Source organism: Nostoc sp. (assembly GCF_041747015.1).
In the GTDB taxonomy this organism is placed as follows: domain Bacteria; phylum Cyanobacteriota; class Cyanobacteriia; order Cyanobacteriales; family Nostocaceae; genus Nostoc.
This window is the reverse complement of sequence record NZ_JBGTFY010000160.1, coordinates 1-57,671: the sequence shown is the minus strand read 5'-3', so window position 1 is coordinate 57,671 and position 57,671 is coordinate 1. Positions and strand designations below refer to the sequence as shown.

Sequence of the window (57,671 nt, the reverse complement as noted above, 5' to 3'; positions counted from 1 at the left end):
CTAGCAGTCAGAATTGCCGCTTCGTTGAGTAAGTTGGCTAAGTCAGCACCAGTAAATCCAGGAGTGCGGCGAGCGATCGCATCCAAAGATACACTAGGATCTAGTTTCTTGTTCCGCGCATGGACTTCCAAGATTTCCAAACGCCCTTTGATATCGGGTGGATCGACTGTTACTTGGCGGTCAAACCGACCGGGACGCAACAAGGCTGAATCTAGTACGTCGGGACGGTTGGTGGCAGCAATAATAATGATGCCTGTATTACCTTCAAACCCGTCCATCTCGGTGAGCAATTGGTTGAGGGTTTGTTCTCTCTCATCGTTACCGCCACCGATACCAGCCCCCCGTTGCCGTCCAACAGCGTCGATTTCATCGATGAAGATGATACAAGGGGCGTTGTCTTTGGCTTTCTTGAACAAATCGCGGACGCGGGATGCACCCACACCAACGAACATTTCTACAAATTCCGAACCGGAAATACTGAAGAAAGGTACACCTGCTTCCCCAGCGATCGCTTTTGCTAGTAGAGTTTTACCAGTTCCAGGAGGCCCAACTAATAAGACTCCCTTGGGAATGCGTGCGCCTACAGCAGTAAATCTTTCTGGCTGTTTGAGGAAGGTGACGACTTCTTGCAGTTCTTCCTTAGCTTCTTCGATGCCGGCTACATCGTCAAATTTGACTCCAGTTTTTGCCTCCATTTGGAAACGCGCTTTGGATTTGCCGAAGTTCATTGCTTGACCTGGTCCGCCAGGAAGGCTGCTAGAACGTCGGAACAAAAAGAACAGCCCGGTAATCAATAAAACTGGAAACACGAGATTGCCCAACAATCCCCAAATTGCGCCATCATTCCGCATGGGGTGAGCATCAAAACTAATTGCTTTTTCTTTGAGCTTGGTAATTAACTCAGGGGCGTTAACAGGAAGATCCACCCGCCACCTTTGGATGCGATTTTCGATGTCTTGATCGCGGGCTTCTACAATTGCTGTCCTACCGCCTTCATACAGATCTACACTGGTGACGCGATCGGCATCCAAGTATTCTAGAAAGCGACCATAGGTCATGCGCGTATTGGCTGCATTCTTACTCATCTCAGCAGGAGCGCTTGTAAAAGCCCCTTGCCAGAAGAAAAAGCCAATTACCAAAGCCGGCAATGTCCACAGTGCCAGGACTTTCCAGGAGAATTTCATGTTAATTTGCCTCTATATGCCTATACAACTCATCAGCATTAGCAACCGAATGTTTATCACTCTGTCACTTTAAGCTGTTAAACGGATACTTATAAATCCATTTTGTTTAATTTGATCTTTTATATGCACTGCCATAGAGCGATCAGCGTATTATGGCAGTGCATATAATAATCTTAATCAAAGTTAACTTAATTTTAATACACCTTGGATTAACAAAGAGAGAATTTGTAGAGAGCCATGAGAAAAGTTGGTTATTTAAGCAGCAGCTTGGCGTATAGGTTGAAACACGACAGAGTAAACTACCTACGATTTTCCCTGGTGAGCGAGGTGATTTTAAAACTCTCCCCTCTTTTACATCAACTTCATCTCCCGTAACCCTTGGCGTAGTCTCTTCGCTTCTTCAGGATTATGCTTTTCATGAAGGGCGATCGCTTTTCTAAAAGCTGTTAAACTATCTTGATGATTGCCAACTTTGAGCAACACTACCCCTAAGTTTTGATAAGCTTCAGCATAGTTAGGGTTTAGCTCGATGGCATTTTGATAATATGCGATCGCATCTGTAAATAAACCCAAAGTCTTAAATATCATCGCCAAATTGTAATGTCCAATCATAAAACTAGGGTCAATTTTCAAAGTTGCGGCATAAGCAGTTTTCGCACCATTGAAATCTCCGGCTGCTTTAAGTAAGTTACCCAAGTTGTTGTACGCTCCTAATTTGAGCATAGGATAAATTGGCAATTTGATCGCAGCTTGATAGTGCGAAATAGCTTGTGGGGAATTTTTCAACCGACTGTAAGCAATGCCTAAATGGTAGTGGAGTTCATACAAAATATCGTAATTTTCCTCCCCGCCTGTGCGACTTCCACTCATTTGGTGTAATCCTCGTCTGAGTAACTCCATACCTGGGGTAATTTTCCCAGTTTCCACATACAATGCTCCCAACTTACTGCAAACATAGGGATCATCAGGATGAGTAGCCATAAATCCTTCCATCGCCGCAGCGGCTTTGGCATATTTATTGTTTTGAGCGATCGCACTTTTTTGATATCCTGTGTGTAAGATTGCCACTCCTGGCAAATAACCTACCTGCCAATGGGGTTCTTTAGTTAAAATTGCTGACACACTATCATCCACTAAGGCATGGTAAGGACGTTCAAAGCGAATATCTGGATGATTACGGAATAGTCTCGAAACTAGGGAATAAGGAGATTGTTCTGCACCGACTTCGTGGCGGACGAGGTTGATTAGCAAGTATTCGTCTCTTGCGATCGCTTCTCGCAACTGCGGTACAATTGCTGGTGTCAAAGTTTCATCAGCATCCAATACCAAAATCCAATCACCAGTCACATATTTTAAAGCTGCATTGCGGGCAGCGCTGAAGTCATTGCACCATTTGAAATGATGGACTTTAGCACCCAGTTGTTGGGCAATATTGGGAGTGCGATCAATTGAGCCTGTATCCAAAACTACCATTTCATCCACTACTTTTCGGACACTGTTCAGGCATTTAGGCAGTGTTGCTGATTCGTTTTTCACAATCATGCACAGACTCAAACTCATAAGCCAATCATCATTTAATTTACTGTTTTAAAAATGGGGAGATGAGGGAGATAAAAATGTAACATCCTAGCTCCTGTACCAAGCGATCAAGATAATTCCCCGATTTTAGTAAGCTTGGACATAGTAGGGCTAAAATAATATCATCAATATTTCCAGGTTTAAATATAATATTTTTAACTAAATATTACCAATTTTTAATGCTTATTTAACCAAAGTAAACATTATAAAAATAATCATATATACAATGAAAGATTCATTTGGAAAAACAGCAAAATTACTTCAGCAAAAGCTCAAAGAATACTTGCGATCGCTTAACCATTGGTTTGTCAGTACACCAGAAAGGGCATTGTTAGAAGCTTACCAAGCAGCTCAAAGAATTAAAAACATTGAGATAGAACATTTTGACAGCAAAAAAATATCTTCAGAATCAGTAAAATATACTGAAAATGTAATGTCTTTCTGGCAAGGATACCTTGATAAAAATTTAACTATTATCAAAATCAGGCTTACGGAATTCCAGCTGAGTCGCCCAATAATCAGTATCTCTAATTCTATTTTGTTAGAAAACTTAAAAGTTATTGATGAAGTCGTAGAAAAGTACACTATCAAAAATGAACTATTTAATAATAACGAATTAGTATCAACTTCTCAACCCCTACAAATTAACCTAAGCAAAATCAGCAAACAGCCAGATTCATCTAATATCAACGATATTAACGCTACATCTCCAAAAGTTGGGCTTTTTCCGAGTTCTATTGCTAGAACAGTTAATAAAATTAAAGCAGATTTTACCCCACGGGCAGAAGAAGAGTTTATCAGAAAACACCGAATTTCTATAAATAGAACAAGAACTTCGGTAAGATTTTTAATAACTCTAATTGTTGTACCACTGTTAACTCAGTATTTATCTAAAGAATTTTTAGTAACTTCTATAGTAGAAAAGGTTAGAGGAGACAGTAACACTCAAACTTTCATCAATTATGACATGGAAAAAGAAGCTCTCCATGAATTACATAATTTTGAGCAGAAAATGAGATTTGAGTATCTACTCAATCAAGCACCATCACTTTCTTCAGAAGTAACAAAAGAAAAAATCAAAGATAAAGCAATTGAGATAGCTAATGACTTTCGTGTAAAAAGTGATAGTGCTATTAGTAATGTATTTGCAGATTTGATATCACTAATTTCTTTTAGTGTAGTCATTGCTATCAGCAAAAGAGAAATTGTGATTGTGAAATCTTTTATAGATAATATTGTCTATGGTCTTAGCGATAGTGCTAAGGCTTTTTTAATTATTCTGTTTACAGATATATTCGTAGGATTCCACTCACCACATGGATGGGAGATCATTCTAGAAAAATTTGCAGAACATTTAGGTGTATCAGCCAGTACAAACATAATCTTTTTATTTATTGCGACATTTCCTGTAATTTTAGACACTATCTTTAAATACTGGATATTCCGCTATCTCAGTCGCTTATCTCCGTCAGCATTAGCTACATTAAAAGAGATGGACGAGTAATATTTTGAATTCCACAAAGCGGTGATAGGCTATGTATATCCTAGTTATTCTGAGGCGTGCTATGGATTTTGAAAGCAAAGCCAATGCCCCAACTGCTATAGACAACATAGAGTTTGCGGGAGCAACCACTACCCGTAAGCCACTGGAATTGCTGCGAAATACTGAGGCTTTGCTACGCCGCCCAACCGTAGCAACACTGTCACCGATTTTGCCACCCAAGTTGAGCAATAAATTCCAAGCAATCTCATCCTTAGCAGATAACTTCTTCAAAGAACTAGCAGAAATTGACCTAGACAATATTAGTGATTTTGAACTGCGACCTATACGAATTTGTATTGGCTTAAGCTTTGTTGGTTTTGGGGCACTCATGATATTGGTGCTGCTGTTGTATTTAAATACGTTGCATCCACAACTCACTACCGTTGAACAAATTCGGCAATATTGGTATCAATATGTTTTGTTTGTGAGTTTGGGTGTCACCGGAAAGTAGAAAGTTACCTGAAACAATTATTAATTCATCTTTTACTTTATCGTTATTGGGAAACTGAAAAAGAATATTGTCAACGAAGCTGGCAAATAGAAATAACTAATTTCCGTGATGAGCTAGAATTTTCTTCTCGTTCCAAAACACTTTATAACTATTTTCTTAACTGCTTAGATGCAGTTTATATTAAAGCCAAAAGACAAGCGATTCAAAAAACAGGTTTACCATCTGAGATTTTCCCAGAAAAATGCCCTTTTACTCCTGAAGATATTTTCAATAATGAGTACTTTCCACAATAAGAGTGATTTTGGATTGTTTTTTGTGAAGATGAATGTAATAAAAGAGCGTAGGCGTAGCCCGCCGCAGGCATCGCTTATCTATGGTAAATGAATTTAGGAGTTCAGCAGAGATGGACGCTCACACGAGCGCAAATTTGGGCTTTATCTTCTTAAGTTGACACCTATGAGCAATGGTGTACCCCAAAAGAGTGAGTCTATTTACCCAAAAATAGCTGTAAAATCAGTTTGCTGGGCTATTTAACTAAATTGCAATTCTGGAGTTTTGTAACTCTGTGTTTACTCAGTTACCGACTATCAACGTCCTGAAACAGCCTACCAGTTCTGCTTGGGTTAAACAAGCAATCGCTAACTTAGACATCATCTTACTCGACCACTCGCACTGTGAACGCAAAGCAGCAGGCGTGGCTTTGAATATGATGTTTCGTTACCCTTCCAATACTAAAATGGTTCGGGAACTAACTGCGATCGCCCGTGAAGAACTAGAACACTTTGAGCTAGTTAACCAATGGTTAGAACACCGGAATATTCCCCTAGCTCCCTTACCACCGCCTCCCTATGGCGCGGGTTTAAAAGCTCAAGTCCGCCCCAAAGAACCTGAGCGATTGCTGGATTCCTTACTAGTCACTGGTTTAATTGAAGCTCGCTCTCACGAACGCCTGGGATTATTAGCTGCTCACTGTCCAGATCCAGAATTAGCAAAATTTTATCGGGGACTAATGGCATCCGAAGCGCGCCACTACGGTATATATTGGGTTTTAGCTGCTACTTACTTCGACAAAGAAATTGTCATGCAACGGCTTGATGAATTGGCAATTGTCGAAAGTGAGTTGCTGGCGACTTTACACCCAGAACCTAGAATTCACAGTTAGTAGACTAAGGCAACAGATATGAAGCTTCAGCTAACACACCTGAGACTCCTTGTCTCCAACTACAAAGATTCTTTTCTGTTCTACCGGGATCAGCTAAAATTTGATGTCGATTGGGGCGATGAAAATAGCGGATATGCTGAGTTTAATACTGGATATCTCAAGCTGGGTTTGTTCACAAAGGAATTAATGGCCCAAGTAGTCCCAAGTGTCGAACAGCCTTCATATGTTGCCAATCGAGACAAAATTGTTTTGATTTTCGCAGTCGATAACGTGGATGAAGTTTATGAGCAAATCAAAGGTCATAATGCGATCGTTGTGACTCCACCACAAGATCGCCCAGATTGGGGAATCCGCACAGCTCATTTTCGCGATCCTGATGGCAATTTAATCGAAATCTACAACAATCTTGGAATTATCAATTAAAAGTTTGCTGCCAGCAACTATCCAAATCACTATAAAAGGGGACATATTTGCAATACGTCCCCTACAAATCTTAAACAGTTCTAACCTTCCAAATCCCTTGGTTATTAGAGCTAGAATAATATTCAATTACAGTTCTAATCAAGCTAACTTCGACTATTCAGGTTTACTATCTAATGTAGATGCTGGCTTTTTCTTGAGAACTCTACTTAACAAACCAACTACCAACAATCCAGAAATTGCACCAGGTTCAGGAATAGCAGTTGCCGTCAACTGACCCCCAAGATCCAACCTACAATCTGGGTATGTATCGCATACTTCTGGTGAAAGGTCATCCTTCAAAAATATCTTAGCCGTTGGCAATCCTTGTTCGGCATTTAAATAAGTATAAAAATCTAACCCTTCTACATCTGTTGCAAAGTCAATTCCCAAATCAAAACCATTGGATGTGTCAAAGTTGTCTGTTTGTAAAACAGTCTTTGTGACTGTATCAAAGTTGAAATTAAAAGTACTATCAGTTTGGGGAAAATCGTAGTTGAAATTTTGCAACATAGTTCCTTGTGGATCGAAGAAAGAAATAGCAAAATCAGTCAACTGATCCTTTGTGACAATGCTTCCCTCTAAACTATCGTCATAGCCGAACTGCCCTTTAGCTGAATAACCTTTATCTCCTAGCCAATTAAGCTCAAAAGAAGCAGCATCAGCGCTAGGAACATGAATTAAAGTAGCCATAGACATAGAGCTGAAAGCGGCGACAGCGACAGTAGCTTTGATTTTGTTAGAAATGCTTTTCATTTTCTTAATAACAGAAATAGATTCTGACGTTGTTGTAGTTGTCAATAAACTTTTTATCAGCATTGTAATACCATTTCTTTGTGATAATGCGCCAAACTCTACTTTGTAATAAAGCTTACACTATAGATAAAATTAGACTTTTCGATTGGCACATCTTCATATTAAATTGGTTGAATAAATACTGATATTTATTCCAAAGGTGAGAGCTAGAAAGTGAATTTATTTGCCTAATTAGGCACAACAAAAGGAAATGAGCGTAGATTAATATACTTAGCTCCTCCTTTTGCTAGATGCCTTACACTTTAGGCATTAAGATAACAATTGCTCTTGTTTGACTTGATTAAAGTCTAAAACACCTTTGGGCAGATTGTATCATTAGATTTGATCTAAATTCTTACAGTTTATGATTATTTTTTTGTCAGAATAATAAGGAAATCTGATATTTCTTTTGAGAAAGATTATATTTTATTTAAATCAATCTTTAACTTTTCTTAACCATAAATTGTTTCACTACCACATAAATAATAGGATCAGTAAAACTAATAATCTTAAATTAAATCAAGCATTACCTAACCTTAATCAAAATAGAATATTTTTTTATCAGTATTTGACGTAACAAAAACATTTTCATGACAGTATCAAGACGTAAATTCTTTGCGATCGCAGGCACAACTGCTGCTGGCACTCTGCTAGCGTCTCCTTTTGAAGGTCTTCTTGCCAGACAAGCCAATGGCAAAACTGTATTTGGTGGAGGTTACGGGCCGCTTGTACCAGATCCTAATGGTTTGTTAGATTTACCAGCAGGATTTCAGTATCGTACTTTCTCTCTAACAGGCGAACTCATGAACGATGGCACTTTAGTGCCCGGTGGTCATGATGGCATGGCAACTTTCCCTGGTCCGAAAAACACAGTTATTCTGGTTCGTAATCACGAACTTAGTCCTACTTCTTCAACACAAGCCCAAGGGCCACGTCCCTACGATCCATTTTGCAAAGGTGGCACGACAAACCTAGTTGTTGGACCCAATCGCCAGCTAATCAAACACTACACTACCCTAAGCGGAACTTATCGTAACTGTGCAGGTGGACTAACCCCCTGGGGTTCATGGATTACTTGTGAAGAGAACACCTCTACACCGACTTCCTTTCCAGTAGGTGATCCAGGATATGTCTCCAAGTTCCACGGCTATAACTTTGAAATTCCAGCTAGCATCACAACTCCTGTGAATCCTGAGCCTCTAATAGCTATGGGACGATTTAACCATGAAGCTGTTGCCGTAGATCCCAAAACCGGAATTGTCTATCAAACTGAAGATAGCGGAGATAGCCTCTTCTACCGTTTTATCCCGAAAGTGCCTGGTAAGTTAAAAGAAGGAGGCACTCTTCAAGCTTTAAAAATCAAAGATATCTATCAAGCACAAACAGGTGTTGGTTTCCCCAAGCGGAAGCCCATGAAAGTCGAATGGGTGACGATTGATGATGTCAATCCACCTGAAAATACTGTACGAGAAGAAGGTTTCGCAAAAGGTGCAGCCCAGTTTGTTCGTGGCGAAGGTATCTGGTATGGCAAGGGTGAATTTTACTTTTGCTGTACAAGTGGTGGTGCTTTAGGGCTTGGTCAGGTCTGGCGCTACATTCCAGGGAAAGAGACAATTGAACTGTTTGTCGAGTCTACATCTGCTGCCGAACTGGAAAATCCTGATAACATAGTTGTCTCACCTTATGGCGATCTCATCCTTTGTGAAGATGGAGATGACCAGCAGTTCTTAGTAGGTGTTACTCCTAAGGGTGAACTCTACCAATTCGCGCGTAATGCTCTCAATGAAAACGAGTTTGCTGGTGCGTGTTTCTCACCTGATGCTAAGACTTTGTTTGTCAACATCCAAACTCCTGGGATTACTTTTGCAATCTGGGGCCCTTGGCGCAAGTCATAGAGACTAATATCAAGTCGTAAGATCACGCTACTTACTACATCTATATTTTGTTGCGATCGCTTAGAATACTAAAAAAATAATCAACGGCAGAGGGTAAGGCAAGCGATATTTGCCTTACCCCCTTTTTCTTTTTTATCTGCCCTTGCAGAATTCACGCCTTGAGAGTATTGTTTGAAATCGATTCTGCAAGAATTGCTATTTGCTGGGTAAATTGGGATATAGATGCGGAAAAATTTTCTGTGTAAACTTGACCAGTAAATGGTAATGAAAAACTATTATCAAGATTTTTTAATTCGTGATTGGGTGGAAAGCGATCGCACTAGAGCCGCCGAGGTCATCAGTTATGTACTATCAGAATACGGTCTGGGTTGGGAACCCAACGGTGCTGACCGAGACGTGCTACGAGTAGAGGAATGTTATTTAGCCACTGGAGGAGAGTTTTGGGTAATTGAACACCAAAGCCAGTTAGTAGGTACTGGAGCATACTACCCCATACAGCGTGGAGAAAAAGCAGTAGAAATCCGCAAAATGTATCTTTTACCCAGCATCAGGGGTTTAGGACTGGGTAAATATTTGTTACAACAGCTAGAAGCAGCGATCGCAAAACGTGGTTTTGAGCAAATTTGGATTGAAACTGCTAGCGCTTTGGTAGAAGCAGTCAAGCTGTATGAAAGCAACGGCTATACTCAAGCAACGGTAGGTATTGAAACAACAAGGTGCGATCGCGTCTATGTTAAGTCATTAGTCATTGGTCATTAGTCATTGGTCATTTATTATTTGCACAAATGACAAAGGACAATTCTAAATGCACATTTGGACTAAAAATCTCACAGGCTTACTCAATCTTTTTCTCCAATCCCATTGCCCACTGTGCCAACGTGCAACTTCCCAAGAATTCTGTCAGAACTGCACCAGACAACTGCAAAAATGTCAACGTAAAGACCCTCTTTCTCTATGGCAAGAGCCAATACCAGTATTTGGCTGGGGGGAGTATGGTGGCCCCGTGAAACGGGCGATCGCAGCCATGAAATACGAAAATCAACCCCAAATAGCTCGTCCTTTGGGTCAATGGTTAGGAGAAGCATGGTTATTAAATTCACCGAGGCAAGATAGCCAGCCTGTGGTAGTTCCGATTCCAATGCACCCTAGCAAGCAAAAGCAACGTCAATACAATCAGGCCGCACTGATAGCACAAAGCTTCTGCGAAATAACTGGATTAAAATTGAAACTAAACGGTTTAGCAAGAGTGCGAGAAACTGAAGCGCAATTTGGTTTATCGGCATCTAAACGAGAAAAAAACTTGGCTGAAGCTTTTACTATTGGACAAGAATTTCGCCATCGTCCCCCAAATGTCCCAGTGCTGTTAGTGGACGATATTTATACTACTGGTGCTACTGCCAGGTCTGCTGTGCAAACACTTCGTCAGCATGGAATTGTGGTCTTAGGATTAGTAGCAGTAGCCACTGCCGTCAAAGATGGATAAATCAAGAATTAATGGGCAAGCTTTGACAGATAATTGTATAAATTGACCAAATTACCCTATTTTTGTGGAAAAATTGCTTTAAATGTATGAATAAAGTTTTTGCGGTGGGTTTAAAACAACTCATCATCATTCCTGCCACCTTGCTAGTAATAGGCATCAGTACAAGTACAGGCTTTGCTCAAAATAAATTGTATAGTCCAATTCCTTTATCTAACAGTACTGAACTTGGCGATAGCCTTTCAGACAAAGACATTCCCACAGGTCAAGGTGGGTTTGCCCGTGATTACACAGTGAAGTTGGAAAAGGGCGATAATTTAGCAGTTGACCTGTCATCTGAAAACTTTGACAGCATCATCACACTACTAGCACCTGATGGATCGACTCTGGCAGAAAATGATGATGGACCTGATGGTAGTAGCAATTCCCTACTATTTACCCGCATCGTCGAGACAGGAACCTATGTTATTCGTGTCCGATCTTTTGGGGAAACTGGGGTTGGGGCTTTTAAACTCAAAGTGACAAAGCTGCAACCGATTAAATGAAGTGGGCATTGGGCATTGGGCATTGGGCATTGCTCAGTAGTTATTCTCCCTCATCCCCTTGATTCCCCACCCCCCCATATCTTAAAAAACGGTCAATACACAGAGAAATAGGGCTTCAGTCCACTCAACGACTGCGCCGTAGGTATCTCCAGTGTGTCCGCCTAATTTGTGGTTAAACCAGGCACCAGTTAGAGTGGCGATCGCACTTCCAGCAAGTATCATTGCTAGTGCGAGATATAGTTGCTGTTTATCTATCAGCAAAAGTAAACCACTTAAACCAAACATTAACAATAATCCCGGCAACAAATCTCTATAAGAACGAATGGCTTGTTTGTGAAATGCGCCTTTGCCAGTTGGTTTTAGGTAAGGGTATCGCGCGATCGCTAGTTGTTGTCCCCAGCGTCCCCAGCCACAGGCAGCCATTAACAACAACCAACGGTTTTCTGATATATCAGTCAACGCAGTTATTTTTAGTAGCACTAAGGCGATCGCTGCCATTGCTCCAAAAGCACCTGTGGCACTATCTGCCATCACCTCTAGCCGCCGATCTGGATCGCCCACTGCCAAACCATCGGCTGTGTCCATTACCCCATCTAGGTGCAGTCCTCCAGTTATGGCAATCCAAATACTTATTACTAAAGCACTACGAGTTAACACGGGCATACCCATATAATCCATCCCCGTATCCAGTAACCCTAAAATTCCCCCAATTATCAACCCTACAAGCGAAGCAAGATGCGCCACTCCCCGAAAGTCCAAACCGTGCAAATACGGTAGCGGAATACTAGTGTAAAATATAATACTAGCTGCCAGCTTTAACAGCAGCTTTTTCCACCACTGTTGCTGTTTCGTCATCTGAATTACATTAAATTTGGTAAATTGCTGGATAATAGTTCTAATTCCGGTACAACCTAGATGAGCGGACTTTAAAGCTTTAGATAAGATTTACTTCATATTAGAAATTCTCACTGAAAACTTTGTTATGCTGAGTCTAAGTGGTAAATTAATATATCTAGAGTATTTTTTATACAAAGCCATATGATTTAGGAAATTACAATTTCATCAGCGATCAAAATTTGGGTTTTGCATTCCTTAAATAAAAACTTACTTCAGATTATTAGACAATCGCCCTACAAAATTGATATTTTTTAGATGTAGGGAGTCACCAAGCTGTTAGATTGACTTTCTAGCAGTGTTGTAACTCTCCGTAGCTCTAATCCTATTTCTCTATGAGTCATCATCTACCCGACACCAGGATACCAGCTCCGTGCATTATTAACACGGGCATCATTGTGAATAAGCTCGATATACGGCGATTGCTGACAGATTTAGGTCGAGTCCACTACATCTACACCCAAGAAGATAAGGTACTGAGCGAGGGTGAAGGGGATGTGATGGAAGTTTTTGCTAATCCGCAAAGGTCTACCTTAGTGGCTAACCACGCGCTATATCTGAATCTTTGTAGTTTTGATTACTTGGAACTAAAACAGTCGTCGCAACAAGAAACCTACTTCGATTTGATGCAAGAAGGAGTGTGTCTGCGGTTGATTCCCTGCTCAACCCCTTTACAAGAGCGACGAGAGCGAAACTTCAATGTCAGTGCTATAGAAGCGATGATGGAGCAGGTACTCTCAGCCAGATGGGATGCAGAAATTGACGATGACTGTTCTGATTCTTTCTAAATAACAATTATTACAATATATACTGATAAAGTTGGTAACTAGGTTAGTAATGAGTACTTAAGTGTTCACTAAAACTTAATGACCAGTTTTTATGTTTTTCCATAATTTAGCCAAATAATATAGCGTTTCCTAATCAGATGACGTACATCATAGCCCCCTGATCGCTTGGGGGTTGGGGGTTGGGGGTGGGGAACTTGAGTACCTCACTCAACTGAGAACCGCTATATTAATTCTGCCCTAATACCATTTGGTTTTATGGCTGCTAGTTATGGATTTCTGAAACTCTTTATGGATTAGCGTTTCACAATCCAAAATCGTTCGGCTGAACGCTCACGACAAGTCTAAAATCCCAAATGGCATGAGTGCGAATTTTTCCTTTGAGTGTCTTGCTTGCTGTAGTCGGACAAAAGCTAGAGCCGGAGTGTTTTTCACCCCTCACGGTGTTGTAGAAACCCCCAGATTTATGCCAGTCGGAACGCTGGCAAATGTCAAAACTGTCACCCCAGCCCAGCTACGAGATACTGGAGCGCAAATGATCTTATCCAATACTTATCATCTTCACCTACAACCAGGAGAAGCGATCGTGGCTGGAGGTGGCGGGTTGCACAAATTTATGGGTTGGAACGGGCCGATGCTCACAGATTCGGGTGGGTTTCAGGTGTTCAGCTTAAGCGAGATGCGAAAAATTACTGAAGAAGGTGTAATTTTTAGATCACCTCATGATGGACAAATTATTAATTTAACACCGGAGCGTTCCATTGAAATTCAAAATATTTTAGGGGCAGATGTGATCATGGCGTTTGATGAGTGTCCGCCCTACCCAGCGACTCGCCAAGAGGTAGAAACTGCAACTGAGCGCACTTATCGTTGGTTAGAACGCTGCATAATGGCTCATAAAAGCAGTGAGCAAGCGTTGTTTGGGATTGTGCAGGGAGGCGTGTATTTAGATTTGCGTTGCCGTGCGGCGGAAGCTTTGGCTAAGTTGGATTTGCCTGGATATGCCATTGGTGGCGTGAGTGTGGGAGAACCGCCAGAATTGATGGCTGAGATTGTAAAAGTCACAGCACCGCTTCTACCCCCCGAAAAGCCGCGTTACTTGATGGGTGTGGGTACTTATCGGGAAATGGCGATCGCCATCGCATCTGGTATAGATTTATTTGATTGCGTAATTCCCACCCGCTGGGCTAGACATGGGACGGCAATAGTCCAGGGCGATCGCTGGAATTTAAAAAATGCTAAGTTTCGTGAAGATTTTGCGCCATTAGATGAAACTTGTCCTTGCTACACTTGTCAAAATTTTAGCCGTGCTTATGTATCTCATTTAGTGCGATCGCAAGAAATTTTAGCTTATACCTTGTTAAGCATTCACAACATTACCGAACTAATTGGGTTTACGCAAAAAATTAGAGAAGCAATATTAAATGATCGCTTCACCACAGACTTTGGTCACTGGCTCAACGAAGAAAGTGCTGAGTTGTGAGTTGAGAGTGCTGAGTATAAGAATGATTGTAGGAAAAAAGCAAGATTTATCTCTACTACTCAGGACTCAGCACTCATAACTCAGCACTCGCAACTGACCAATCCATGTTAAGATACTTCTCAATTATGAACGCTGTGTTAGATAGGTGGATTTAAACAAACATGGAAGCAGCACTTTTATTAGCAAAACTGCCTGAAGCTTACCAAATCTTTGACCCATTGGTGGACGTTCTCCCAGTTATTCCTGTATTCTTCTTGTTGCTTGCTTTCGTTTGGCAAGCAGCCGTAGGATTTAGGTAAGTTAATCTATTTTTCAATTTATAGGACAGGTGTCATACCTGTTCTATTTTTTTGTGCCGTCATCTTTGATAAAATTAATATTTATTAATATTTTGTAATGAATTAATATAATAAGTAAGATGTGAATCAAGCCATGTCAATATGAAGCCTTGAAAGTCAAGGAGGAATCAGCTATGGGTAATATCAAATTTGTTAAAGAAAATAAAGAAGTAGTAGTGGCAGATGGTGCCAATCTCCGGCTCAAGGCGATGCAAAATGGTATTGATATATATAAATTAATTGGCAAGATGACGAATTGCGGTGGTAATGGTCAATGTGGCACTTGCATTGTCGAGATAGTCGAAGGACTAGAAAATCTTTCCCCCCGCACAGATGTAGAAAACCGGAAATTCCAGAAAAAGCCGGAAAATTACCGCCTTGCCTGTCAAACTTTAGTGAATGGCTCAGTCAGTGTAGTCACAAAACCTTAAGTTTTAAAATCTGCTATTGTTTCAATTTGTATCTAGTAGTCTAAATAGTTGCCGAAATTGAGTTTCCTAATTTTGAATTGGTACAACTATGTCGTTAATGATGCTATCCTAATTTTGTTGACTGGAAATTTAAGAGAGGCTTTCTTGCCATGCAAGTTAATGACCTGGGGTTTGTGGCGACCATTCTGTTCGTGCTAGTTCCCACTGTGTTTTTACTAATTCTGTACATCCAAACTAATAGCCGCGAAGGTGGAAAAGATAGTTAAGAATTTGTGTATCAAATAAAAAACCCCTACACCATTTAGTTTAGGGGTTTTTATTTATCAAACGCTAACTCTATTTTGACTTTAAGCGATCGTCCGCGCCAACAATACTGGACAAGTGGCATTGACTCGAACATAGTCAGACAAAGAAGAGCCGATGAGTCGGTCTATATCAACAAAACTCTTAGCGATCGATGGACGACGATCTGGAGAACCGAGCAATAATAAGTCTATATTCAACTCTTCTGCTAATCGACAAATTTCTTCACCGGGTTTCCCACTACTGACATAAGAACGAGATTGGATGCCCTGTCTTTCTGCTTCTGCAACTGCGGCTGCTAAAACTGGATTTTTGTCTGAATTCGCTTCGGTTATTTCCGATATTTTACCGCCCAAATTTGTAGTAACGCTTGCCAAAATTAATTGGCCGCCCTGAATATCTCGTAGTAAAAATAGCGCCAACTTCAAACAATTTTTTGCTGCCTCAGAGTTGTCTAGTGCGACCATAATGCGCTTAATTTTTTTGACATAAATATCATCTTTTACCAGCAACATGGGGCGAGAAGATAGTTGGAAAACATACTGACTAACTGAGTTCGATAAAATCGATTGCAGCCGCTTTAGTCCTCGTGAACCCATAATAATCAAGTCAGCGTCGATCTCATCAGCTACTTGGCAAACTAAATCTTTGGGGTCGCCTTCACGCAAAATTGAAGAAACCTGGCTAGGATCTAAATTCAAAGTTTGAATGGCATTAGCCAGAATTTTGCCCCCATCTTCCCATTTAGCTGTCATGGTAGCAGCGGTGCTTTGTGCAGGAACAACATGCAGAACTGTAACTTTTGCAGATTGGATTGAAGGGATTTCTTTCAGGGTTTTGAGCATTTCTTCCGCGTGTCCCAATCCCGATACAGTCAGCAATATTTTGCTTATCATCTTACGTAATTGTTGTTAAGTTTACTTTAGTTTTCGCTGTTATTACTTGTCTTATGTCGGATTTTCACCGCCTTGCTCGATAACCTAGTTCAGTAGGTTGGCACAAATAAACTTTGTCTTTTAGTATTTAACACTCAAACAAATGACAAAGTACAAAAGGCTAAATAAATGTTTAAGTTTGTTTGCGCCTAGATAAATAAATTCTCAACTAGACTTCAATGATTAAGCATACTCTTAATTTAGCCTGATAAATTTAAGAATTTATGATGTTAGTTATCATTTTTAATCTATATTAATTTTTTTTAATTAGAAGATAGTTAAGTATTGCAAAGATATGCCAAAATGGTAGTTAATATAAGACTCTTATTTGCTTTTTGAAGCAGATGCAAGATGGTCTTTGCCCACCATATCCAGGCTTTGGTGGACAAAGCCTACATTACTATCAAAGAGATATTTTCATTAGCTGGTTGTGATCTCTGTTTATGAAGTCTCTCAGGGCTTACGCAAACAATAGCCGAAACTCTTATTTTTGCGTAGGGGCAATTCATGAATTGCCCCTACAGCGTGTGGTTTTGCGTAAGTCCTATCTCTTATAAAAGTCAAAAAATCGGAGATGTTAGCCTCTTTTTCTCCTAAAAAAGATGCTACACCAATAAGGAATCTAAAATGAATTACGAATTATTTAAAACCTGCCATTTCCCTGCACAATGTGCTTGACGGTGGTCAAGGTTTCTAGGCTGATAAATCCTCGGCGATGACCTTTTTGGTTAGACATACCGAGAAACACTGAATCTCCCCGCGAGGGGTTGCGGGAAAAACGCGGGGAAGTGTTCATGTAGGTAGAGGCACTGTTAATTCCTAAGGCAAACTGCCGACTTTCCTGGTAAGATTCAGTCACAATGGAGTCAGCATGACCACTGCTGTATTGATTAATCCAGGCGATCGCAGCCTCTAAGCTATCCACAAGTTTAAAAGCTACTGTCCTAGTTAAATAAGGGTTTCCCCATTCGCCTTCCTTCACCAGCTGCAACTGGGGAAAAGCTTTTACTAATTCTGTATCTCCTTTAATTTCAAAGCCTTTTTCCATCAAGCTGTTCCATAAAACTGCCAAGGAAGATGGTAAGGTTTGACGATGAATCAATACCTTTTCAATGGCATTGACTGGATCTGGTTCGCTCTGATGGCTATCAATAATCATCCAGCGCACCATCTCTAAGCTGGCATTTAGTGACCAGTAGAGGTAACAGTTACCCATCGCTGATTTTAAAACTGGGCAAGTTGATTGTCGTACTACCTGCTGTACCAAGCTAGAACGTCCGTAGGGAATCACTAGATTCACATACTGATCTTGGGTGACTAAATCCCGAATCGAAGCACCATGTTCAGCTGTGATCAGTTCTACACAGCCCGGAGGTAGACCAACTTCGGCGATCGCACTTTGCAGTACCTCAGCGATCACCGCGTTGGAATGGCTAGCTTCAGTACTGCCTTTGAGAATAATACTATTGCCAGTTTTGATACAAAGACCTGCTGCGATCGCCCCTAAATCCGGGAACGCTTCATAAATAAATCCAATCACTCCCAAGGGCATTAACTGGGTGTAACTCTGAGAATCTTCCAGTTGATAATCAGCGTTCCTGACGCGCCGCAGCGGATCTGATAGTTCCCCCAACCGTTGTAGAATGTCAACTGTAATCTCTAGCCTTTTGGGAGTCAGCTTGAGCCAGTCCAATATCAACTCTGGCACTGCCATTTCCCGACTGGCTTCTAAATCCAAGGTGTTAGCTTCTAGAATGTCGTCAAATGAGCGCTCAAGCGCCTGTGCCATCGCCAATACTGCACGACTCCGGTCTACTCCCTTTGTCAGCCCCAACTTTAGGGAAGCTTGATAGGCTCGTTGAGCACTAGTAATCGGTTCGGGGTGATCATCTAAAACTTCAACAGTCATTGAGTTAACGTCTGTAGATAAGCCAGACCATTAGTGCTGGCAAGATAGCCAACAGCACCGCCACCATTGCCCAAGCAATAATGCTGGAACTATTTGCCAATCGTAGTGCTAATGGCAACCATATAATCACTAGCACGAAAATAATGCCAAGTGCTATAGGCAGATAGCTTTCTCCCAACTTGGGATGGACAACATGCCAACTATTTCCCATCCAACGCCAAGCCCGCTTGTACGGATAGGTCGTAGAAAGCTGTTCTAGGACATGACCATTATCTTCCACTACAAAGATTTGCTGACAGCGATCACAACCAAATGCTTCTGTCAGCGTAATCGGAATTAACTGCCCCCGGCGACGACAGGGACAGGGGTATTCGGCATTGAAATCTATTTTTTCGGGTTTTTGAGATTGCACAAGCGTTCTAATAACTTGAGCGTGTTTTTAACAAACTGCGGGAATATGATCCCTTGGTAAATGCCTTGAGGGCTTCTCTGTTTATATACATAGCCAGACCAGGCAAACATCGTCATGATTGCAAACAGTTGATGCAGCCGACTCTAAATATCGTAATTGCCGTAGCAGTACGGGGTTATCTGTTTGTAGTTTTTCCTCGTAGCTGGCAATCTTGCTTAAAAACTTCCTTCTCTTCATCTGTCGCTTTCAAGGTAATGTGGTTGCGTTTTTGGGCATTTCATTGTGCTGACACACCTGGTAAAATTTTAAGCCTACGTGGCAACCACTCCTAAAACGAATCGTTTGGGAAGGCTACACTTATAAACAACAGATACCAGCTAACGTGAGGTTTTCCTTTGGGTTACTATATATTACTACCCAATTATCAAGGCTAGCGCAGAATTACTTCCAATGTTTATTCCTTACAGTTTACCAGCGTTTCCAGAGCGGGAGTTGCCAAAACTATCAGTCAGTGTCTATGACTCTTTCCCAAAATAGATTGTGGCTAGCTTCACTGCTAGAATACGCTTTGCACCTGACAATACTACTATTTAACCACATCCTTTTAGTGTAGTGTAATATACCCTATATAAAAGGAATTGATTACACCTAATAAAGATTGTAGCCAAGCTAATGTACATCTAGACTAGTCTAAAGCTGGGTTTTATATTTCTGAGGAATGTGCATTAAATAAAGTGCAAAACTTGGTTTAAAGACTTTTAAATACGCAGGTTAGCCGTTCCTTAAAAATACTAAACCTCTTAGAATTTTTAACTCTAAGAGGTTTTAGTTGGAAGCGGGCAACGCGATTCGAACGCGCGACATTCACCTTGGCAAGGTGACGCTCTACCACTGAGCCATGCCCGCATTTATTATCTAAATATCAATATCCCAGATTTATCTCTAATTGTCAACCCATTAATTTAGTCATTTGTCCTTTGTTATTCACTAATGACAAATGACAAATGACGTACTAGCCTAGTTCTTCCGACTCCGCAGTTAAATTGCCGACACTGGCACTTTGAAATGAGGCCGGCAAAGACTGACTATTACGAGAATATGGCTCTGCCAGGTTAGAACGCAGTTGCCGCATGAGGCTTGCCATTTCTAGGGCATTCATGGCATAATCCCAGCCATGATTACCTTTGATGCCTGCGCGTTCTAAGGCTTGTTGCATAGTGTCTACTGTCAAAATGCCAAAAATTACTGGCACCCCAGTTTGAAAGCTAGCGGCGGCAATACCTTTAGAAACTTCTGAGGATACGTAATCAAAATGGGGTGTTTGCCCTCGAATGACAGCACCTAGACAAATTACAGCATCATAACGAAGGGAAAGTGCCAACTGGCGAGCTACTAAAGGCACTTCAAAACTTCCCGGTACCCAAACATAGTCTACTTGATTACCGTGGGGGTCGGGGTCTACACCGTGGCGTTTCAAACAATCTTGACATCCTTCTAGCAGCTTTCCGGTAACGAGGTCATTGAATCGTCCAATAACCACTGCAAAACGCAAAGGTTCCGTTTGAGTAAAAGTTCCCTCGAAAACTGCCATGACTGCCTCTTACAATACTTCTTGTTAATATACAATTCTTATCTAAATGTAGAGGAGCAGGAAAGCACAGTCAAAATAAAGGAACCTAGAAAAAGAAAAAATATCTTCTTTTTTCCTTTAACCTTTGACCTTGGCTCTTCTGCTCCTCTAGTTCTTATATTATCTGCCTACGACAGAGCGAAGCCGTCGCCTATACAACAAAAAAGTTTAACAAACCAACTAAAAATACCAAACCAATCCAGATGCCAGAGCCAACCCAGAGCAGTTTTTTAGATTCAACCCAATTTTGGGGAGTGGCGTAAGCGACGGGAACGCCCACAACTAGGACAAAAGACAACAGGACTAGACCTATCAAGGCAAATTGGAATATTATGGTCATTTTCGCTTCTCCCAAGCTAGTGAAATAGTGATATGTCTTACACTAACAGTAAGCTGTATAGTGTAGGCTTCTCAGTGACTCCTGCTATTGCATAGGACATTTCCTGAGCTTTAGTTTTATGTCCCCGTGATACCCCACCGGAGACAGTTTTTCCTTATTTTTAAGCTACCAGAAATTGCTACATTTTAGTCAAAAGTCCAGGGTGTAGATTTTAACTCTTGACTCTTGACTCTTGACTCTTGACTTTTGACTATGGATTTAATTCTTTGCCACACAACAGCAGATTTTGACGCATTAGGAGCAGCAGTAGGGTTAACGCGCTTACTACCGGGAAGCAAGATTGTCCTAACTGGCGGCTCTCATCCTCCTGTACGGGATTTTTTAGCGTTGCATCGGGATGAATATTCGCTGATTGAACGGCGTTCGGTGAATTCTGAAAAGATTCGTTCTTTAACTGTGGTGGATACGCAACAGCGCGATCGCTTGGGTAAAGCTGCTGAGTGGTTAGATTTGCCCAATCTAAGAGAGATTATAGTTTATGACCATCACTTAGGACAAGAATCAGATATTTCCGCCACGCGATCGCATATTTCTTCAGTAGGAGCCACTACAACTTTAATCGTCGAGCAATTGCAACAACAGGAAATTTCCCTCACTCCTGCCGAAGCAACTGTGATGGCTTTGGGTATCCACGTTGACACTGGTTCTTTGACCTTTGAACAGTCTACACCACGGGATGCCTTGGCTTTGGCTTGGTTGATGCAACAAGGTGCCAGTTTATCAGTAATTTCTACCTACCGTGACCCTGGCTTGTCTTTGCAATTACAGCAGTTATTAACTGAGGCGCTGGAAAATTTAGAATATCTCCGTCTACATGGATATACGGTTGCTTGGGTAACACTAAAAACCGAGTGTTTTGTACCAGGGTTATCAAGTTTAGCCTCTCAACTCGTCGAATTAACTGAAATTGATGCCATACTGTTGGCTAATGAGTATCATTTGGGTAAAGGGGATTCAGGCTTAAGTATAATTGGGCGATCGCAAATTCCCAAGACAAATCTTAACTTATTATTTCAACTACTAGGTGGTGGCGGTCATTCACAAGCCGCATCGCTGAATCTACATAAAGTAGATTCACAGGCAATATTAAAACAACTCCTTGATGGGGTCAAAGCGCAAATTCCCCATCCCCCCACTGCTAGGGATTTGATGTCCTCTCCTGTCCGCACTATTCTGCCTGAAACCACAATTGCCGAAGCACAGCGCATTTTATTGCGGTATGGACACTCTGGTTTATCTGTAGTCGATGCCCAAGGGCAGATGGTAGGTATTATTTCGCGGCGGGATATTGATATCGCCTTGCGCCACGGATTTGGTCATGCGCCAGTCAAAGGCTATATGACTACGAATCTTAAAACGATTACACCAGATACGACACTGCCACAAATTGAGGCGCTGATGGTCACATATGATATCGGGCGCTTACCCGTATTGGAGAATGGACAGTTAGTTGGTATTGTCAGTCGTACTGATGTATTGAGAGAATTACATCAAAACAGTGCTGTTAGCGGTAGCGGGGCGTTTAGCCCGTTCCAAGTGCTGAGTCCTGAGTCTCAATCATCATTCAGAAATCAGCACTTAGGACTCAGCTTTGAGTTGCAAAATAAACTTGCTCCCCAACTGTGGCAATTACTCACCAAAGCATCAGCAGAGGCAGAAAAACGGGGTTGGCATCTTTATCTAGTCGGGGGTGCGGTGCGGGACTTGCTATTAGCCCAAGCAGCAGATACCTTAATGATTAAAGATATTGACCTTGTAGTTGATGGCTTTCACAAATCAGCAGATGTTGGTGCTGGTGTGGAACTAGCAAAGGCACTCCAGCAACTTTACCCTGCGGCTCGCTTAGAAATCCACGGAGCTTTTCAAACTGCTGCTTTGTTGTGGCACAAAGACCCAGAATTAGATTGTCTATGGGTGGATATTGCCACCGCTAGAACGGAATTTTATCCTTACCCAGCAGCGAATCCAGAAGTTGAGGCGAGTTCCATTCGTCAAGATTTGTATCGCCGAGATTTTACCATCAACGCCCTCGCCTTGCGGCTTACTTCCCACGGTGCTGGCGAGTTACTCGATTTCTTTGGCGGTTTACTCGATTTACAAGCCAAGCAAATTCGAGTTTTACACGCCAATAGCTTTATTGAAGACCCCACGCGGATTTATCGTGGCGTGCGCTTTGCTGTGCGCTTCGGATTTCAGATTGAACCGCAAACTGAAGAGTTTATCCGCTATGCCATCAACAGTGGTGTTTACGATCGCACTGCTCAAGAGAATAGCAGAACTCCAGCCTTGCAAACTCGACTTAAAACAGAATTAAAGCACATCCTAGAAGCGCCCTACTGGAAATCGGCTTTGCAGTTACTCGATAACTTAGGGGCATTGCAGTGCATCCATCCTACCCTGAAGCTAGATGTAGAACTTCTGCGGCAATTACGTTTGCTGGAACGCTGTTTGCGGCGATTTGATGCCGAACAAACCCTGATTCACTGGCAAACGCGCTTAGAAGCGTTAATCGCCCATCTAGCACCACAATATCGGGCGAAAGTAGCACAAAATCTCCAATTACAGGAAGATAGCATCGCTAGGTTGAAGAACTTAGCCCAAAGTTTTACTCAGGTGATGGAATCCTTACCTACTTTCCAACATCCTAGTCAAGTGGTGCAGTTGTTGCGACAATATGATTTACCAATGCTGATTTTAATCGCCGTGCAAAGTCCGCGAGAGATTAGACATCAAATTTGGAAATATTTAACTGTTTGGGCTAATGTGCAGCCGCTTTTGAATGGCAATGATTTAAAGAAACTTGGTTACAAACCAGGGCCACAGTATCGGCAAATATTAGATGATCTACTTGCTGCTACCTTGGATGGAGTGATTAAAGATAGACTTGATGCTGAGGAGTTTTTAGCACAACACTATCTTAAATGAATTAGTGAAGCGATCGTTGATGTATTTGTGGAGTGTTCAACAACATATTATAAATTCACGTTTCATCATCGGGCAGATCATTTTCATCAGGTTTGATAACTTGTATAACCTGTCGAACTATCTTTGGGTGTAGTACTTTTCCAGAATGAAAAGGAATGACAACCCTGATATTTTCTAGGCGATAGACTCTGTGACTGCCTTTACTTCTAATTTGGATAAAGCCAGCATCCAATAATAGTTTTTCCGCTTCCTTGGCATTTAGGCGCGGTAGTTTAGGCAACTTTAACCTCCAAAATCATAGTCAGGATTTCCTTCTTTAAAAGTTCCTGTTTCTCTGACTCTGATAGAGTTTCTAGGTAGACTTCAACAGCTTCTTTGATATTTGAGCTTACTTCTTCCAAGGAATCACCTTGACTTTGACAGCCGGGAAGTTCTGGAGAATAAGCGTAATAGCCATCTTCATCTTTTTCGATAATAATGTTTACTTTGTAAAACATAAAATAATCAACTATCTGATGATAATTCAATCTTAACATTATTCTTAAAATAGAAATAGTACTATATTTCTTGACGCTTTATAAAACAGGCGATCGCGTAGCCCGTCGTAGACATCGCCTATTTTTATGGTAAAGGTAAATAAACTATTCGGTCTTGATATTGATCTTCTTCTGAAGCCAAAGCAGTTATTATTAATTCTTCTATATTTTCACCAATACTCAAATTTGGATTGAGGATAAAAATTCCTGGGATATGACGTTTAACAGCGATATGATCAGCTAAATGTACTGGCATGGAAGTTCGGTTATTTGTCACTAATATAAAATTATTATCCTCACACCAACATAGAATTTCTGGATCGAGTGTACTTTTTGATGGCGTTTCTGACTCTCCTACTACCTTGATAATAATATCAGGTTCTCTTAGCCTAATTTAATTTGGATAGATAGGATTGACATTTTCATCAATCAGATATTTCAGCGTCATGCTTGCTTTTTGGCTTGTCTTTCAGTTCGGAGTTGGTGCAGTTTATCCGACACTGGTGGGGGATTAAGTCGCTATTGTTAGCGTCTCTGAAATCGATCTGCTGAAGAACAATAATTATCGAGAATTATTGGAATGTCACGATATGTGTTAGCCCAGATCGGTGTAGCTCTCGTTTGTGTAACCGTAAACTCCACGAATTCTATTCGCCAAGACTAAAGTCGCACATCGCCAACCCAAATCTCTAGCTCTACAATAGAAGCCGCAAAGCATACAGGCAAGTTATAATTCTTTTGCGGAGCAACGTAACAAATATTTATGAGTAACCCCCTTGTGCAAGCCTTTTTCGTCGGCAGAGCAGTAGCTGAAGTAGTTAATGAGCGTTTAGAGGTCGCCTTGACCGATGCTTTGAGTGAACTGGGCAAATTTGATGCGGAAGCTAGAGAGCAGTTGCACCAGTTTACAGAAGAAGTCCTAGAGCGCGCAAATCGGGCAGCAGAAGCAGCTAATGCTAATCAAACTACCACAGGCGTTAGGCAACCCAGTTCAGAGACAGGCGACTTGCAAGCAGACATTGATGAATTGCGAGCCGAAATTGCTCTGTTGCGAACAGAATTGCAACATTATCGCAGAGCATCTGCATAAATTTAGTCATTAGTCATTAGTCAAAAATTATACGCAAATGACAAATGACAAAGGACACTTAAGAAAAAACAGTTTAGGAATCAGAGTGTCTTTTCTTTCAGGAGATTCGGTTGCAAACCAACGGTACACAAAGCATATGGAACAAGGTTATTCAGAAAAGGCATACCGTTGGAATCGGGAAAACTACTCTAGCAGACGGCGTTTTGTGGATATCTGGTCTTTTGTCTTGACCTTATTATTCAAACTTTGGCTATACAACAAATCTTGGAGTTATCCGGGTGGTGTGACTGAGGCAAAGCAAGCTACAAAACGCAAAACCCAAGCGGTTTGGATTCGCAATACCCTACTAGATTTAGGGCCAACCTTCATCAAAGTTGGGCAATTGTTTTCTACCCGTGCTGATATATTCCCTGGTGAATACGTAGAAGAACTAGCGAAGTTACAAGACAAAGTACCGGCATTTAGCTATGAGCAAGTAGAAGCGACCATTGAGAAAGAACTAGGCAAGAAAATTCCTGAACTATTTCATAACTTTGAACCTATTCCCTTAGCTGCTGCTAGCTTGGGGCAAGTACACAAAGCTGTGCTGTATACTGGGGAATCGGTTGTAGTCAAGGTACAACGTCCTGGACTCAAGAAGTTATTTGAAATAGATTTACAAATTCTCAAGGGAATTACTCGCTACTTTCAAAACCATCCTAAATGGGGAAAAGGGCGAGATTGGTCAGGTATTTACGAAGAGTGTTGTCGCATTCTTTGGGAAGAGATTGATTATATAAACGAAGGTCGCAACGCCGATACTTTTCGCCGGAACTTTCGCGGCTACGATTGGGTAAACGTCCCAAGAATATACTGGCGTTACGCCACTTCCAGAGTACTAACTTTGGAATATCTCCCTGGAATTAAAATTAGCCAATACGAGGCTATAGAAGCAGCTGGTTTAGATCGAAAAGCGATCGCTCGTCAAAGCGCTCAAGCCTACTTACATCAGTTGCTCAATAGTGGCTTTTTCCACGCCGACCCTCATCCAGGCAATATTGCCATTAGTGCAAATGGGTCTTTAATATTCTACGATTTCGGCATGATGGGGCGGATTAAAGCCAACGTCCGCGAAGGATTAATGCAAACACTGTTTGGGATTGCCCAAAAAGACGGCGAGCGCGTTGTTCAGTCACTCATTGATTTAGGCGCGATCGCCCCAACGGATGACATGGGACCAGTGCGGCGTTCCATCCAGTATATGCTCGACCATTTCATGGATAAGCCTTTTGAAAAGCAATCCGTGGCGGCAATCAGTGACGATCTTTACGAATTAGCTTATAATCAGCCATTTAGATTTCCAGCAACCTTTACTTTTGTGATGCGAGCCTTTTCTACTCTAGAGGGGGTAGGCAGAGGCTTAGATCCAGAGTTTAACTTTATGGAAGTTGCCAAACCCTATGCAATGCAACTTATGACCGATATGAATGGTTCTGAGGGGAATAGCTTTCTTAACGAATTGAGTCGTCAAGCAGCTCAAGTAAGTAGTACTGCCTTTGGTCTACCACGTAGGTTAGAAGATACGCTAGAGAAGCTAGAACGGGGAGATATGCGTCTGCGCGTTCGGTCTATCGAAACCGAACGTCTGCTCCGACGACAAAGCAGTATTCAGCTTTCAATAAGTTATGCTCTGTTAATTAGCGGCTTCACACTTTCAGCTACTATCTTAGTGGTTAGCAATCATGCATGGTGGGCGTTAGTCCCTGCTTTAATTGCAGCAGGGATTTCAGTGATCCTGATTCGACTACTTTTACGCCTCGACCGTTATGATCGGATGTATTAATTGTTGCAAAAAAAATTATGAAACTTAATTTCACGGGTTTTAGCGATCCGGGACTTATTCGTTCTAATAATCAGGATACTTACTATATCGATCCAGAAGGGCGATTTTTCGTGGTTGCCGATGGCATGGGTGGTCATGCGGGAGGTGAGGAAGCAAGTCGCATTGCTACTAAAGAAATTCAAGCTTATTTGGTGGCAAATTGGCAATCTTCAAAGTCTTCTCAAGAATTGCTAGAGCAAGCTTTGTGGGATGCCAATAAGGCGATTTTGCAGGATCAGCAAAATCATCCCGAACGCGCTGACATGGGTACAACTGTTGTAGCGGTAATTTTCCGCTCCCCAGAATCACCTTGGTGCGCTCATGTTGGCGATTCGCGGCTATATCGCTTCCGAGAGTCGCAATTAGAACAGGTAACGGAAGACCATACTTGGGTAGCACGGGCAATCAAAATAGGTGACATCACCCTAGATGAAGCCCGATTACATCCTTTTCGTCATGTATTATCGCGCTGTTTAGGGCGTGAAGACTTGCATCAGATTGACGTGCAACCACTAGATGTAAGAACTGGCGATCGCTTACTGCTATGTAGTGATGGTCTTACAGAAGAACTTGTCTCACAGAAGATTGCTAGCTGCCTCCAAGACACTCCTTATGTCGATAAAGCTGCCATCTCTCTAGTTGAGGCTGCCAAAGAGCAAGGAGGTCACGATAACATCACAGTTGTTATTGTTTCACTCGAAGAAAATAGTCATTAGTCATCGGTCATTGAACAAATGACTAATCCAGTAGATATACTCAGCAATTTGTTCAGCCTGAGCATTTTTTCTTTTTACAATTTGATACAAATAATTTTAACCTCTGAAGTAACTTAACGAGGCTAAATTTGCATAACAGATTGACATCTTGCACATAATGAGATGAAACGCCTATAATTCACGTTTATTGCCATTCATTCCCCAACCTCCTTAAAATCTCTAACCTCCAAATCTTCCTCCCTAGTGGGGAAGACGGCATCTGAGTTTTCCTTAAAATAGTCAAACTATCAAGGGTTAAGGATAGCACCTGCTCTTCTCCCGAAAAGAGAGTTATGCAGAGCAGCAAGGAGTAAACAAGGTAGCTGTATCTAGCTGAGGCCAAATCAAGCCTCTTTTCCGAAATATGGCTCGGACAACTTGGGTGATATATCAGTGGGATTAGGTGCAGGTTATCATAGCAAAAAATATCCACATTTAGGATGTAGGCAAGTCTGTCAAACAATTGTTATCTTCCTTAATACGGAAGAGAAAATTCAGGACAGATACAAGTCCAAGTATTATCCCATTTGGACTTCTGTGAGCATATCACTTTTACGCATTGTTTTTTCGGAGTTAACTTATGAATCAACCAATGAAACTATCCTTGGAACAGCAATTCAGCATTTGTTCATTTTCGACTCAAGTACAGCACATGAGCCACGACCAAGCCAAAGACTTCTTGGTTAAACTCTATGAGCAAATGGTAGTCCGCGAGGCAACTTATCAAGAGCTTCTTAAGCACCAGTGGGGCTTAGATTCCGGTTCCACTATGGCATAGAGTCGTTCTAATGTCGCAGTGGGCGACCTCCTTCTCTTGCTTGGTTCCAAGGAGGAAAAGAGCTGGGGATGTCGGGGCGTCAACTTCGATAAGCAATTCCACAAGGTTGGCAAAAAAGTTCAATTCACGAAATAAATTAATGATGAGTAAACTTTCCGATGGCACATATGATGGAGTTTAGACTTACTTTAGCTTTACAGAACAAATTTACTGTGTGCTTTAGCCAAACTTCTTCTTGTTTCGTCTAGATTTGTGAGAATCACACCTGCGTAAATTTATAATTCCCCAAAATATGTACCCGCTAAAGATTTACACAGAATTTAGATAGCCTAACTTTTACATTTACTGCTTTGACTCTTTATACATATAACTAGAAATTACAACTTGATATATATTTTGTTTATAAAAATTTACATTTATTGAGTTAATACTCTTAAATATATTACAAAAAATGTATGTAGCATTAAGAAATCATCCCTAGCTGGAAAGGTCATATGGAGAATCTGTATCAATCCCTTCCAGTTTTGCCAGAATTTGAGGCTTAATCTTCTCGTACTCGCTTTTGAGTAAGCTTTTACTAACTTGGGGATCAGCAGAAGACATTGAGGTGTTGCTCATGTTAACCCACTCTTGCAGTCGTTGGTGTTGGGCAAAAGCAACGCTGGAATGTAGAATATGGGTACAGTGACTTGGTGTTTCTCGTGAAAAGAACAACAGAGGGTAGTAATCCGTGTGCTGTAATAAGCGAGCCATTTCTTGACCAAGACTGGTTTTGAGATCAAGGTAGTAAGGTAACCATTTAGCTCCATATTTGCGGTTGTAGATGACAGTAATCCACAGCAGCATAGGATGAGGAACAGAGATGAAAAGAAATTGATTATACCGGGTGCAAACTAAGCGCTTTTGAATTTCTTGTTGTGGTAGCATTACCCACAGAGCTGGTAAAACTTCCCCATTTGTATGGATAGACTGGGGAAATACAATATCGGCAATTGGTTTATTTTGGGGCCAACAAACAGCGCGAGCGATTTCATCGTTTGACCAAGATCCTCGCACATCAGCTTTCGTCTTTTGTTTAAGCTCAGTGCTAACTGTAGTCGCAGGAACTAGTGCATGGCTGTTTTGCTTAACGTTACGTATATGCTCAGGCTGTTCTAAAGATACTAAAATGCTAAGGATTTCACTGATACTTTGGGGGCGATCGCGTGGTACTTTAGCTAGACAACTCATCACCAAATTTTCAATTTCTTTTGGTAGTTCTAATCCAGGCGCAACCTCAGCAAAAGAACGTGGTTTTTGATAGTGATGTGTTTTATACCATGCTCCAAAAGAGTGAGTTGATGCTACCAGTGGCATTTTCCCTGTAAGCATCTCAAACATCATAATGCCCAAGCTATAAATATCAGCACGGTTGTCTAATTCTTTACCCTCCATCTGTTCAGGAGAAGAATAAGCCAATGTCCCCAAATAAAATTTTGTATGGTCGCCATCTGACTGTAATAACTTAGCAATACCAAAATCTAGAACCTTGACCAATTCTCCAAAACTGGAATCTTGAATCACCAGTATATTGCTTGGCTTGACATCTCGATGGATAATTGGGCAAATTGTACCCTCAACTAGGATGCCATCATGAGCGCACTGTAACCCCAGGCTAAGTTGACGCGCCATACTGAGGAATCTTGGTAAAGGCAATCGTTGCTTGCGAATAATAGTGTTCAGGCTTTGTCCTTGAAGGTATTCCATGACGTAGAACGGGGTGTTGTTCTCATCTACGCCATAGTCCATCACTCGGACAATGTGGATACTTTTTTGGCCTAGTAAAGCACAGGTTTTCGCTTCTCGCTCAAAGCGGTCTTGTAATCGCATCTTTTCATTTTGGATTGATAGAGCGAGAAACTTAACGGCAACAGGTACACCTCCCAACAAAATATCCTTAGCACGATAAACGCGACCCATTGCTCCAGTACCGATTAACTCCTGAAGTTGGTAGCGTTTGCTGAGTAAGCGACCAATGTTAGGGTCTGACATAGAAAATTCGATTCCAAAAGCAGGTTATAAGTGTTTGGGAGGAAAAAGGCATTTAATTATGATGTAGTTTTAGTTTGCCCAATTTTGACTAAATAAATAACTCTAGGATATGCCCAAAACCGATATTAGGGAAAACCGCACTCACCACAGAGTTCACAGAACTCTGTGGTGAGTACGGAGTTTTGAATATAAATAAAGTTGTGATTGTCTAATGAACATTCAAGTTACATAAAATCAGGGCTATTTCATTCTCATCTAGCCCGCCTCAGAATCAATTCTGAGTCTAAGAGGATGAATCAACAAGTCCTCTTCTTGGTAGCAAATACTTTGAGATCCCCCTCAATCCACGCCACGTGCTTCTCCTTGCCGGAGACGCTGCGCGTAGCTTGCTTCCCCGAAGGGGTACAAGTCGGGAAACCGCAAGGGCGCAGTGGCTCCCCTTAAAGAAGGGGGACTTTGAGAGAGGTTGCCCCCCTTTTTTAAGGGGAGCCAGCGCGGTCTTCTCCCTTCTCTACGAGACGCTACCTACGGGTAGCTTGCTTCTTTGCAGGAGTACGCGGACACGGCTTAACTGCGCTATCGCCGGAAGCCAGCACTCAGACTTCTCTCTTTGTCATTCGTCATTTGTCATTAGTGGTTTTTCACAGATCATTTAGAACTGCTATAGTACTAATTGGAAGTTTTTCGTTTTTTCTGTAAGTTATAAGAAATGTGAAAAGCTGATTTATTACCCATCACATAGTATTGAATTCGACGTTCAATAATCTTGTTAATCTGGAAAACAAAATAATAAAAAAAGTAGAGATTTCTTACCATTTCTGTCAAGGCTGTTAAGCATTTTCCTTGCTTTAGAGGCTCTACAACTTTGTAGTAAGCTAGATTTTTTTGGTAAACTGCAAGATTATTAGATAGGGCACGCACTAAAGCTGGATTTTTTTTCACAGCCTCTTCTTGCATAAAAGAATTAGTAGCTTTGCAATATTGATTGATGCGTGGCAATGAGCTTTGATTTACAAGAGAGCCGGGGCGGGAGCGGTAGAAATAATAGGGTTTTGGCTCAATGAAAAAGCGAGCTCCTTTGATTAAGCATTTCATATCAAGCCAAAAATCTTGCCCCATCCTGATGGCTTCATCGTACTCAATGCCGTGCTTAACCAGAAATTCTCGTTTGAATAGAGGTTTGCTTAAACCAAGATGTAACCCTGGTTGTCCAAAAACATCAGTTTCAACGAAATAAACAATATCAATTTGGCGAATTTTATCTATACGTTCTCCACTTTCTTTAATTAATGTACTCCAAGGAGATGTTTCACCATCGTTGATTAAATAAAGATCGTCAGCAATCATGTCTGCATCTCTTTCATTCGCCAATGATACAAGCTTTTCCAATCTTTCTGGAGCATACCAATCATCTGAATCAAGTACAGCAATCCATTCTCCTTGGGCTACTCTGAGGGCACGATTACGCGCAGCAGCCGCTCCAAGATTTTGTTGATTAACTATCACTTTTAGACGCTGGTCAGTAAAACTTTTAGCGACTTCTACAGTTTTGTCACTTGAACCATCATCGACGATGATAACTTCAATATCATTGAGGGTTTGCTCTAAGGCGGACTCTATTGCTCTTCCAATATAAGCCTCAGTATTATAAGCAGGAATAATGATAGATACTTTAAGGCTCACAAAACTGATCTCCTGACTACACCGTTAGTTAAAAATACTGGCGATAAATTGATAATTTCTTTTTTACTATACAACTAAGTAGGTTAATGAGAATAACTATGATTTGTTAAGGTTGGGTGAACTAGTACACTGCGATGAGTCTGTCACTGTAGAGAGAAGTCGAAGGGTTGGTTTGTGCCGAGCAGCTAGCATCGGGTTAAGAAATTTATAGCAACTGACTTAGAAAACAAGTAATTTACATTCTTTAGTATAGTTTTGTTTGTACCTACTTATTGACTGCCTTTAGGTTAACTGACGCTCTAGGCTAGCTTCCATTGTGTTAGTTAAAAAATGACCAGCCAAGATGCCACTACTGAGGTAATATGTATCTTCTGAAATCCGGTGCAGGGTTTCAAAGCCGCTACGACGCTGACGATCGCCTATTACCCAGTAACGCTGCACAATAGTATCTAGACCAATCCAGCCTTCGCCTTCAACCTGCCCCAAAAGATTATGTTGGAGTAAAAAGGTATACTGACGTTCTCCTTCATGCAGCCGCCCCTTGTATTGTAAAGAGATTTCCGAGCGATCGCTACCTGGGAATATCAGCTTTGTAGCCATAGTAAACCAGTTATCTCGATTCCAAGCTACCAAGGTCATACCCTTGACACTGATTGGCATACCATTACGTTCTAGCCAATTTCCTTGTATTGTCCAGCGTCCTGGTTCCAATAAAAAAGTATGAGCCACCTTTTATATTCCCTGTCTTGATCGAGTGCCAACAAGACTACAGTTATAGCAGTGCTGAGTTCCGTTAGCGAATAGCTAGGGTTTAGCCCCTGCTGATTACTGAGTACTCGCTTTGGTGAATTTCTCCCAAAAGTACTTCTTGAGATGCCCCAGTGGCAGTAGGTAAGTTGCCTGGAATACCCAAATGTCGCCAATAAGCTAAAACGGCAAAGGCGATCGCTTCTTTAAAATCTGCACTCAAACCGACTTCATCTGTAGTCAAGACTGGTATTGATGTCAACAAAAACTGTAATCTTTGTTTCAAATAGAGATTGCGACTACCACCGCCACATAATAATATACGCTGTGGCATTGACGGCAAAAAAGTACGGTAACTATGAACAATTGAAGCCGCTGTAAGTTCCGTGAGAGTTGCCAGTATGTCGGCAGGGTTGAGTTGGTATGCTTGGGCATCTTTTAAACACTGATGCATATAAGTCACACCAAATAACTCTCGACCAGTGGATTTTGGTGGCGGCAAATGAAAGTAGTCTTGGTTGAGCCATTGTTCTACCAATGCATAGCAAGGAGTACCACTCGCTGCCCAATTGCCATTTTCATCGTAAGTTTTAGCACCAGCGCTTAAATGCTCCACCGCCAGATCCAACAGACTATTTCCTGGGCCAGTATCCCAAGCCCGAATTTTTGAAAGCCAGTCGCCATGCCGAGGCGGAATATAAGCAACATTACCAATACCACCAATATTTTGAACACAACGTCCTTCCTGGGGATGGCTAAGTAAATAAGCATCCACTCTAGGGACGAGAGGCGCACCATGACCACCAATAGCGATATCAGCAACGCGGAAGTTGCTCACGGTTGTAATGCCCGTAAGATAGGCAATTAATTCACCTCGCCCTAGTTGGAGACTGTAGCCGAGTGGGAAATAGGGAGTGGTTTTCTTCCCCATTCCCTTATCCCCAGGTGGTCGATGATAAACCGTCTGACCGTGGGAGCCAATGAGAGTAGCTGTCTGGTGATCAATTTGAATATTTTGGGCGGCTTGAGCAAACACAAGGGCGATCGCATCATCTATTTCTGCCAATTCTGCCATTGAGATCGCAACACCTGCACCAACTGCTAATATTCTTTCTCGGAGTTCAGCTGGATAAGGATATGTTTCCCCGGCTAGCAACTCAATTTTGAGATCCAATTCTGTACCGGAAATCTCTACTAACGCAGCGTCTATGCCATCTACGGATGTGCCACTAATTAAACCGATAACGCGAGTCGGGACAGCAGCTTTTTCAGTCGGATGCATTGATAAAGATTCTTTTGTTAATTGCAAGAGGTAGTTTAATTCATGTTACTACCCATGTCAAAAAAACTCAGGTGGCATAATTGACTGGAGAAAGACGAGTAGGCAGAGCAAGGAAGAATGTCAAAATCAATAACAGAAAACCCACATCCTCAGAATCGATATGATAGAAAAGTAAATAAAATTTAAAAAATATTTATCGAATGGTGGTTCAATCATCTGGCTTGTCCAAGGTCAAAGACTCATTAACACAAAAAATCTTTTTAGGTAATGAACCTAATGCAGAGTTAATTGCAATTCTCACCGTTTACTTTGTCCAAGGAATTTTAGGGCTATCGCGTCTAGCCGTTAGCTTTTTCCTCAAAGATGAACTGCTGCTGAGTCCAGTCCAGGTATCGGCGCTATTGGGAATTGTCTTCCTACCTTGGATGATCAAGCCAGTGTTTGGTTTTATTTCTGATGGTTTGCCTATATTTGGCTATCGTCGGCGTCCTTACTTGATTTTATCGGGGATACTGGGAACTGCTTCCTGGATTAGCCTGGCCACAATAGTTCATACTAGCTGGGCAGCTACCTTAGCGATCGCTCTTGGTTCTCTCTCCGTCGCCATGAGTGATGTAATAGTTGACTCGCTGGTTGTTGAACGAGTTAGAGGCGAATCGCAAGCAAAAGCAGGTTCACTACAATCTCTATGCTGGGGTGCTGCTGCGATCGGAGGTTTAATAACAGCATACTTTAGCGGTCTGCTGCTCCAATACTTTACTACCCGTACTGTCTTTGGAATTACCGCCTTATTTCCTCTCATCGTCTCAGGGGTAGCTTGGTTAATTGCGGAGTCTCCTGTTAGCAAAGATTCTCAAGATAGTAATATCAAACATCAACTGGGGCAGCTACGCCAAGCCATTAGCCAAAAAACAATTTGGCTACCAACTGCGTTTATCTTCATCTGGCAAGCTACCCCAAACGCAGAGTCAGCTTTTTTCTTCTTCTCTACTAACGAACTACACTTTGAACCAGAATTCTTGGGGCGGGTGTATTTAGTGACAAGTTTCGCTTCTTTAGCAGGTGTTTGGATTTTTCAACGTTTCCTCAAAAGCATCCCTTTTCGGGTGATTTTTGTCTGGAGTACTGTCCTCTCCTCAATTTTGGGGATGACGACGCTGTTGTTAGTGACACATACAAACAGGCTGTTAGGTATAGATGACCACTGGTTTAGTTTGGGTGATAGTCTTATTCTCTCTGTGATGGGGAAAATTGCCTTTATGCAAGTGATGGTGCTAGCAGCAAGGCTTTGTCCTTCTGGTGTAGAAGCCACATTATTTGCCTTGTTAATGTCTATATTTAATTCAGCAGGAACGGTTTCCAATGCATTGGGGGCATTAATCACCTATTGGCTGGGGATCACCGCAACAAACTTTGAGTCACTTTGGCTATTGGTGGTAATTACTAACATCAGTACGTTGTTACCCCTACCATTTATCAATTGGCTACCTGCTGCTGATGAACAAACTGAGATATTAAAGAATGAAGAACAACCGTTTTTGCCTGATTTGATGTCTGAGTTGGTATTGAGAGAATCAGAGTCGGAAATAATCGAATAGTGTAATAAATCTCACGCAAAATCGAGCTAGTCCGTTGTGGTATGAGAATAGTGCAAGGTAACAGTAAAAAACAAAGTATATGCAGAGTTTTAAAAGTCAAGAAAGCCCAGTTACAGAAAAATCCTACACTCGTGCAGACTGGCAAGGAGGATATCAATCTCTCACCCAAGAGTTTGATTATTGGATTGATGATATAGAAGGACAAATTCCCGAAGAATTACAAGGTACGCTGTTTAGAAATGGCCCCGGTTTGCTTGATGTGAATGGGCAATCTCTTCATCACCCATTTGATGGGGATGGGATGATTAGCAAGTTTACCTTTGTCAAGGGTCGTGCTCATTTTCGCAACCGCTTTATTCGCACAACTGGCTATTTGGCAGAGCAAAAAGCCGGAAAAATTCTCTATCGCGGTACTTTTGGTACTCAAAAACCCGGCGGTTGGCTAGCTAATATCTTTGACTTTACACTCAAAAATATCGCCAATACAAATGTTATTTATTGGGGTGGTAAACTACTAGCACTGTGGGAAGGGTCTGAAGCGCATCGCCTCGATCCCTACACTCTTGAAACCTTGGGAAATGAATATTTTAATGGTGTTTTGTCAGCAGGTGAAGCTTTCGCTGCACATCCCCGCTTGGAAAATAATTGTTACGAAGATGGGGGTGCACCTTGCCTGGTAAATTTCTCCATTAAGCCAGGATTATCTACTAAAATTACTGTTTTCGAGCTAAACCTAGCGGGTGAAATTGTTAGACAGCGGGTTCATAATGTTCCAGGTTTCTGTTTCATTCACGATTTTGTCATTACTCCCAATTACTGCATCTTCTTTCAAAATCCTGTCACTTTTAATCCCATACCTTTCGCCTTGGGAATACGTGCGGCGGGAGAGTGTATCAAATTTCAGCCAAATCAGCCAACTAAAATTCTAATTATTCCCCGCTTTCCCAAAGAAGGGCAAGAAAAAATAAAAATTCTGGAAACTCAGTCGGGTTTCGTCTTCCACCACATCAATGCTTTTGAGGTAGGAGAGGAAGTTTTGATTGACTCCATTTGCTACCAAAATTTACCAGAAGTGGAACCCAAAAGTGATTTTCGACAAGTTGATTTTGAGGCGCTTTCACCTGGGCAACTCTGGCGATTTTATCTGAATCTAAAGGATGGAACAGTACGGCGGGAATTGATTGATGGCCGCTGTTGTGAATTTCCCAGTATACATCCAGCGAATGTAGGACGATCTTATCGATATCTATATATAGGTGCGGCTCATGCAGAGAGTGGTAACGCTCCCTTACAAGCATTGCTGAAAATTGATTTAGAGTCAGGAGAAAGACAACTTTGGAGCGCTGCACCCCGTGGTTTTGTCGGTGAACCGATTTTTGTCCCGCGTCCAGGTTCCGAAAAGGAAGATGATGGTTGGGTATTAGCTTTGGTTTATGATGCTGCCCATCACCGCTCAGATTTGGTAATTTTGGATGCTAGTGATTTCTCGAAAGGAGCGATGGCGCGGCTACATCTCAAGCATCATATCCCCTATGGTCTACATGGAAGCTTTACTTCTGAGATTTTTGGAGAAACTTGATCCCCTCTTTGGGTGAAACCATTTTTTCGCTGGAAATGATATGCAAATCAATATTTTTGAGCAAGCGTACCAATTTTTGCGTCAAAGAACCTTTGAGGAGCATTTGCCAGCGCGATCGCTGACTCTCTCCAATTACAATTTGAGTGATCCGATATTTCTCGGCTACTTCAGCGATCGCATCAGCTACGTTAGTATTGGTAATATGAATAAAAGTACCTTCAAATTCTTTACAGAGTTTCTCACAGGTGTAGATGTGTAAGCTTTCCTCCTTGGTGAGGAAGCGTTCTGGATTGGCAACAAACAAACTATAAAGTGGGGCGTTCATATAGCCAGCCAGCCTCGCACCCCGGCGTAACAGCTGCACTGAGTTGGGATAAGTGGATATGCACACTAAAACGCGCTCGTGAATATTACAGGATTGTCCATTGGGAGTGGTGGCAATCGCATTTCCTTCCACGTTGTCTGCGACTTCCCGCAAAGCCAACTCTCGTAAAGCAATCAGGTTACGACGTTGGAAAAAGTTCTCAAGGGATTGTTGGATTTTTTGGGGTGCGTAAATCTTCCCTTCTAATAACCGTTCTTGCAGAGTTTCCGGTGTGACATCTATTAACACAACTTCATCTGCTTCATCCAGAATCCTGTCAGGAACTCGCTCACGGACTACTACACCTGTGATTCGGGCTACTAGGTCATTGAGACTTTCCAAATGTTGCACATTCATTGTGGAGTAGACATCAATACCTGCTGCCAAAACTACTTCTACATCTTCGTAGCGTTTTTCGCGTGGTGAACCAGGGACGTTGGTATGGGCAAGTTCATCGATTAACACTAATTGAGGCGATCGCTTTAAAATAGTATCTGTATCCATTTCCGTAAGCGTCAACTCATCCTGAAAATATTGCTTCCGGGGTAAAATCTCTAATCCCTGTGACTTCTCAGTTGTCTCCTTGCGTCCGTGGGTTTCCAAAAGCCCAACGACGACATCAAATCCTTCATGTTTGAGTGAATGTCCCTCTTCCAGCATCCGGTAGGTTTTGCCTACTCCAGGAGCCATGCCAATAAAGATTTTATGCTTGCCCCGCCGTCCTGCCGGATAAAGTGAGTAACTTAGAGAATTTAAAGGTGCAGTACCAGCCGAATTATTACTATTATTTAACATTTTATTCTTGGCTTTTATAGCAATCCCATTTCATGGGAAAGGAAAATGGCGCTGTTACCAATGCCCAATACTTCTCTAGGAGAGGCTGCGCCAACGGCTTCTCTACGAGACGCTACGCGTTAGCGGAGCTTTCGCTCTAGCGATACGCTCAGTACAAGTGCCCAATGATTAATTTTGCTGACGATTAATATCTTGCAAGTCAAGAGCATAATTCAATCGGAGAACATTGACTCCTGGCTCGCCAAAAATCCCTAAAAATCTGCCATCAGTATACTTATTAATTAAACGTAGGATCTCAACTTCTTGAACTCCACGCGCACTAGCAACCCGCGACAATTGCTGAATTGCTGCTTTTAAGGAAATATGGGGATCTAAACCAGAACCAGAGGTATAGATTATATCAGCAAATGGTTGACGATTTTCGTCTTGTAATTGATTTGCCTGTTCTAGAATCCGCTTCAGTAGCTCTGGATTGCTGGCAGCGAGATTGCTGGCTCCAGATATGCCAGTTGGCTTGGCTTTTTTTCCTTGGCTATACCTCACAGTACTAGGACGAGACTGGAAATATCGCTCAGATGTGAATACCTGACCAATCAAAGCCGAACCAATTGGTTGATCATTTAGATTTTGCATGATACTGCCGTTAGCTTGATAGGGTAAAAAGACTTGACCCACTACAAGAATTATCAAAGGATAGATGATTGCAGTCAATAACCAAAGCATCAGAGTTATAAAAATTGCTCTGATGCTTTCTCGAATAATAGCTATAAAAAGTTTTCCAATTGCTCTCATAATTTATTTTTAGTTGATTATCTTAGTTTTATAAAATGTGTTTGTTTTGGATCATCTCTAATTTTGCATTGCTTCAGCCAAGCCGACAACTGTAATCAGCATATCTATTAACTTAATGGCGATAAACGGCGCGATCGCCCCACCTAAGCCATAAATTAAGATATTGCGTTGCACTAGCTGATTAGCTGTCAAGGGTCTAAACCGTACACCTTTCAATGCCAAGGGAATCAAAGCTGGAATAATCAAAGCATTGTAAATCAGCGCTGATAGTACAGCAGATTTAGCGCTAGTCAAATTCATAACATTCAGGCTTTGCAGGTTAGCAGCGACAAATATGACTGGGATAATCGCCAAGTATTTAGCAATATCATTAGCGATGGAAAATGTCGTCAATGCCCCGCGAGTAATTAACAATTGTTTGCCAATGCTAATGATATCGAGCAGTTTTGTGGGATCGGAGTCCAAATCGATGATGTTGGCGGCTTCTTTTGCAGCTTGCGTCCCTGTATTCATAGCGACGCCGACATTAGCTTGGGCTAATGCTGGAGCATCGTTAGTCCCATCTCCGGTCATGGCAACCAGTTTACCTGCTGCTTGTTCCTTTTTAATGATGCTGATTTTGTCTTCTGGTGTGGCTTCGGCAATGAAGTCATCCACACCAGTTTCTTTGGCAATGACAGAAGCTGTAATTCGGTTGTCTCCAGTTAACATGATGGTACGCACTCCCATCCGTCGCAGTGCAAGAAAGCGATCGCGGATACCAGGTTTCACAATATCTTTAAGATAAACAATCCCATAGATTTCGTTATCTAGGCTGACTGCTAGGGGTGTACCTCCCAGACGAGAAACTTGTTCGTAGACAGCATCTAATTCTGGTGTATCGCGTCCGTTGCGGGAACGGACAAATCCTTTAATGGCTCCGACTGCTCCCTTCCTGGCTTCATGTCCACCAGGCAAGTTTGTGCCACTCATACGTGTTTTGGCAGAAAAATCGACTCCTTCTGCCTGATTGGAGTCAAAATCAAACCGTGCACCTAAATTTTCTGCCAGTCGAACAATGGATTTACCTTCTGGTGTATTGTCAAAGACACTAGCCGCCCACGCAACATTAGCAATTTCTGACATTGAATAACCGTTGATGGGAATAAACTCTTCGGCCTGGCGGTTGCCGAGGGTAATTGTACCTGTCTTGTCGAGAACTAAAGTGTTGACATCACCACAGGCTTCGACTGCTCGTGCGGAAGTGGCAATGACGTTAAATTGGGCAACTCGATCCATACCAGCAATGCCAATGGTAGTTAGTAACCCGCCAATAATCGTAGGGAGCAATGCCATTAACAGGGCAATCAAAATTGGCACGCTGACTGGACTGTTGACATAATAGGCAAGTGCAGGCAGAGTTACCACGACTAACAAAAACACTAAGCTTAGAAATGCCAGCAATACCGTTATGGCAATTTCATTGGGTGTTTTGCTGCGTTCTGCCCCTTCTAAGGAGGCAATCATCCGGTCAATAAAGCCTTTGCCTGGGTCAGATGTAATGCGGATAATTAGTTCATCTGAGATAATCCGCGTCCCACCAGTAACGGAACTAACAACATCGGAGCCTGATTCTTTTAATACTGGTGAAGATTCCCCAGTAATTGCCGATTCATCTACCGAGGCGACACCCATAATTACTTCGCCATCGGCGGGGATAATATCGCCAGCAACGACGTAGATGGTATCGCCCTGTTTGAGGCTGGTGGATGAAACTTCACTAATTATGCTATCGGGAGCAAGTTTTTTAGCGATCGCTTCTAATTTCGTTGAGCGCAAAACATCGGCTTGGGCTTTACCCCGCGCTTCTGCCACTGCTTCGGCAAAATTGGCAAACCAAACTGTCAAGAATAAAATCCCTGACAACAAGCCGTTGAAAAGTTGCGGGTTCTTTTGGAGAGATGGGCCAAATAAGTTGGGATCAATTGTTAGCAATATGGTGATCATTGTCCCCACCCAAACCACAAACATCACTGGGTTTTTGATTGCATATTTAGGGTTGAGCTTGGCAAAAGCATCTCTAATTGCCCTTAAGTACAGCCATTTATTACTTGCCCTCGCCTTTTTACGTGCTTGGCGGCGATCGCCAGAACGAGAATTTGGCCGTCTAGCTTTGGAGTTAGTTGCCACTTGATTTATGTAGTGTGTGAAGAGAGTTAGGAGTGAGGAGTCAAGAAGGGAATAGGTTACAGGTGACAGATTTTTTATCCCCTGTACCCTGAGGGTAAAAGTTAGGAGTTATTAATTCCAAACTCGTAACTCATAACTTTTCTAACTGCCAGATGCTAGTTTTAAACCCTCAGCTATGGGGCCTAAGGCCAAAACGGGAAAGAAAGTCAATACTCCTAAAACCAGTGTCACTGCGGCGGTGATAACAGTAAATACTAGAGAATCCGTTTTTAGGATACCAGGGGTTTCTTGTACTTGTTGTTTGCGGGACATCCCGTCAGCTAACAGTAAGATGGCTATCATCGGAATGTAGCGTCCTCCTATTAAACTAACTAAAGTACTTAAGTTCCACCACAGGGTGTTATTCTTCAATCCTTCTAAGCCAGAGCCATTATTTGCTGCTGCTGAGGCATATTCATAAACTACTTGCGAAAGACCATGATGGCCGGGGTTGCTAATTCCAGACAGGGAGATGGGATAAGCCAAAGCGATCGCACTGGGAATTAAAATTAAAATTGGGTGAATTAACAGCACCACGCAAGTGAGGACAATTTCTCGCTTTTCAATTTTACGTCCTAAAAACTCTGGGGTGCGTCCTGCCAGTAGTCCAGTTAGGAACACTGTGAGAATTAAGTAAATGAATAGGTAAGCTGTTCCTGTTCCTTGACTGCCCCAGATAACCTGGATAAACAAGCTGAAGAGAGTCGAAAATATTCCTGACGGCATCAAAGAATCGTGCATCCCATTTACAGCGCCAGACATAGTAGCGGTAGTCATCACTGCCCAAAATGACGTTTGCGCCCAGCCAAATCGAACTTCTTTACCCTCTAAATTCGGCTGTTCTAATCCAAAGGTGTTATTAACAAGGGGATTACCTTGCAGTTCTCCCACGGCTGTTACTCCCACCAGAACTACAAAAATTACAAACACCATCCAGAAAAGTAGCCAAGCTTGTTTAATGTTATTGGCAAATATACCGTAGGTGTAAATCAAGGCTGCTGGTATAGAAATCATGGCGAGCATTTCTATTAAGTTAGAAGCGCCATTGGGATTTTCAAAGGGATGGGCTGAGTTTACGCCAAAAAAGCCACCGCCGTTTTCGCCCAAAAGTTTGATCATTTCAAATGATGCTACTGGACCTCTGGCAAGATATTGCGTCCCACCATCCAAGCTTCTCACATCCAGAGTCCCAGCTAATGTTTGTGGTACACCTAGCACAAGCAAGGCGATCGCTCCAATAATCGAAATCGGCAGCAATATTCGCGTAATCGCACGGGTAAGATCGACGTAAAAGTTACCTAGTCGTCTACCCGTCAACCCCCGAATAAAGGCAATACCTACAGATAAACCGGTGGCTGCGGAGGTGAACATCAAAAAGCCTAAAGCTGCTACCTGGCTAAAATAGCTTAATGTTGTCTCACCAGCATAATGTTGTTGGTCGGTATTGGTCACAAATGAAATTGTCGTGTGCAGCAATACATCCCAGGTAGGCGCACCGAAGCTGTTAGGATTCCAGGGTAAGAGTCTCTGAAAATATATCAGCAAATACACTGAAATACCCATAATAAGATTGCTATACAATACAGCCCAAATGTATTGCCAACCAGTCATATCATCTTTCCTTCGGACACCCGCTAGTACGTACATACTTCGCTCTATCGGGTTCATTAAAGAATCAAGCAGTGTTCTTTCTCCCAAGAAAACACGTCCTATGTATCTTCCGAATAGCGGAGTGATTGCTATGACGATACACAGCGTTAAGCCAATTTGCAAAAAACCTTGTCCCATGTATTTCGTGTTTAATTAAATTTAAGTGCTAGCGAACCAATTCTGAGAAATAACAGATTAACTGTTGGGGTATTTGATTTCGAGAGATTCAGTATTTTCAGTTATTACTATTTTTCTGAGACTTATTAAAGTTTTTGTTAAGAATATTTAATTTTTATTCTTCATTCATCTCGCTAGTTAGGATTATTTGTTTATACAATACATTTTGAAAGTTTGCTACTTTCAAAGAATATAAATATCCCAGAGGATTTTATTAATGGGATTAAGGATTGGGAAGATTATGGTAGATACCCCGTTCTTTGTCGCAAATTACCCAGTTTGCTTTCCGACATCTGGACAATTGTAATTTTAGAGGATGTTTGAAAAGTGGTTGGCTTGTGATTTTAGGCACTTCTAGATCCCCCCTAACCCCCTTAAAAAAGGGGGGCAACCTCTCTCAAAGTCCACCTTCTTTAAGGGGAGCCACTGCGCCCTTGCGGTTTCCCGACTTGTACCCCTTCGGGGAAGCAAGCTACGCGCAGCGTCTCCGGCAAGGAGAAGCACGTGGCGTGGATTTAGGGGGATCTCAAAGTATTTGCTACCAAGAAGAGGACTTGTTCATTCATCCTCTTAGAGTTAATTTTAAAGTTGATATTTGTAGATATAGATTGTTGATAAATCATAATTGGAAAATTAAATAGTTTGATAGATTGTATTATCACTATTTTTTAGTAAATCAAAAATGACTATGTTAAGTCGATTATTGATGATAAAAGAAGCTTTAAACGAGCGTAGGGAAGTATATGGACTAATAGCGATCGCCTTTGCTACAGTAATAGGATTAGAATATTTGACACCACCTGAGTACGTATTTGGCTACCTCTACACAGGGACAATTTTGTTAGCAGATTCTCGATTGAATCGGAGGGCAGTATTAGGAGTCACTTTTGCAGCTACAGGATTAACTTTATTAAATTTGTTTGTCCCAGGAGGAGAGATGGTTAATCTTCCAACGTTAGCAAACAGGTTAATTGCAGTATTGGCGCTGGTAATAACGGGGTGGTTAAGCGATGCCTCCGGCGGGCTTCGCCAACGCAACCACCGCAATGAAGAAGCGATCGCTTATACGCAAGCACAATTACGCTCTCAAGAACAACTAGCGATAATGCGTGAAGATTTTGTTTCTACCTTAACGCATGATTTGAAAACACCCTTATTAGGAGCAATTGAAACACTGAAATATTTTCAAAATGAGCAATTTGGTGAAATCACGCCAATGCAAGCAAAAGTTTTACAAACAATGGCTCGTAGTCATCGCAGTACACTGCAATTAGTCCAGACTCTTTTAGATGTGTATCGTAATGATACCGAAGGGCTGAAGCTACAAATATCACCTGTTAATTTAGCCACTGTGGCAGAAGAGATAATAGCCACCCTGACGGAACTAGCGAGAACACGTCAGGTTTATATTTCTCTGCACTATGGCGAATCAGATTTTCGCAGCTTTCTATGGGTAAATGGCGATTCTTTACAACTGGGTCGAGTCTTTACCAATCTTTTGAGTAACGGTATCAATCACACTCCCCGTGGCGGTAAAGTGGAAGTAGTACTTGAAGGTTATTCTAGCGATCAAGTGGTAAAAATACTCGATACTGGTTCCGGCATTACCGAAGAAGAGTTACCCCACTTATTTGAGAGATTTTATCAAGGACACAGCGATCGCCACGTCTTAGGATCTGGACTAGGGCTTTATTTGACCAGGCAAATTATTGCTGCTCATGGGGGTACAATTTGGGCAGAGAATCGCTCACCAAAGGGCGCAGTGTTTGGTTTTGGACTCCCAGCTTGTCCACCACCGGGGAGTTGAGAGGGGGAGCAGGGGGAGCAGGAGAGAAATAGCCAATGACAAATGACAAATGACAAAAATCTTGCTCGTTGAAGATGATGAATTATTTCGACTTGGTTTGCGGATGCGGTTGCAACAAGAAACCAGTTTGGAGATTGTTGCAGAGGCAGAAGATGGGGAACAAGCTGTAGAATTAGCAAATCGCTATCCCCTGGATTTGGTCTTGCTGGATATAGGTTTACCGGGAATTGGTGGGATTGAGGCTTGTCGCCAAATCAAGCAGAAGCACCCAACTTTACCAATTCTCGTTTTAACGTCTCGTTCTGAAAAACCCTTAATTTCACGGTTAATTGCCGCCGGGGCACAAGGTTACTGCCTCAAAGGTATTCCCGCTGACTCTCTGATATTGGCGGTGCGATCGGTTGCAGCGGGGGCTTCTTGGTGGGATCAAACGGCAACAACAGAAATTAGGGCGGCTTTTAAGGGCAATTCTACGGCGGTACTACCTGTAAAAACTGACGAACTCCTAGAAAATCCCTTAACGAAGCGGGAACAAGAAATTTTGGCACTGGTAGCAACTGGCAAAAGCAATCAAGAAATTGCCGAAAGTCTCTACATTGCCCCTGGTACAGTGCGGGTTCATGTCCATGCGATTTTGCAGAAACTAGAAGTACGCGATCGCACCCAAGCCGCAGTTTTAGCGATCCAAAAAGGATTGGTAGCACCAGAATTGTTGATTAATTAGATTCAATATTCAAACTTTAAACTTGTTTCGCCTGACTTTGTAAAGCTGACATATTAACTGATATTAATTGACTGGACGCAGAAGTGTAATTTTGCCGCCAGTCGTTTCACCGAGCTGCGTCACGTAGATATGTCCATTCGTGGGATTCTCAATCAAATCCAATGGACTTGGGTCAAAACCGGTGAAGCCAGTAATACCCGTTTGGAAATTTACAATATCCAAGTTTGCGCCACCCGGTGTTAGCATAATGATGTCATTACCAGCACTGTAGCGGATCACCAGCAGTTTGCCTTGCAGCTTGCCACCTAAAACATTACTACGGTATTCAATCATACCATCCGGTGAAAAATGCTCTCCGAAATCGAAGGCAATACCCTTCCAATTCCGGTCAGGTAGAGTACCAATGGGATATTCATTTACCTGACCTGGGTCTGTACCAGCGGTGGGATTGCCTCCACTCAATACCCACTCACAACGCTTAGGGTTCGGATGACCATAATAACCATTTTTAACAACGCGAAACAGATAATCTTCCTGCGTGCCTATACTGTTAAGTGCAGGCACAGATGGACTAGTATAAGCCCCATTCGTAGCTTTATCGATCCGGTTTTGGCAGGCAACAGGTAGGGGGATAGGTGTATTTGGCGTATTGCCACCAGCTGCTGAACCATTGGTTGCCACATACAACTGCCCATTGGTATGCCAAACCAGATCGTAGGCATTACGTATACCACTCGCAAAGATGGTTACAGCTGCTCCTGGGTTAAAGGGGTTATAAGTACCTCCATCCTCCGTCTTAACGCTTAAAGGAAATGAGGTGATCTTGGACAAGTCAACTCGTAATAGAGCAGCAGTTAATAATTTCTCAGGACGATTTCTCCAGACACTATTTGGTGCGCCCGTACTACTATTACTACCTTGCAACACATACAGCACATTTGGCTCATTAGGGTTAAAGTCAATGCTGTTGGTTACATGATCCCGGATCGAGCGTGGTAAATCAACCACATAGTCTTTTACTGTTTCTAGGTTGGAACCGCTCAACCGAGTAATTTTACCACTCCACTCTGGCGCATCAACACTTCCATTCCAGTAGTAGTTGTTTGTTACCCATAGAATTAGGTTGCTGGCATTTGTTGATGAGGGATCAAAGTGCATACCAATGATAGTTCTGTTACCACCATTGGCAGTCTGCAATGAAGAAATCGTTTGTGGCGTACCCAGGGTGCCATTAGCATTGATCGGGAAGCGCAAAATCTCACCTAGTAAGGTGGCAGCATAGAGTTTATTGTCAGGCCCAATCGCTACTGTGGTGTAAGATTTGTTAGGTACATTCGGTAGTGAGATTTGCTCAAAAGTAATATTACTTCCTCCGTTCCCCAGGATGCCTGTTGTGAAACTGATGCTATGGGGTAAGAATGCAGTACCATTGCTATCTTTAACCCCGTCGGTGATTTGTAAGAGATATTTGGTATTTTCCTTGAGATGACTTGTCGGAGACACTACCATTACATCTCCGCCACCCGAAGTGGTGTAATTGGCATCGACTTGTGTATTAGTGCTGCTATCGATCAGTTTGATGGTTGAGGCTGAAAGGGTATTAACCGCGATACCACTGTTAGGGAGATTCACGTCTACTGCAATCGAGATATCTGGCAACACATTGGTCTGACTATTGGTAGGATTGCTCGTTCTGACTGAGGGATGGTTACCCGGTGCGATCGCAATATAATTGAGCTTGGTATTCCTACCACCTTTAGCATCAATTGTAAGTTTGCCATCGTTAACACTAACAATTCGAGTAACTGCGGTAAACTTTTTGGTTGCCGTTGGTACAAAGCCAGAAATAGCAACTGTGCCTTCTATATTGAGCTTGTGGTTACTATCTACAGCATTACCAGCATCACCAACGCTAACGGTCACATTATACGAACCATTAGCTAGGGCATATTCCCAAGCCGCAGGTATCTTCACTGCTGTTCCTGAATAGTTATTAGCAGGATATTGCATATGAATCAGTGTATTAAGTCGCTGCTCAATGCCACTTTGTTTGCGATCGCGTGTATTAAGTTGAATATCAAGGGGAATTCGTGTACTATTGCCTAAGCTATCTTCACGCACCCAACCAAAGCCCTGAGTATTATTGTAAGCTTGACCAATGTCTTTAATATACCCAGATGGTACAGGAGCGTTATTTGGTTGAAAATTAATCAGCGCTGGAACAATTGCTAATACCAGTATTTTGGGTTTGAAATTGTAAATCATATATACCTTGCCGTTGTAGTCGAAGTTGATACGTGAGTAGTCCATTGACATCGGTCAAGTATCTGCAATGATTATTCTTGGCGATCCTTGACTGGCTAGAAACGAACATGATGACCGCAAGATCCAGAGAAACCATTTGATCGGTTATCTGGTTACTCTTAGTCAGATCACTCCACTCACCAACGCTAGAGCGCAGACAATTCTGTTATTAAAGAAGGCAGTCCCAATGAAAAAACTTCACCACTAAGCATGAAAAAGGGACTGGGAACTGAGAACTAATATTTTTACGCAGCACAGGCTAAACCCTAGCTCCGCTAACAGCACTCAGCATTTTCAAGCCTGAGCGCATAAAGAATGCAATATAGTGGTGGATTCAACCCACCACGTCACTTCCTCTACTTGGAGAGAAGTTAGATCGGAGGAAACTTTCTCGCAGCACTGGGTCTACCAAATCTGCGTATTTTGGTGGGGGACTCAGACTACTGCCTTTCGGTCGCCAGAATTTATGAGCGCTTGATTGGAATTCTTCTCTTCTCTACGAGAGGCTGCGCCAACGAAATGATGCGTGAGCGAACTTCCGCCTTTTTTGCTGAAAAAACTGTATTTTTATGGACTGAATTGAAGCTGGCGTAGAAACCATAGTCTATCCTCCAGACTACGTACAAATTATTTAGTAAATACTTAAAATTATATTAATTACTGAACTTAGTTTTTAGGGGAACTTCTTAACTCTTCAACTCTGTACAGCATGATTACGTAAAAAGCAATAAATCTTCAAAATTATCACCGTAACCCTTTAACTGCTGCTGACATCGTTGATTTTTGTCTGTGCTGTCAATATACAACTAACTTTGGCAGCAAATCCTGAAAAACTCTTTGAATATCTATGCCTTTACTTTGTTAATAGCTCATACTGCGATTCACTTTATCTATCTGAGGATAGATTATGCCTCAATACGGTTCAGTTAAGGAGAATCGTAGGTTGGGTTGAGGCTTTGCGAAATCCAACAAACCTGCCTAAATGTTGGGTTTCGTTCCTCAACCCAACCTACGCAGCTTAAGGTTTTTTGCGCTAACTGAACCGTATTGGATTATGCCTAGCTAGACTCAATCACCAAGCAAATCAGCTTTATTTGTGAGTGTGCTATTTTTACTAAGTGTCTAGCACTAGTCTCCAGCAGGCTTTAGAAGGGCAAATTCAGGAAACCTGGAATAATTCCACCCACCCGTTTAGTGCATTATTGGGTATTTGGTTAATTATTTACAGTCTTTATTTATTGATTTTGGCTGCTGTTGTCTATGGCTTTAGCCTTTGGCAGTAGACTCATTCACCACGCTTGAGACAAACATCAGAATCAGCTAATTCTGGGGAATAGGAAAAAGATTTTCATGCGTGATTGTGTATATAATTCATGATTACATAATATTTAATGGGTCTACATCAATTGTCAAGCTAACAGATTGAGGACAAATATCTCGGACTTCTTCCCAATCTGGCAATTGTGGCAATGCATCGGGAGCAAATTTAATCAATATCTGCCAGCGATAACGATTAGCTACTCGTAAAATACTCGCTGGTGCTGGGCCTAATATCTCGAATTCTTCTTCTGTACTCAAGGCTGTAGCGATAATTTGCGCTGTGTTCTGCACTTGAATAGGGTCAAGACTACTTAAGCGCAATAAAATTAACCGCCCGTATGGGGGATAATTGAGTGCTTGGCGTTGTTCTAATTCAGCTTCAGAGAAAGACTGATAATCGTGCGATCGCACTGCTGCAATTACCTGATGCTCTAAGGTATAAGTCTGCACAATCACTCTACCCGGATCGTCGCCTCTACCAGCACGTCCAGCTACCTGAGTTAAGGTTTGAAATGCCCGTTCACTGGCGCGATAATCTGATAAATGCAGCAATCCATCGGCAGCAACAACGCCTACAAGTGTCACCTGCGGTAAATCCAAACCTTTGGTGAGCATTTGCGTACCTACTAATAAATCTGCTTCGCCGTTAGCAAACTGGGTAAGTAGGGTACGGTGTGAGCCTTTGTTGCGGGTGGTATCGCTATCAAAGCGAATCAAGCGCAACTCTGGGAACTGTCGCCCTAATTCTTGCGCCACTCGTTGAGTACCGCTACCGAAGAATTTTAAGTAGGGGGAACTGCAATCAGGGCAGAATTTGGGATGCGATCGCGTATAGTTACAGTAATGACAGCGCAATAATTCCGGCGCTCCTTCTTCGGTGTGGTGATACGCCAGTGACACATCACAGTGTGGACATTCCAACACATATCCACAACTGCGGCAAGAGACAAAAGTACTGTGTCCCCGCCGATGGATAAACAAAATTCCCTGTTGCTTTCTCTCTTGCAACTGTTGCAAAGCTTCTTGCAAGGATCTACTAAATATAGAACGATTTCCCTGCTGCAACTCTTGCCGCATATCTACTATTTCTACTGGCGGTAAAGGGCGGGAGTTGATGCGTTCCGGCAAACTCAAGTAATGAGTGCTGAGTGCTGAGTGAGGAGTGGTGAGTGCTGAGTGCTGAGTGCTGAGTGCTGAGTGAGGAGTGCTGAGTGCTGAGTGCTGAGTGCTGAGTGAGGAGTTATGAGTTATGGATTCTCCCCCTGCTTCCCTGCTCCCCTGCTCCCCTGCCCCCTGCCCCCTGCCTCCTGCCTCCTGCCTCCTAACGCTTACCCAACTTTCCAACGAAGGCGTAGCGGAACCTAAAATTAAGGGACAATTTTCTAACTCGGCTCGCCACTGAGCGACGGTACGGGCGTGGTAGGTGGGGATGGGTGAGTCTTGTTTAAAGCTGCTGTCGTGTTCTTCATCTAAGATGATTAAACCTAAATTGGGCAAAGGGGCAAAAACAGCGCTGCGGGTACCAATGACAACTTGGGGTTCTCCGGTAAGCATTTGTCGCCAAGTGTCGTAACGTTCACCATCTGAAAGGGCGCTGTGATAGACGCTGACTTTATTACCAAAGCGGGCGCGAAAACGGTCAGTTAGCTGGGGTGTGAGTCCAATTTCTGGGACTAAGACTAGGGCGGATTTGCCTTGGTTGAGGAGGGGTGCGATCGCTTGCAAATATACCTCGGTTTTTCCTGAACCTGTCACCCCATGCAACAAAACTTGAGCAAATCCATCTATTGTCTGGATTGTTTCTAAGGCGCTAGCTTGGGCAGCAGTTAAGGATTTAGCCCCATCGCCTACTAATGCTGGGCCTTGTTCTGTTCGCAATACTTCGCGTTCTTCAACAACGATGTAACCCTTTTGTGCCAAGGTTTTGAGGATAGATGAACTAGCATTGCAAATTTGCAGTAATTCATTTTGCCACAACTCCCCACCACGCCGCCGCAGCACTTCTAAAATCTCTCGTTGGCGAGTAGTTAAGTCGTGGTCGATTATACCTGTGAGCATGACTGCTTTTTGCAGCTTTGGTTTAGTCAGCCGTGGCGGTTCTAGGTAGCTTTCTACTAAACCAAATCGTAACAATTCCCGAATTCCTCGATAAGCAGATTTAACTTTTTGTTGAAGGTAAATGAAACTGTAATTTCCCGCAGATTGCGCTTGTAAAAGTTCCCAAATTTGCCGCGCAGTTGGAGTTAAAAAAGCTGAAGGATTGGGAGATGCTAGTAAATAACGACTCTCCTGTGTATTCTCGCCTCTAACGAGCCGGATACGACGCTGCGATCGCCCCAACAACCCTGGTGGTAAAGCAACCCGGATTACTTGAATTAGGGGCGTATAGTAATATGCTGCAACTCGATTGAGTAATTCCCAATAAGCAGTTGGGAAAAATCCGACGCTGACTATATCTTCTACTTCCCGGATTTTTTCTGGTGGTAAATCGACATTTGGTTCTGCCAGTAACCGAATAGCGATCGCTCCTAATTGTTGTGCCCCAAATGGCACACTTAAAATATCCCCTGGTTTTATTTCTAACTGGGCTGGCAATCGATAAGTAAATAGTCCTGTACTTCCTGGACAGTCTACCAGTACTTCAACCCACCTATTCAGAGTTGCACCTGACTGGTATGATTTCCCAGACTCAGCCACTACTAAAGTAGATAAATTTACGTCATTAATATACATAGTTGCTGACTTTGTAATTAGATATTTTCTCACATAGCTGGTCAAAATTAACCTAGCTAACTAAACTCTAATTTTTTGCTTTCTTAAATTTAAATAGTATTTCTCAATACTGTTATTATTCATAATACTTGATAAGTTTCCTCTTATGTAATCTACTAGACAAATTCGTATCAACTATATATGCAATAAATATTTGGTGCCCACTATACAAATGAAAGCATCTTGGCTCTTGCTGCAACAGTTGCTGTATCTACTAAAGAGGGAGTAGTCTTTTTCCGCCTATCGATAGATATTCAACCCTTTATGCATATGAGATGCTTTTATACAATCATCCTGAAATTAAGCTGCCATTATTGTAATTTGTATTATGTGGGTAACTTTAAACAGGAATCCATACCCTAGCACCAAGTTTTCGATTTATCTTGGAATTCCAACGCCTCAAGATTAAAATTGTTTAGAAAAATATATGAAAGTTTAAGAAATGTGGATGGTTAGCTGAGATTTTTATATTTGTCAAGGTTGAGAAAGTTTGAGAGAGGTTTAACATATTTGATAATTCCAAAAAAAATGAAGAATAGATATGTTGGGAGTCTGAGAATAAAGTTTTGTAGGGTGCGAAGGTCGCTTTAGTTATAGATTGTATCTAACTGTAACCTATGGGTAGTAGGTAGATGCCAATTTTTATTCCTGAAGATAAATTAACATAAACTTGTACTTGGCTATATAAACGGGTGCATTCGTCCATTAGGGAAAACTACCAAGCCTCCAACGAGTAGCTGTAACTAAATTATGTACTAAACAAAGCAACAATCCCTAAAGAAAAGTATGAATATTGTTGAATTGGGAAAAATGGAAATACTGGAGAATAATGCTGATAGCGAAGAACCATCACTCGATAGTTTAGATGCAGTGGTACAAGAAGAGTCTCCAATTGTAGTAGAAAATCTGGAATCAGATGAACGGGATGGAGATGACATGGCGGCGGCTCGTCCTTCGGGATACAATAAAACCGAGCATGATGATGCCGTAGGCGCGTTTTTTAAAGAAATGGCGCGTTATCCGTTGCTAAAACCTGAGGAAGAGGTAGAGTTAGCACGGCGAGTCAGGTTTCTAGAGGAAGTAAGAGAAATACAAGCTGCCTTAGACTTAAAACTAGGAAAGGAATCTAGTAAATTAGAAGTGGCTTGTGAACTAGAATTGACGGAAAAGCAACTAGAAAGTCGCTTGTATCAAGGTAGAGTAGCGAAACGCAAAATGATTCGCTCAAACCTGAGATTGGTAGTTTCTATTGCTAAACGATATTTGAATCGGGGAGTGCCTTTTCTGGATTTAATTCAGGAAGGAGCAATGGGTTTAAATCGTGCTACAGAAAAGTTTGATCCAGATAAAGGATATAAGTTTTCTACCTATGCCTATTGGTGGATTAGACAAGCGATTACCAGAGCTATAGCTAACGATGCGCGGACAATTCGGCTACCTATTCATATTGTTGAAAAGCTTAATAAGCTGAAAAAAGCACAACGAGAACTCAAGCAAAAACTCTGTCGTAATCCCACCGAAGGCGAAATGGCAGAAGCTTTAGAAATTAGTGTGCAACAATTACGCCAACTCCAACAACTACGCCGTCAAGCACTTTCCCTCAACCACCGTGTTGGTAAAGAAGAAGATACGGAATTGATGGATTTGCTAGAAGATGAAGATAACTTGTCTCCAGAAGCAAAAATGAACGAAAACATGATGCGTCAGGAGATTTGGGAAGTCTTGGGTGATGTGTTAACTCCACGGGAGAAAGATGTAATTTCTCTGCGTTATGGTTTGACAACTAGCGAACCCTGTACTCTGGAAGAAGTTGGCAATATGTTCAATCTTTCTCGTGAGCGAGTGCGACAAATTCAAAGTAAAGCCATGCGAAAATTGCGTCGTCCCCACATAGCAAAACGTTTAAAAGGTTGGTTGATTTAATTACGTTGATGAAGATAGAGATGCGATCGCTGATCTAATTAGCTTTACTAACGAACATAGATCAAATAAAATTAGAGTGCAAAACTTGAAATTTCGTAGGGAAGCCAGTACGTTGAGGAGCTTCCAGACGTTGTAGCAGCTGGTTACACCAGAACTGCAAGAAGATTTCCTTCTGTAGGCGATTAGTGTTAGCGTAGCGGTTGCGAGTTAGATGCTTCTGCTTCGCTATCGAGCCTCACCCGTTCCACAGTTTCTCTGACGTACTCTTGGCGATAAGACACTCTACAAAACTTGCTTTTTATTAAATCCACATTCCTAACGAATTTAGGAGCTTGTATCTGGATATTTTTTGAGCTTTAGCGATCGCCATCTACAAGAAGACTTACACAAAACTGGATGTTTTGTACCTTTTTTCAGTTTTTATTTAGTCATTAATCAAAAAAACCTGCACAGATGCCTATAGACTATGGATTATATACTATAGACTATGGACTAATGACTTCGCCTAACAATTTGATTTTGCGTTTTGCCCAAGCAGATGATTGCAGCGTACTATTTAAATTAATTCAGGGGCTTGCAGATTATGAAAAATTATCTCACGCTATTACTGGCAATGCTCTAGCACTTAAGGAACATTTGTTTGGTTCGCACAGATATATAGAAGCAATTTTAGCGGAATCTGCGGGTGAAGCTGTTGGTTTTGCCCTATTTTTTCATAATTATTCAACATTTCTGACTAAGCCAGGAATTTATCTGGAAGATTTATTTGTTTTACCAGAATATCGCAGGCAAGGTATCGGTAAGGCTCTCATTACTAAAGTAGCCCAGATAGCTGTAGAAAGAGATTGTGGGCGGTTAGAGTGGAGTGTATTGGATTGGAACGAATCAGCCCAAGAATTTTATCGTAGTATGGGAGCATCTATATTAGATGATTGGCGAATTTGCCGCGTTACAGAAGATGCGCTTACTCAGTTAGCATCTGTCAAATAAACAACAAAGAATGAAGTATAAAGCAAGATAATTTTTATCTTTGATATTTCATCCTTAAACGTTATGATTTCTTAGTTATAACTTATAAAAATTTATATATATTTGCATTTTAATCGTCAGCGTAAATGCAAAGCAAGTTGTCATCAAATATTACTGCGTACTAACAGCCTTAAATCTCAAAACCTGAATATTCAAAAATTTTAGGACTAAGTTTGACAGATTGTCATTTGACTATGGCAGCAGTTCAATTGACAATTATGAAGGATATTGTAGAGGAAACACGAAATGAAAAAAATTATTACACTAATGCTGTTAGGCATAGCAATCTTCACCTTTGCCTTCAGTAGTCCAGCTTTGGCAGACGATACTGTTAGTGGAGCTAAAGTATTTAGTGCTAATTGTGCCTCTTGTCATGCAGGTGGCAAAAATCTGGTTCAAGGGCAGAAAACACTGAAGAAAGATGCTTTAGAAAAATATGGTTTGTACTCAGCAGAGGCAATTATTACTCAGGTTACTAATGGTAAAAATGCCATGCCTGCTTTTAAAGGCCGTTTGAAACCTAATCAGATTGAAGATGTAGCTGCTTATGTGCTTTCACAAGCAGATAAAGACTGGAAGTAAAGGAAAATTTAACTTCAATAGTTAACAATTAGTGGGGCTTTTTGTCCCGCTAATAGTGAAATTGCTCTTTTCTAACACTATGCAGGGTATCCACCAGCTTGAAAAATCTGTTCGACGGTTAAATTTAACTCTGGGAAAGTCTGTGAGATAATGCGTTGTTTACCGCCGCAGGCATCGCTACCTCGAAACTGGCTGACTTGGTATTCTCCCTCAATTAAAGTGTAGAGCGATATAGTTGGTTCTTTGGGGTTGCCAATAAATCGCCTACCGCCTAAAGCAGCATAGTCTACAATCCAATATTCTGGGATGCCCATAGCCTCATAGTCAGCAGCTTTTTTTAAATAATCATCACGCCAATTTGTACTCACTACCTCAACTACTAAAGCTATTGATTCCGCTTGATTTACGGTAGATTGTTTTTTCCAAAGAGGTTCGTTTATCAAATTAGGGCGATTTAATATCAGCACATCTGGTGAGTAAGCCGATTCACTTTCAAGCGGTTTTACTAATACTGTTTTCGGTATAAAGTAGGGGAGATTTAAACGAATACACTCTCTAGTAATTTCAAAAGCTAAAAATCCAACTACCTCTTCATGGTCGCCTGTTGGTTGGGACATTTCGACTATTACTCCATCATGCAATTCATAACGTTTTCCTGTGTTGTCTGGATATCTAGCAACGAATTCATCGAATGTAACTATTTTACCTAAGGTTTGAATCATAAATTATTGCCTTCTATCTATTATATTTGTCAAGGGTCTAGTTTTATTAATGCTAACGCAATTCGTAATTACTACAATGGAAGAGGCTTTGAGGCTTATTTACCTTTGCCTTTTGGAGCCTAGCTTGCTTATAAAACGCAATATCTTTAGCCTTTGAAAATCGCACGTCTGGGAATTTGAGCGCCTGAGACAGAATATAAAGAATTGCTAACTTATTTCTTTATCTGAAATCGCCTGTAAGAGTTTTAAGTTATTTACTCATGTTCTCACCTTGTCTTATATCATTTGTGAATAACATTATTTTACTATAATCTAAAATCCAAAATTGCTATGAGAGCCAAAATAGAAAATAAAGTGCTTTTTATCCACCACGAAGATTTGCCAGAGTTTAAAAAGGCTGGTTCTGTGGTGAGAAATTCTTATTTTTGGGCAATGCGTTCAATTGCTGGAAAGGCTTCGCGTTATCGTGATTGGGAATACGAACCGGAGGTTTGGCTGGCACTTTCACGAATGCTTTTATCGTTTGCTGAATCTGGGTATTTGGGTCATAGAGAGACTATGTTAGAGTTTCCCTTATCTCAAGGGGAAATTCCTAGTGTGCTGCGAGATGTGTCTACTTGGGAGTAGAGGCGCACAAACCTTTAATTATTTACGCACACTTGCTTTCACCAAAATAAGTACTTATACCGAAATGAGTAAGTCGAATGACATTTTACTTGCGGAAAACACCAAAATGAGTAAGTCGAATGCCATTTTGCTTAAGTCGAATGTCCTTTTGCTTGCAAAAAATACCAAAATGAGTAAGTCGAATGTCATTTTGAGTAAGTCAAATGCCCTTTTGCTTGCGGAAAACACCAAAATGAGTAAGTCGAATGCCATTTTGCTTAGAGGATGTTTGAAAAGTCATCCAACGTATGTTTGACTACTCTGGCTATCGAGAAGTTAAACGAGATAATGAGAGTTATGGGACTTGCGATCACTTCTCTAAGTTGCATTTAAGGCTCAAGCTGACACTTTTCAAACAA

Annotated in this window: 52 protein-coding genes and 1 tRNA gene (1 of these 53 running past the window's edge); 29 read left to right on the top strand and 24 right to left on the bottom strand. The window is 41.8% G+C overall.

Annotated elements, in window-relative coordinates:
- Together ftsH2 and ACEW80_RS12555 are read right to left on the bottom strand one after the other, a co-directional pair.
- Positions 1–1,184: the 5' portion of an ATP-dependent zinc metalloprotease FtsH2 gene (gene ftsH2, locus ACEW80_RS12560; protein WP_373526886.1), read on the bottom strand. It extends 703 nt beyond the left edge of the window; 1,184 of the gene's 1,887 nt are visible here — the first part of the coding sequence; the start codon lies at positions 1,182–1,184; its stop codon lies beyond the left edge, outside the window.
- A 351-nt stretch (positions 1,185–1,535) separates the two neighbouring features.
- Positions 1,536–2,744, bottom strand: a complete 1,209-nt coding sequence (locus ACEW80_RS12555; RefSeq protein WP_373526885.1) for a glycosyltransferase — start codon at positions 2,742–2,744, stop codon at positions 1,536–1,538.
- A 244-nt stretch (positions 2,745–2,988) separates the two neighbouring features.
- On the opposite strand from ACEW80_RS12555, the gene ACEW80_RS12550 reads away from it, so the two are divergent.
- The 5 genes from ACEW80_RS12550 (at position 2,989) to ACEW80_RS12530 (ending at position 6,341) form a co-directional block, all read left to right on the top strand.
- Positions 2,989–4,266, top strand: a complete 1,278-nt coding sequence (locus ACEW80_RS12550) for a proton extrusion protein PcxA (RefSeq protein ID WP_373526884.1) — start codon at positions 2,989–2,991, stop codon at positions 4,264–4,266.
- Positions 4,267–4,327: 61 nt separating this feature from the next.
- Positions 4,328–4,756 carry a hypothetical protein gene (locus tag ACEW80_RS12545; protein ID WP_373526883.1) on the top strand — a complete coding sequence of 143 codons (429 nt, stop codon included), beginning with the start codon at positions 4,328–4,330 and terminating at the stop codon, positions 4,754–4,756.
- Positions 4,708–5,049 carry a DUF29 domain-containing protein gene (locus tag ACEW80_RS12540; protein ID WP_373526882.1) on the top strand — a complete coding sequence of 114 codons (342 nt, stop codon included), beginning with the start codon at positions 4,708–4,710 and terminating at the stop codon, positions 5,047–5,049. The genes ACEW80_RS12545 and ACEW80_RS12540 overlap by 49 nt, the downstream gene beginning before the upstream one ends.
- Positions 5,050–5,321: 272 nt before the next feature.
- Positions 5,322–5,918: a tRNA-(ms[2]io[6]A)-hydroxylase gene (locus tag ACEW80_RS12535; RefSeq protein ID WP_373526881.1), complete on the top strand. Its 597-nt coding sequence runs from the start codon at positions 5,322–5,324 to the stop codon at positions 5,916–5,918.
- Positions 5,919–5,936: 18 nt separating this feature from the next.
- The gene (locus ACEW80_RS12530; protein WP_373526880.1) at positions 5,937–6,341 is read left to right on the top strand and encodes a VOC family protein; all 405 of its coding nucleotides are present in this window, start codon (positions 5,937–5,939) and stop codon (positions 6,339–6,341) included.
- A 153-nt stretch (positions 6,342–6,494) separates the two neighbouring features.
- Here the strand turns inward: ACEW80_RS12530 and ACEW80_RS12525 are convergent, their stop codons facing one another.
- Entirely contained in the window at positions 6,495–7,133 is a 639-nt protein-coding gene (locus tag ACEW80_RS12525) for a PEP-CTERM sorting domain-containing protein (RefSeq protein ID WP_373526879.1), read from the bottom strand.
- A 629-nt stretch (positions 7,134–7,762) separates the two neighbouring features.
- Here ACEW80_RS12525 and ACEW80_RS12520 point away from each other — a divergent pair.
- From ACEW80_RS12520 to ACEW80_RS12505, 4 genes are all read left to right on the top strand, one after another.
- Positions 7,763–9,067, top strand: coding sequence for an alkaline phosphatase PhoX (locus ACEW80_RS12520; protein WP_373526878.1), 1,305 nt, complete (start codon positions 7,763–7,765; stop codon positions 9,065–9,067).
- A 264-nt stretch (positions 9,068–9,331) separates the two neighbouring features.
- Positions 9,332–9,826, top strand: coding sequence for a GNAT family N-acetyltransferase (locus ACEW80_RS12515; RefSeq protein WP_373526877.1), 495 nt, complete (start codon positions 9,332–9,334; stop codon positions 9,824–9,826).
- Positions 9,827–9,872: 46 nt separating this feature from the next.
- Positions 9,873–10,550, top strand: a complete 678-nt coding sequence (locus ACEW80_RS12510; RefSeq protein ID WP_373526876.1) for a ComF family protein — start codon at positions 9,873–9,875, stop codon at positions 10,548–10,550.
- An 86-nt stretch (positions 10,551–10,636) separates the two neighbouring features.
- Positions 10,637–11,092, top strand: a complete 456-nt coding sequence (locus tag ACEW80_RS12505) for a PPC domain-containing protein (RefSeq protein WP_373526875.1) — start codon at positions 10,637–10,639, stop codon at positions 11,090–11,092.
- A gap of 81 nt (positions 11,093–11,173) precedes the next feature.
- Here ACEW80_RS12505 and cobS read toward each other — a convergent pair whose 3' ends face one another.
- A complete protein-coding gene (gene cobS, locus ACEW80_RS12500) occupies positions 11,174–11,947 on the bottom strand; it encodes an adenosylcobinamide-GDP ribazoletransferase (RefSeq protein ID WP_373526874.1) in 774 nt (257 codons plus the stop codon).
- Between the two features lie 374 nt (positions 11,948–12,321).
- Here cobS and ACEW80_RS12495 point away from each other — a divergent pair, with 374 nt between their 5' ends.
- The 5 genes from ACEW80_RS12495 (at position 12,322) to psbM (ending at position 15,289) form a co-directional block, all read left to right on the top strand.
- Positions 12,322–12,774, top strand: a complete 453-nt coding sequence (locus tag ACEW80_RS12495; protein WP_373526873.1) for a hypothetical protein — start codon at positions 12,322–12,324, stop codon at positions 12,772–12,774.
- Between the two features lie 358 nt (positions 12,775–13,132).
- Positions 13,133–14,254, top strand: coding sequence for a tRNA guanosine(34) transglycosylase Tgt (gene tgt / locus ACEW80_RS12490; RefSeq protein WP_373526872.1), 1,122 nt, complete (start codon positions 13,133–13,135; stop codon positions 14,252–14,254).
- 161 nt (positions 14,255–14,415) lie between these two features.
- Positions 14,416–14,553, top strand: a complete 138-nt coding sequence (locus tag ACEW80_RS12485; RefSeq protein WP_006195022.1) for a photosystem II reaction center protein K — start codon at positions 14,416–14,418, stop codon at positions 14,551–14,553.
- 173 nt (positions 14,554–14,726) lie between these two features.
- Positions 14,727–15,023, top strand: a complete 297-nt coding sequence (locus ACEW80_RS12480) for a 2Fe-2S iron-sulfur cluster-binding protein (RefSeq protein ID WP_373526871.1) — start codon at positions 14,727–14,729, stop codon at positions 15,021–15,023.
- Between the two features lie 149 nt (positions 15,024–15,172).
- A complete protein-coding gene (psbM, locus tag ACEW80_RS12475; RefSeq protein WP_196520931.1) occupies positions 15,173–15,289 on the top strand; it encodes a photosystem II reaction center protein PsbM in 117 nt (38 codons plus the stop codon).
- Between the two features lie 81 nt (positions 15,290–15,370).
- On the opposite strand, the gene ACEW80_RS12470 is transcribed toward psbM, so the two are convergent.
- The 3 genes from ACEW80_RS12470 to ACEW80_RS12460 form a co-directional block, all read right to left on the bottom strand.
- The gene (locus tag ACEW80_RS12470; RefSeq protein WP_373526870.1) at positions 15,371–16,222 is read right to left on the bottom strand and encodes a universal stress protein; all 852 of its coding nucleotides are present in this window, start codon (positions 16,220–16,222) and stop codon (positions 15,371–15,373) included.
- Between the two features lie 682 nt (positions 16,223–16,904).
- Positions 16,905–18,170 (bottom strand): glutamate-5-semialdehyde dehydrogenase, encoded by a 1,266-nt coding sequence (locus tag ACEW80_RS12465; protein ID WP_373526869.1) that lies wholly within the window; start codon positions 18,168–18,170, stop codon positions 16,905–16,907.
- A 4-nt stretch (positions 18,171–18,174) separates the two neighbouring features.
- Positions 18,175–18,582, bottom strand: a complete 408-nt coding sequence (locus ACEW80_RS12460; protein ID WP_373526868.1) for a hypothetical protein — start codon at positions 18,580–18,582, stop codon at positions 18,175–18,177.
- A gap of 53 nt (positions 18,583–18,635) precedes the next feature.
- Here ACEW80_RS12460 and ACEW80_RS12455 point away from each other — a divergent pair, with 53 nt between their 5' ends.
- Complete coding sequence (locus ACEW80_RS12455; protein ID WP_373526867.1) at positions 18,636–18,914, top strand: hypothetical protein; 279 nt, start codon at positions 18,636–18,638, stop codon at positions 18,912–18,914.
- A 502-nt stretch (positions 18,915–19,416) separates the two neighbouring features.
- On the opposite strand, the gene ACEW80_RS12450 is transcribed toward ACEW80_RS12455, so the two are convergent.
- The 3 genes from ACEW80_RS12450 to psbZ all read right to left on the bottom strand — a co-directional run bounded on the left by ACEW80_RS12450 (position 19,417) and on the right by psbZ (position 20,552).
- A tRNA-Gly gene (locus ACEW80_RS12450) sits at positions 19,417–19,488 on the bottom strand.
- A 106-nt stretch (positions 19,489–19,594) separates the two neighbouring features.
- Entirely contained in the window at positions 19,595–20,173 is a 579-nt protein-coding gene (ribH, locus tag ACEW80_RS12445) for a 6,7-dimethyl-8-ribityllumazine synthase (RefSeq protein WP_373526866.1), read from the bottom strand.
- A 190-nt stretch (positions 20,174–20,363) separates the two neighbouring features.
- Positions 20,364–20,552 carry a photosystem II reaction center protein PsbZ gene (gene psbZ, locus ACEW80_RS12440; protein ID WP_373526865.1) on the bottom strand — a complete coding sequence of 63 codons (189 nt, stop codon included), beginning with the start codon at positions 20,550–20,552 and terminating at the stop codon, positions 20,364–20,366.
- A gap of 252 nt (positions 20,553–20,804) precedes the next feature.
- On the opposite strand from psbZ, the gene ACEW80_RS12435 reads away from it, so the two are divergent.
- A complete protein-coding gene (locus tag ACEW80_RS12435; RefSeq protein WP_373526864.1) occupies positions 20,805–23,537 on the top strand; it encodes a CBS domain-containing protein in 2,733 nt (910 codons plus the stop codon).
- Between the two features lie 55 nt (positions 23,538–23,592).
- Here the strand turns inward: ACEW80_RS12435 and ACEW80_RS12430 are convergent, their stop codons facing one another.
- The 3 genes from ACEW80_RS12430 to ACEW80_RS12420 all read right to left on the bottom strand — a co-directional run bounded on the left by ACEW80_RS12430 (position 23,593) and on the right by ACEW80_RS12420 (position 24,350).
- On the bottom strand, positions 23,593–23,817 hold the full coding sequence (locus tag ACEW80_RS12430; protein ID WP_373526863.1) for a type II toxin-antitoxin system HicA family toxin: 225 nt from the start codon (positions 23,815–23,817) through the stop codon (positions 23,593–23,595).
- A complete protein-coding gene (locus tag ACEW80_RS12425) occupies positions 23,810–24,034 on the bottom strand; it encodes a type II toxin-antitoxin system HicB family antitoxin (RefSeq protein WP_373526862.1) in 225 nt (74 codons plus the stop codon). Before ACEW80_RS12425 ends, ACEW80_RS12430 begins: the two co-directional genes overlap by 8 nt.
- 124 nt (positions 24,035–24,158) lie before the next feature.
- Complete coding sequence (locus tag ACEW80_RS12420) at positions 24,159–24,350, bottom strand: hypothetical protein (protein WP_373526861.1); 192 nt, start codon at positions 24,348–24,350, stop codon at positions 24,159–24,161.
- A 486-nt stretch (positions 24,351–24,836) separates the two neighbouring features.
- On the opposite strand from ACEW80_RS12420, the gene ACEW80_RS12415 reads away from it, so the two are divergent.
- From ACEW80_RS12415 to ACEW80_RS12400, 4 genes are all read left to right on the top strand, one after another.
- Positions 24,837–25,163 (top strand): DUF6825 family protein, encoded by a 327-nt coding sequence (locus tag ACEW80_RS12415; protein WP_373526860.1) that lies wholly within the window; start codon positions 24,837–24,839, stop codon positions 25,161–25,163.
- A 136-nt stretch (positions 25,164–25,299) separates the two neighbouring features.
- Entirely contained in the window at positions 25,300–26,985 is a 1,686-nt protein-coding gene (locus tag ACEW80_RS12410; RefSeq protein ID WP_373526895.1) for an ABC1 kinase family protein, read from the top strand.
- Between the two features lie 17 nt (positions 26,986–27,002).
- Positions 27,003–27,740, top strand: coding sequence for a Stp1/IreP family PP2C-type Ser/Thr phosphatase (locus ACEW80_RS12405; RefSeq protein ID WP_373526859.1), 738 nt, complete (start codon positions 27,003–27,005; stop codon positions 27,738–27,740).
- 619 nt (positions 27,741–28,359) lie between these two features.
- Positions 28,360–28,557, top strand: a complete 198-nt coding sequence (locus tag ACEW80_RS12400; RefSeq protein ID WP_196516752.1) for an NblA/ycf18 family protein — start codon at positions 28,360–28,362, stop codon at positions 28,555–28,557.
- Positions 28,558–29,034: 477 nt separating this feature from the next.
- Here the strand turns inward: ACEW80_RS12400 and ACEW80_RS12395 are convergent, their stop codons facing one another.
- From ACEW80_RS12395 to ACEW80_RS12380, 4 genes are all read right to left on the bottom strand, one after another.
- The gene (locus tag ACEW80_RS12395; protein WP_373526858.1) at positions 29,035–30,588 is read right to left on the bottom strand and encodes a serine/threonine-protein kinase; all 1,554 of its coding nucleotides are present in this window, start codon (positions 30,586–30,588) and stop codon (positions 29,035–29,037) included.
- A 669-nt stretch (positions 30,589–31,257) separates the two neighbouring features.
- Positions 31,258–32,271 (bottom strand): glycosyltransferase family 2 protein, encoded by a 1,014-nt coding sequence (locus ACEW80_RS12390; protein WP_373526857.1) that lies wholly within the window; start codon positions 32,269–32,271, stop codon positions 31,258–31,260.
- A 282-nt stretch (positions 32,272–32,553) separates the two neighbouring features.
- Positions 32,554–33,000 carry a hypothetical protein gene (locus tag ACEW80_RS12385; protein ID WP_373526856.1) on the bottom strand — a complete coding sequence of 149 codons (447 nt, stop codon included), beginning with the start codon at positions 32,998–33,000 and terminating at the stop codon, positions 32,554–32,556.
- An 82-nt stretch (positions 33,001–33,082) separates the two neighbouring features.
- Positions 33,083–34,300, bottom strand: coding sequence for an anhydro-N-acetylmuramic acid kinase (locus ACEW80_RS12380; protein ID WP_373526855.1), 1,218 nt, complete (start codon positions 34,298–34,300; stop codon positions 33,083–33,085).
- 200 nt (positions 34,301–34,500) lie between these two features.
- Between ACEW80_RS12380 and ACEW80_RS12375 the strand changes: the two genes are divergently transcribed.
- The gene (locus ACEW80_RS12375) at positions 34,501–35,898 is read left to right on the top strand and encodes a folate/biopterin family MFS transporter (protein WP_373526854.1); all 1,398 of its coding nucleotides are present in this window, start codon (positions 34,501–34,503) and stop codon (positions 35,896–35,898) included.
- 79 nt (positions 35,899–35,977) lie between these two features.
- Entirely contained in the window at positions 35,978–37,477 is a 1,500-nt protein-coding gene (locus ACEW80_RS12370) for a carotenoid oxygenase family protein (protein ID WP_373526853.1), read from the top strand.
- On the opposite strand, the gene ACEW80_RS12365 is transcribed toward ACEW80_RS12370, so the two are convergent.
- From ACEW80_RS12365 to kdpA, 4 genes are all read right to left on the bottom strand, one after another.
- Complete coding sequence (locus tag ACEW80_RS12365; RefSeq protein ID WP_373526852.1) at positions 37,449–38,636, bottom strand: universal stress protein; 1,188 nt, start codon at positions 38,634–38,636, stop codon at positions 37,449–37,451. The genes ACEW80_RS12370 and ACEW80_RS12365 overlap by 29 nt on opposite strands.
- 168 nt (positions 38,637–38,804) lie before the next feature.
- Positions 38,805–39,404, bottom strand: a complete 600-nt coding sequence (gene kdpC, locus ACEW80_RS12360; protein ID WP_373526894.1) for a K(+)-transporting ATPase subunit C — start codon at positions 39,402–39,404, stop codon at positions 38,805–38,807.
- 81 nt (positions 39,405–39,485) lie between these two features.
- Positions 39,486–41,606 (bottom strand): potassium-transporting ATPase subunit KdpB, encoded by a 2,121-nt coding sequence (kdpB, locus tag ACEW80_RS12355; protein WP_373526893.1) that lies wholly within the window; start codon positions 41,604–41,606, stop codon positions 39,486–39,488.
- A gap of 132 nt (positions 41,607–41,738) precedes the next feature.
- Positions 41,739–43,424: a potassium-transporting ATPase subunit KdpA gene (gene kdpA / locus ACEW80_RS12350; RefSeq protein ID WP_373526851.1), complete on the bottom strand. Its 1,686-nt coding sequence runs from the start codon at positions 43,422–43,424 to the stop codon at positions 41,739–41,741.
- 727 nt (positions 43,425–44,151) lie between these two features.
- On the opposite strand from kdpA, the gene ACEW80_RS12345 reads away from it, so the two are divergent.
- Entirely contained in the window at positions 44,152–45,270 is a 1,119-nt protein-coding gene (locus tag ACEW80_RS12345) for a sensor histidine kinase (protein WP_373526850.1), read from the top strand.
- Between the two features lie 49 nt (positions 45,271–45,319).
- Entirely contained in the window at positions 45,320–45,994 is a 675-nt protein-coding gene (locus tag ACEW80_RS12340; protein WP_373526849.1) for a response regulator, read from the top strand.
- Between the two features lie 63 nt (positions 45,995–46,057).
- Here ACEW80_RS12340 and ACEW80_RS12335 read toward each other — a convergent pair whose 3' ends face one another.
- Positions 46,058–48,304 carry an Ig-like domain-containing protein gene (locus tag ACEW80_RS12335; protein ID WP_373526848.1) on the bottom strand — a complete coding sequence of 749 codons (2,247 nt, stop codon included), beginning with the start codon at positions 48,302–48,304 and terminating at the stop codon, positions 46,058–46,060.
- A gap of 1,112 nt (positions 48,305–49,416) precedes the next feature.
- Between ACEW80_RS12335 and ACEW80_RS12330 the strand changes: the two genes are divergently transcribed.
- Positions 49,417–49,581: a hypothetical protein gene (locus ACEW80_RS12330; protein WP_373526847.1), complete on the top strand. Its 165-nt coding sequence runs from the start codon at positions 49,417–49,419 to the stop codon at positions 49,579–49,581.
- A 94-nt stretch (positions 49,582–49,675) separates the two neighbouring features.
- Here the strand turns inward: ACEW80_RS12330 and priA are convergent, their stop codons facing one another.
- Positions 49,676–52,351 carry a primosomal protein N' gene (gene priA, locus ACEW80_RS12325; RefSeq protein WP_373526846.1) on the bottom strand — a complete coding sequence of 892 codons (2,676 nt, stop codon included), beginning with the start codon at positions 52,349–52,351 and terminating at the stop codon, positions 49,676–49,678.
- 825 nt (positions 52,352–53,176) lie between these two features.
- Here priA and ACEW80_RS12320 point away from each other — a divergent pair.
- From ACEW80_RS12320 to petJ, 3 genes are all read left to right on the top strand, one after another.
- The gene (locus ACEW80_RS12320; RefSeq protein ID WP_373526845.1) at positions 53,177–54,313 is read left to right on the top strand and encodes an RpoD/SigA family RNA polymerase sigma factor; all 1,137 of its coding nucleotides are present in this window, start codon (positions 53,177–53,179) and stop codon (positions 54,311–54,313) included.
- Between the two features lie 495 nt (positions 54,314–54,808).
- Positions 54,809–55,303 carry an N-acetyltransferase family protein gene (locus ACEW80_RS12315; RefSeq protein WP_373526892.1) on the top strand — a complete coding sequence of 165 codons (495 nt, stop codon included), beginning with the start codon at positions 54,809–54,811 and terminating at the stop codon, positions 55,301–55,303.
- Positions 55,304–55,588: 285 nt separating this feature from the next.
- On the top strand, positions 55,589–55,924 hold the full coding sequence (gene petJ / locus ACEW80_RS12310) for a cytochrome c6 PetJ (protein ID WP_373526844.1): 336 nt from the start codon (positions 55,589–55,591) through the stop codon (positions 55,922–55,924).
- 77 nt (positions 55,925–56,001) lie between these two features.
- Here petJ and ACEW80_RS12305 read toward each other — a convergent pair whose 3' ends face one another.
- Positions 56,002–56,646 (bottom strand): Uma2 family endonuclease, encoded by a 645-nt coding sequence (locus ACEW80_RS12305; protein WP_373526843.1) that lies wholly within the window; start codon positions 56,644–56,646, stop codon positions 56,002–56,004.
- A 330-nt stretch (positions 56,647–56,976) separates the two neighbouring features.
- On the opposite strand from ACEW80_RS12305, the gene ACEW80_RS12300 reads away from it, so the two are divergent.
- Positions 56,977–57,273 (top strand): hypothetical protein, encoded by a 297-nt coding sequence (locus ACEW80_RS12300; protein WP_373526842.1) that lies wholly within the window; start codon positions 56,977–56,979, stop codon positions 57,271–57,273.
- Positions 57,274–57,671 lie beyond the last annotated feature (398 nt).

What these genes read in the sequence shown, in the direction of transcription:
- ACEW80_RS12555 (WP_373526885.1), bottom strand. Translation starts at nt 2,744, where the DNA reads ATGAGTTTGAGTCTGTGCATGATTGTGAAAAACGAATCAGCAACACTG.
- ACEW80_RS12550 (WP_373526884.1), top strand. Translation starts at nt 2,989, where the DNA reads ATGAAAGATTCATTTGGAAAAACAGCAAAATTACTTCAGCAAAAGCTC.
- ACEW80_RS12545 (WP_373526883.1), top strand. Translation starts at nt 4,328, where the DNA reads ATGGATTTTGAAAGCAAAGCCAATGCCCCAACTGCTATAGACAACATA.
- ACEW80_RS12530 (WP_373526880.1), top strand. Translation starts at nt 5,937, where the DNA reads ATGAAGCTTCAGCTAACACACCTGAGACTCCTTGTCTCCAACTACAAA.
- ACEW80_RS12525 (WP_373526879.1), bottom strand. Translation starts at nt 7,133, where the DNA reads ATGAAAAGCATTTCTAACAAAATCAAAGCTACTGTCGCTGTCGCCGCT.
- ACEW80_RS12520 (WP_373526878.1), top strand. Translation starts at nt 7,763, where the DNA reads ATGACAGTATCAAGACGTAAATTCTTTGCGATCGCAGGCACAACTGCT.
- ACEW80_RS12515 (WP_373526877.1), top strand. Translation starts at nt 9,332, where the DNA reads ATGAAAAACTATTATCAAGATTTTTTAATTCGTGATTGGGTGGAAAGC.
- ACEW80_RS12510 (WP_373526876.1), top strand. Translation starts at nt 9,873, where the DNA reads ATGCACATTTGGACTAAAAATCTCACAGGCTTACTCAATCTTTTTCTC.
- ACEW80_RS12505 (WP_373526875.1), top strand. Translation starts at nt 10,637, where the DNA reads ATGAATAAAGTTTTTGCGGTGGGTTTAAAACAACTCATCATCATTCCT.
- cobS (WP_373526874.1), bottom strand. Translation starts at nt 11,947, where the DNA reads ATGACGAAACAGCAACAGTGGTGGAAAAAGCTGCTGTTAAAGCTGGCA.
- ACEW80_RS12495 (WP_373526873.1), top strand. Translation starts at nt 12,322, where the DNA reads ATGAGTCATCATCTACCCGACACCAGGATACCAGCTCCGTGCATTATT.
- tgt (WP_373526872.1), top strand. Translation starts at nt 13,133, where the DNA reads ATGAGTGCGAATTTTTCCTTTGAGTGTCTTGCTTGCTGTAGTCGGACA.
- ACEW80_RS12485 (WP_006195022.1), top strand. Translation starts at nt 14,416, where the DNA reads ATGGAAGCAGCACTTTTATTAGCAAAACTGCCTGAAGCTTACCAAATC.
- ACEW80_RS12480 (WP_373526871.1), top strand. Translation starts at nt 14,727, where the DNA reads ATGGGTAATATCAAATTTGTTAAAGAAAATAAAGAAGTAGTAGTGGCA.
- psbM (WP_196520931.1), top strand. Translation starts at nt 15,173, where the DNA reads ATGCAAGTTAATGACCTGGGGTTTGTGGCGACCATTCTGTTCGTGCTA.
- ACEW80_RS12470 (WP_373526870.1), bottom strand. Translation starts at nt 16,222, where the DNA reads ATGATAAGCAAAATATTGCTGACTGTATCGGGATTGGGACACGCGGAA.
- ACEW80_RS12465 (WP_373526869.1), bottom strand. Translation starts at nt 18,170, where the DNA reads ATGACTGTTGAAGTTTTAGATGATCACCCCGAACCGATTACTAGTGCT.
- ribH (WP_373526866.1), bottom strand. Translation starts at nt 20,173, where the DNA reads ATGGCAGTTTTCGAGGGAACTTTTACTCAAACGGAACCTTTGCGTTTT.
- psbZ (WP_373526865.1), bottom strand. Translation starts at nt 20,552, where the DNA reads ATGACCATAATATTCCAATTTGCCTTGATAGGTCTAGTCCTGTTGTCT.
- ACEW80_RS12435 (WP_373526864.1), top strand. Translation starts at nt 20,805, where the DNA reads ATGGATTTAATTCTTTGCCACACAACAGCAGATTTTGACGCATTAGGA.
- ACEW80_RS12425 (WP_373526862.1), bottom strand. Translation starts at nt 24,034, where the DNA reads ATGTTTTACAAAGTAAACATTATTATCGAAAAAGATGAAGATGGCTAT.
- ACEW80_RS12415 (WP_373526860.1), top strand. Translation starts at nt 24,837, where the DNA reads ATGAGTAACCCCCTTGTGCAAGCCTTTTTCGTCGGCAGAGCAGTAGCT.
- ACEW80_RS12410 (WP_373526895.1), top strand. Translation starts at nt 25,300, where the DNA reads ATGGAACAAGGTTATTCAGAAAAGGCATACCGTTGGAATCGGGAAAAC.
- ACEW80_RS12405 (WP_373526859.1), top strand. Translation starts at nt 27,003, where the DNA reads ATGAAACTTAATTTCACGGGTTTTAGCGATCCGGGACTTATTCGTTCT.
- ACEW80_RS12400 (WP_196516752.1), top strand. Translation starts at nt 28,360, where the DNA reads ATGAATCAACCAATGAAACTATCCTTGGAACAGCAATTCAGCATTTGT.
- ACEW80_RS12395 (WP_373526858.1), bottom strand. Translation starts at nt 30,588, where the DNA reads ATGTCAGACCCTAACATTGGTCGCTTACTCAGCAAACGCTACCAACTT.
- ACEW80_RS12380 (WP_373526855.1), bottom strand. Translation starts at nt 34,300, where the DNA reads ATGCATCCGACTGAAAAAGCTGCTGTCCCGACTCGCGTTATCGGTTTA.
- ACEW80_RS12375 (WP_373526854.1), top strand. Translation starts at nt 34,501, where the DNA reads ATGGTGGTTCAATCATCTGGCTTGTCCAAGGTCAAAGACTCATTAACA.
- ACEW80_RS12370 (WP_373526853.1), top strand. Translation starts at nt 35,978, where the DNA reads ATGCAGAGTTTTAAAAGTCAAGAAAGCCCAGTTACAGAAAAATCCTAC.
- ACEW80_RS12365 (WP_373526852.1), bottom strand. Translation starts at nt 38,636, where the DNA reads ATGTTAAATAATAGTAATAATTCGGCTGGTACTGCACCTTTAAATTCT.
- kdpA (WP_373526851.1), bottom strand. Translation starts at nt 43,424, where the DNA reads ATGGGACAAGGTTTTTTGCAAATTGGCTTAACGCTGTGTATCGTCATA.
- ACEW80_RS12345 (WP_373526850.1), top strand. Translation starts at nt 44,152, where the DNA reads ATGTTAAGTCGATTATTGATGATAAAAGAAGCTTTAAACGAGCGTAGG.
- ACEW80_RS12340 (WP_373526849.1), top strand. Translation starts at nt 45,320, where the DNA reads ATGACAAAAATCTTGCTCGTTGAAGATGATGAATTATTTCGACTTGGT.
- ACEW80_RS12335 (WP_373526848.1), bottom strand. Translation starts at nt 48,304, where the DNA reads ATGGACTACTCACGTATCAACTTCGACTACAACGGCAAGGTATATATG.
- priA (WP_373526846.1), bottom strand. Translation starts at nt 52,351, where the DNA reads ATGTATATTAATGACGTAAATTTATCTACTTTAGTAGTGGCTGAGTCT.
- ACEW80_RS12320 (WP_373526845.1), top strand. Translation starts at nt 53,177, where the DNA reads ATGAATATTGTTGAATTGGGAAAAATGGAAATACTGGAGAATAATGCT.
- ACEW80_RS12315 (WP_373526892.1), top strand. Translation starts at nt 54,809, where the DNA reads ATGACTTCGCCTAACAATTTGATTTTGCGTTTTGCCCAAGCAGATGAT.
- petJ (WP_373526844.1), top strand. Translation starts at nt 55,589, where the DNA reads ATGAAAAAAATTATTACACTAATGCTGTTAGGCATAGCAATCTTCACC.
- ACEW80_RS12305 (WP_373526843.1), bottom strand. Translation starts at nt 56,646, where the DNA reads ATGATTCAAACCTTAGGTAAAATAGTTACATTCGATGAATTCGTTGCT.
- ACEW80_RS12300 (WP_373526842.1), top strand. Translation starts at nt 56,977, where the DNA reads ATGAGAGCCAAAATAGAAAATAAAGTGCTTTTTATCCACCACGAAGAT.